Genomic DNA, 55,203 nt, shown 5'->3' with positions numbered 1-55,203 from the left:
GAAAGGGCAATCTTATCCAATTCAGTAGCGCGTTGTGGTTGGAACGGAACCTTCAGCTTCGGTCTGCGCCTTTGGCCGCAAAGGAGATGAAGCCTGCCGCCTCCCCTTGCCCTACCCTCTCAACCAAAGCCGCGCATCTTTTGTCGGCGTTCTAAAACGACCGTATTGTCTTGTTATATTAAATTGGATAGGGGCGCTCGAGCACCCCATGCGGAGGCCCATGTCCCTGATCGGTTACGCACGCGTCTCGACTGACCTGCAGGACACCGCTGCCCAATGGCGCGAACTGAAGGCGGCGGGCTGCATCGAGATCCGCGAGGAGTTCGCCTCCGGGGCCGCACGGGCGCGGCCGGTGCTTGCGAAGTTGGTCGCAAACCTCGGGCGCGGCGACGTGCTGGTCGTCGTGCGCATCGACCGTCTCGCCCGCTCGCTCTCGCATCTACTCGAGGTGATCGAAACGCTAGAGGCCAAGGGCGCACATTTCCGCTCGCTGGGCGATCCGATCGACACCACTTCGCCGCAGGGCAAGTTCACGCTGCAGATCCTCGGCGCCACGGCGGAGTTCGAGCGGGCGCTGATCCGCGAGCGGACACTGGCGGGATTGGCCTCGGCGCGCGAGAAGGGGCGCGTCGGCGGCAATCCGGGGCTCCGCGACCGCAATCCGGAGGCGATCGCCAAGGTCAGCCGCGCGCGCGATCGCAGCTACTTCGGCAAGCTCAACGACGCGGCGCAGCACTGGCTGCCCGCCGTCCGGCAGTTCCGACCACGCCTGCCATGGGAGGATGTCGTGCGGATCATCAACAGCCGACATCCTCAAGCGAAGCCCTGGACCGTCGAACGCCTGCGGCGCGCGGCAGGGCGCTTCGTGAAGGACGGGCTGTTGGACCGGTCCGTCCTTGACCGCGCCTCGCCCGCACAGAAGGATGACCGCATCCTCGCGATCATCGCAGGCATCAGGAGTTCGGCACCCGACATGACGCTGAAGCAGATCGCAGCGCGGCTCGAGGCGATGCGCGAGCCGACGCCGCGGGGCCGCTCGAAATGGGCGACGTCATCCGTCGCGCATCTACTGGAGCGCGCACGACAAGCCGGATTTCTTGAGAGCGACGAGAGGTGACGAAGCTGAAGCGGCAAATCGGCGCGTTCGCTGACGCAATTCGGATGGCTGGCCGGACTGGGGGCTCGTGCGTCCCACGAACGATTGCAACAAAAGGGTCCGGCGACAGACCGAGACGCCTCGCGACAACAAGCTTGGGTGAGCGCTCGGTATCAGTGGGTGCAGACCGTACCGACAAGCAGCGTGGCCGCATCGATGTCAAAGGCTGTGGCCAATGTTTCCCCGAACAGCGCAAGCCATTCCTTCTGCGCGTCATAAGCGAAACGCTCTCGCTCGCCTAGACAGGCGAAACGCTGGCCGGAGGCGAACTGCATATGATGAACCACCTCGTGGACGAGCACTGAAAGCTCTGCCGGCGATCGGCCGGTCCATCCTTCCGAGAGATAGATCGTTCTGCGGGTCTCGTCGTAGAGGGCGACGACCTGACCAAGGGCCACCTGGGCTTCGGGGCCATATCGCATAGCGATGAGGTCAGCCTCCGGCAGGGTGGCGAGGCGCGGCACATGTTCCGGAACAGGAAGATCGAAATTCGCTGAAAGCCACAGGAAGATGGTGTCCAGAAGCGGAGGGGCATCACGTGGATTTGTGTTTTCGGGCGTTGCCGATAGCGGTGCTGCGACAGCGAGCCAGAATGCGAAACCGACGGTGTAGAGAGCTTTGCGGATCATGACGACCTCCGGGACAGGAATGTCCCGCAAGGCTCAAACAACGGCGGCCCCAAGTCATGAAAGCGCCATGAAAGAACGCTGAAATCGTGCTACAATTTCAGCCAACCGGCAGCGGAGGCCCATCATGGAAGCCCCGGAAACCATTCTGGTCGGCGGCTTTGTCCTGAACCGCGCGCGGGGTCGTCTCGAGGACAGGACCGGCGCCGAGTGTGCCCTGCGCCCCAAATCCTACCGTGTGCTCGAGCTTTTGTTCATACGGCGAGGCCAGCTGGTGAGCAAGGATGACCTCATCCGCGAAGCCTGGCCGGACGTGATCGTGTCGGACGATTCCCTTGCCCACTGCATCAGCGATATCCGCCGTGCGCTTGGCCCTCGTGGGGCGGAATTGCTGCGCACCGTGCCGCGGCGCGGATACATGCTCGTCGAGGACGATGTCTCGTTGAAGACACCGGATCGAAGATGGCGGTCGGCATGGGCTGGGGGGCTCGCTTTGACGGCAGCGGCGGCGAGCCTGGCCCTTTGGTGGGAACGGGAGCCGGATCTCTCGAACCCGGTGCCCGAGGCGGCAAATTCGGCGATGCTGCTGGCGGACGAGTTGCTCGACGCTCGGGATTGGCAGAAGCGGGAAGACAACGAGCGCGCGCGCGCGTTGCTCACGACCATGGTGGAGGATGATCCCGAAGACGCGCAGGCATGGGCCAGCCTCGGGCTGACCTATTGGCTGGAAGTGCAGCACATCTCTTGGGGCGGCGGCCGGCGCGAGATAGCTCAGGCGGCCGAGATGGTCGAGCGCGCCGTCTCGCTTGGTGGCGGTGCCCGCGCGCACCGCCTGCTCGCCGAAATGCGCCTGCTTGCTCCGTTTCCGGAGATGCGCTCACCTCTTGATGCCATGTCCCACGCGCGGGCAGCCGTGACGATCGATCCGGAAAACCCCGACAACCTCGCCGTGCTGGCGCATGTGATGGCGCTGACCGGCCGCGATGCCGAAGCCGTGCAGACGATCGAACAGGCGCTGCGCCGCAACCCGTCCCCGCCCGACTGGTATCGGCATGTCGCCGGAATGAGCTACCTTATCGGAGGCAATCCGGCCCGCGCGGCGGAGACGTTCGGATCGCTCCATGGCGCAGGCACCTTCACCGGCACGCGGTGGTGGCCCGGTTGGTTGTTCGCTGCAAGTCTCGCGCAGTCCGGCAGGATGGAGGAGGCGAAAGCCGTCATCGATGCGGCCTCGGGACGACGACCGGAACGGAGCATCGCCGCGGTGGCACAGTCGCTCGACGGGTGGGCCGATCGTGCCAGCCTCGACAGGTTTCTCGATGACCTGAGACGCGCGGGACTGCCGGGGTGAAGCCGGCTATTCGGCTTGGTTCTTCAATCGCGCAGCGCCATGCCCAGCCTGAAAGCGCAGATACCCCGCCCACGCCTCGGCGAGCAACGGGTCGCGCGCGGTGTCCTCCGCGATCACCTCCTCCCACGCTCGTCGAAGCGCTGTGAGGATGCCTTCGGACCAGTCATGCAATTCCACGCCCTCTGCGCGGAATCGGGTGATGGCCTCGGCCTGCCGCTGCGTTGCCGTGGCGATGGTCCATGACAGGGTATTTTCGCAAGCCTCTTCGATCGCGTCCCTTTGGCTGTCGGATAGTGCGACCCAGCTCCTTTCCGGCATGAGGATTTCGAGAGAGGTTGCCGGTTGCTGCCATCCCGGCATGTAGAGATGCCGTACCGCATCGGGCAGTCCGAGATCGGCATCGATGGACGGCAGCGAGAACTCGGCCGCGTCGATCAGCCCCGTCGCCAGAGCCGGGCCGATATCCGCGGCCGGAAGCTCGTAGGGGACGACGCCGAGCTTTCTGAGCGTGCGTGCGCCGTAGCCGAAGCTGCGCATGCTCAGCCCATCCAAATCCTCGACCTGCCCGATCGGCGCGCGAAACCAGCCGCCCCCTTCACCGGGCAGGATACCGCAGTAGAGGCTCTTCAGGCCATGGCGGGCATAGATCGCATCGAGCGCCTCGGCGCCGCCCCCCTCCTTCATCCATGCGGTGAAGCCCACGGGGCCCGGCCCGAAGGGAAATCCGCTGAAGACCGCCAAGGCAGGGTCTTCGCGATGGTGATGCCCAGCCGAGCCCCAGACGGCGTCGATCAGACCGGAGTCGAGCGCGCCGAAGCTGTCTTGATCGAGCACGACGCGGTCTTGGACCTCGATGATGAAGCTGTCATCCGACAAACGGCGCACCTCTTGCGCGAAATACTTGCCGGCCTCACCGAAGAGTTTCGGGTATAGCAGGCTGTTCATGCGCCAGCGTAGAACCTCCTCATCGGCCGTGGCCGGTTCGGCCTTCAGGCCCGCCACAAGGGCGATCGCGCCGAGAAGTCCAAGGGAGATCGATGATCGAAGCATAGAGCATCTCGACGAGATGGTCGGCTGTTTGACAACCGCTCTGGAGATCATGCCCGGTTTTCACGAAGCGGGCAAATGCCCTCGGAGTTCACGGACCGGGCGATACACAGCCCTGCCCCACGAACTGCGGCCGCTGCAATACAGGAGAACGAGCAGTTCACGCGCAGTCCACCGATTCCCCAAGAAGCCGGTCGCGCCACGCCATCCGAAGCGAATCGGTTGGTCCCGACGTCTGGATTCTTCCCGCAAAGATGGGCTCTTGATCTCTAAAGGTCCTGATTTCAGTAACTTACAACCGGACCCGACGCAACGCACGGTCCGGAGATGAAAGTGATACACTTTTGTGATTGCTTAACTGGGGGCAATTGTGCATTTCTGCTAACAGCATTGCCTATAGAGAGAGCCGGACACCGATGCCGATCTAGAGACCCATACGAACAAGACGAGAGCCCGGCCAGTTGGCGCTGACCGAGCTCTCTAAATGTCCTGGCTGCTAAAGCCCTATACAACTTCCTTTTAGCAGCCGCCCCGATCCCTTTGCAAGCCTTTATGGCTCGCGAGAGTGCGAAAGTGTGCGAAATGCTTGAGTTCAATCCCGTAGCCACCGGTTACACCGCCCTGCCCCGAGAATTGATGAGCCTCCCGATGAGCGACGGCGCCTTTCGAACCTTGGTTCTGCTGTGCTCGCATGCCTCCTCCGAAACCGGGGAGTGTTACCCTTCTCAGGCGCAGCTCGCCGCTATGATGGGCAAGAGCAAGGGCAGCGTCTCGGCGCATGTGAAGGAACTGCGCGGTCTCGGCCTCGTGCAGACCGAAACGCAGACCTGTCGTCATGGCGGCAACTACCGGCTGCGCTATCTTGTCACCTTTTGGCGCAATTGGCGGGCCGCGCTTCGGCACCGTCGGACGGCTCCTCCGGTTCAGCCCGTCGAACGCCCCGTTCAGCCTGCTGGACGCCCTAAGGAAGAAAACCATAATCAGGTAAACCACACTGCCGCCCCGCACCCCGCGGCGGCCCCTGCCCCGTCGACTGCACGGCACGATGACGCGACCATGGTGGTGGTCGACGATCTTGTGCGGCGTTGGCAAGAAGCCAAGGGTGGCGCTCCCTTCCCGAACTTCGAGGCCGAGGTGCCCCGGGGTCTGATCATCGAAACCCAACGAGTGGTCCGGACCTCAACCGCGCCACAAGCGCCTCCTGCCCCATCGGAGATTCGATCTGCCTTGCGCCGCCTCTGGCAGGATCGCGGCATCGTAATCGAAGAGCCGCTCCTCGACGACCAGACGCGATTGCTCGCTCGGAGCCCGAACGCATCCGGTCTGTTGCAACGGCTTGGCGCGCATCTCGCGACGCAATGGCCTAGACACTGGCGACGCATGTCGACGCTGCCGCAGTTCAAGGCAATGATCGCGGAATTACCATCGCCGCCTGCCGATCTCGAGGTGAAACTGCGGCTCCTGGGCAGCGATTTGCGACGACACGCAACGCTCCAAGCGCGAGCGGCAACGTGATTACCGTGGTAATCGGTCAGCACCGAACCGCAGCTTGGAAGCAACGCTTCGACGCCAACCTCACGGACCGGAGATGAATTATCGACATGGCGGGCTGACGTGGCTGCGCAGATGACACAAGATCGGCTTCGAAATTAAAGATGATTACCGTGGTAATCACCTCATACAGAAAGGCGCCCACCCGAATGCTGCGAACGTTCATAGGTGAACTCTCAAGCACCATGCAGGTCGTCAACAGCCGGCTTCGGCGAGACTTGACCATGCGTTCGCGCGTCGAGAAAAAGTTTTCGATGCGCGAGGTGGGCGACTTGCTGGGCCTTACCAAGAACTATTACGAGAGCATGCTCTCGAAGAGCGCGGAGGAAGAACCGAGCTTTCCCGCAGGCGTCAGGGATGGACGTGAAAGGCACTACACGCTCGATGAGCTGATGCTGATCCGCGCGCATCTGCAAAGCCTGCCGAACCGGCGACGTCCCTACCTGCATTGGCGCCAACCGGGCGACCCGTTGAAGATCGTGACCTTCGGGGCGCAGAAAGGCGGGACCGGCAAAAGCCTGTCGGCCGCGCATTTCGCGCAGTACCTGACAATGAATTACGGCTTGCGCGTGGGCCTTATCGACTGCGACCCGCAGGCCACCGCCAGCCTCTACTTTGCGGATGACGAGTCGCACCTGTTCGACCCCGAGATCGCCACGGTCGCCGCCTTCATGGGCGTCTCCGAGCCGGGCGAAACCGACCTTGTCACCCGGCCGACCGCAGAACTCGACGCGATGTGGCAGCCAACGCCATGGGCCGGGATTCGACTGATCCCGGGTGGCAGCGACATTCAGAACGGCGACATCAGCCTGTTCCTGTTGGCGCAGCGCGCGCAGGTCCCGGTGCATTCGGTGCTGAAGAACGCAATCGAGCGTTGGGACGATGATTACGGTCCCAAGACCCGTTTCGCGGACCTGCGTCGTGCCGATGGCAGTTTCGACGTGGATCGCTATACCGCGGCGCTGCGTGAGACCGTCGACGTGATCGTCATCGATCAGCAGCCCAGCCTGACCCTGATGCAGCTCAACGGCCTCGTGGCGGCGACCTCGGTGATCGTGCCGCAAACGATGAAGGGCTTCGACCTCAGCACGCTCAGCACCTATTCGCAGAACATCGCCGAGTATCTCGACTATATCGAGGAAACCTCGGCCGATGCGATCGGGATCGGGCGTCACGTGGTGCTGCCGACGATCGTGCAGGAGGCAAACGACAAGGATGTCGACCAGATCGTCGATCTGTACCAGCGGGCGCCTGAGTTGTTCCTGCAGGTCTGGTATCCGCGCTCCGACGCCGTGGCCAATGCCGCAGAAGAGTACAAGAGCATCTACGAATATGATCCGCCCCGGTCGCGCCGGGCCTCGACCAAGACCTTCATCGACAGCGCCAATGCGGTGAACGACGCGCTGGTCGACGTGGTTTGGGGCAGCGCCCTGCCAAGCCGTGGCTATGCAAGAGACTTCATCAAGGCGAGGTGGGAAGAATGAGAAAGCGCAAGCTGAACGCGAAACCATTGGCCTCGGACGAGATCGAGGAACGTCAGGCCTCGGCGCCTGCGGCCAAGGCAGTGCCGCTCGGCGGTCAGTGGGGCGGTGCCATCAAGGGCCAGATTGCGGTGACCCGGCGCGAGCTCGATGCCGCGCGTGAGCGACTGACGGCGGTCCGCGAGGGCGTGATGCGCGGTGTGATCGCGTTGGAACTCGATACGGACACGATTATCGATGCGGTCGGCACGGACCGGGTCGGCGATTGGAGCGACGATGCCGATTTCGACGCGCTGGTGCGTAATATCCGCGAGCGCGGCCAAACCCAGCCGATCCGGGTCAGGCCCGAGGACCCGGCTTGGCGCCCGGCCGAAGAGGACCCGCTCGCGGTCGAGGACGCGACGCGCTTCGTGCTGCAATCGGGACGGCGTCGGCTCGCGGCCTGCCGCAAGCTTGGCCTGCCGGTGCGGGCCTTGATTGCCACGGATATCTCCCGGGCCCTCGGTCAAGCGGCTGCGGAGCTGAAGGCCGCTGGCGGTAGTGTCGAGGCGCTGGCCGACCTTGAGGAGCGTTTCGCCGAAAACACGATGCGCCAAGCGTTGTCGCCGGTGGAGCAGTTGCTATCAGTAGGCGAGATCGCATCGCTGTTGCCGGACATGAGCCAGCGCGCCATCGCCAGCCGGCTCAACGTGCCGCAGGCGACGGTCTCGATCGGCCTGACCTGTTTTCGCAACCGTGAGGAACTGTTGCAGCGGGCCCCGACGGATGCCACGCATCGCGACCTGAGGATCCTTGCCCCGACGCTGGGGCAGGGGGGGCAGGGCGCCAAGGACATACCTGACGAGGCGCATCCCAAGCCTGCACGTCCTCGTGCCACGGGACGCAAGCTGCATTTGCCGCGGGGCGGGTCGGTCGCGGTCAAGGAAACGGCGCGCGGCATGACCCTTGCGGTGCGCAATATCCATGTGCCCGAACAGAACCGCGCCGAATTCGAACGCGATTTGCTGGCGCTGCTCGGACGTTACGAGCGCGAATGACGCGATCTTGGCGGTACCTATTGTCGTGGGTGCCGCCTCCAAGACCGGCAGTCACTCGGGCCACGTAACTTCGGGTCGTCTAATCTCTGCTAATGCGTTGATATGTATAATAAAAAGCCTCTAATATTATCTGGTTGCGGTCTGGACAGACGGGAAGAGATGTCGACCTCTCGATTCGAGGTTCGTCCAGAACTCCCCAAAAAGCCGAAAGCAGACGCTCTTGAGCATGATTTTGCTCAGCTGATATCGCGCATGACGCAGGTTCCCGCCGTAAGGTAAATATGAACGACCGGCGGCGCCGGACGTTGCGTCCGAACCACATCGCTTGGAGGGCGCACGATGTCAGGCATGAGACCGCAGGAGCGGTTCTGGATATTTCCCAAGGTGAACCGACCCGTGTTCATCACCTCGGCGGCGTTGATCGTCGGGTTCATTCTGTTCGGCGCGATCTTCGACGAACTGGCCAACACCGTCTTCACCTCGGTGCAGGGCTGGCTCGCTGGCTATTTCGGCTGGGCGATGATCATCCTCGTCAACCTGCTGCTGGTCTTCACCATCTTCATGGCGGTCGGGCCGTTCGGGGATGTCCGACTTGGGCGGATGGACGAAAGCCCGGAATACTCGCTGTTCTCGTGGACCGCGATGCTGTTCAGCGCCGGCATCGGGATCGGCCTGATCTACTGGGGCGTGGCAGAACCGATGTATCACTACTTCGCGCCGCCCGATGCCGACCCCGAGACGGTCCGTGCGGCACAGGAGGCCATGGCGATCAGCTTCATGCATTGGGGCTTCCACGCCTGGGCGATCTATGCGGTGGTGGCGCTGGCGCTGGCCTACTACCACTTCCGCAAGGGCCTGCCGCTGGCGATCCGCTCGGCGCTCTACCCGCTGATCGGCGACCGGATTTATGGTCGCTGGGGCGATCTTGTCGACATCATTGCGGTCTTCGGCACCATGTTCGGCATCGTCACCTCGCTAGGTCTGGGCGCCACGCAGGTGAATGCGGGGCTGAGCGAGCTTTTCGGCGTGCCCAACAATGTCGCGGTGCAGATCGCGATCATCGCTGCGATCACCGGCATGGCGACGCTGTCGGTCGTCGCCGGTCTCGATGGCGGCATCAAGCGGCTGTCCAATATCAACATCGTGCTGACGCTGCTGTTTCTCGCCTTCATGGTGATCGTCGGGCCGACGCTGTTCATCCTCGACAGCTTCGTCGACAATTACGGCTACTACCTGAGCCGTCTCGTGCAACTCGGCACCTGGAACGAGGGCTGGCAGGGCGGCAACGACGCGGGCAACTGGCAGGAAAGCTGGACCATCTTCTACTGGGCGTGGTGGGTGAGCTGGGCGCCCTTCGTCGGTGTCTTCGTGGCGCGCATCAGCCGTGGCCGCACGGTGCGCGAGTTCATGCTCGGCGTGATGCTGATCCCGTGCTCGATCATGTTCTTCTGGTTCACCGCGTTCGGCGGCACGGCGATCTCGATCTCGCTCACAGGGGATACGGCGTTGGTCGATGCGACGCGCGAGAATTATGCCAACACCATGTTCGCACTGCTCGACTATTTCCCGTTCTCGGGCTTCACTTCGCTCTTTGCGACGGTGCTGATCGTGATGTGGTTCGTGACCTCGTCGGATTCGGGCAGCTTCGTGATCGACATGCTGACCGCAGGCGGTGATCCGAACCCCCCGAAGGTGCAGCGCATCTTCTGGGCGGTGTCCGAAGGGGCGGTGGCCTCGGTGCTGCTGCTGGCAGGGGGCCTAGGCGCGTTGCAGGCGGCGGCGGTGATCGCGGGCTTTCCCTTCGCGGTGGTGCTCGTGCTCATCGCGTGGGGCCTGATCCGGGCACTGCGCTGGGACAACCTGATGGTGCATCGTCACCGCCAGCGGTTCCGTAGCGACGCCGAGGCCGAGCACAACATGGGCAGCGAAACGCATGACGCCTATGCTTCGATGGGTACGACGACGCCGGTGGCCGGGGACCGCGCCGCGGCAGAATGAGAAATCGCGGCGCCCGTCACATGGCGGGCGCCGCGATCCCACTTGTCGGGGCAGGGGGTCAGTCGCCCAAGGCGATACCCTCGCGCCGCGGATCGGCGCCGCCCTTGAGCGTTTCGCCGATTTCGATCGCGTGCAGCCCCGATGTCAGGTCGCGAATTTCGGTCTCATAGCCGATCTCCTGGAGCGGACCTTCGAGCGCTTCGGCCTCCGTCCCCGCCTCGAGGTCGAAGGTGCCGAAGCGGTTCACCAGATGCGGCGCGGCGAGGGCCTGTTGCACGTCCATGCCCCAATCGGCCCAGTTGACGATGGCCTGCGCGACATAGCCGATGATCCGGCTGCCGCCGGGGCTGCCCATGACCAGCACGGGCGCGTTGCCCTGCATCACGATCGTGGGTGCCATTGAGGACCGCGGCCTCTTGCCCGGCTCGACCCGGTTGGCGATGGGGCGGCCCTCCTCATGCGTGGCAAAGCTGAAATCGGTCAGCTCGTTGTTCAGAAGAAACCCGCGTACGAAGAGCCGCGAGCCGAAGCCGTTCTCGATGGTCGTGGTCATCGACAGCGCGTTGCCCATTTCGTCGACGATGGAGATGTGGCTGGTCGAGGGCAGCTCGATCGAGACGTCGTCACCCCAAAGCGTCGCGTGCTGCCACTCGGGCTCGCCCGGCGCCACCTCGGGCAGCGCGTCGTCGCCCGCCAGAAGCGCGGCCCGCCCGGAGAGATAGGCCGGATCGACGAGGCCCTCGGTCGGCATCGGCACGTAGTCGCTGTCGGCCATGTAGCGGCCGCGATCCGCAAAGGCGAGGCGCGAGGCGTCGCCGATCAGCCGCCATGCCTCGGCGCTGTCAGGCCCCATGCCAGCGAGGTCGTAGGTCTGGAGCATGCCGAGGATCTGTCCCACGGTGAGCGCGCCCGAGGAGGGCGGCCCCATGCCACAGACCTCGTAGTCGCGGTAATCGGCGCAGACCGCGTCGCGCTCGACCACGTCGTAGATCGCGAGATCGCGCTCGGAGAGCACGCCCGGATTGCCTTCGGCATCCCGCACCGTCGCCACGATGTCGGCGGCGATGCCGCCCTCGTAGAAAGCGTCCGCTCCGCCTTGGGCGAGGGCGCGCAGCGTTTCGGCATAGTCTGGGTTCTTCAGCATGTCGCCTTGCGCGATGGCGCTGCCGCCCGGAAAGAAATACGCAGCCGTGCCTTCAAACCGCTGCAGCCGATCCGCATCGTCGCCGACCAGCCCGGCGAGGCGTGGTGAAACCTCGAAGCCCTCCTCGGCATGGCGGATGGCCGCGTCGAACAGGCCCGCCCAGTCGGAGTTGCCCCATCTCTCATGCGCGGCCTCGAGCAGGCGCGGCGTGCCGGGGGTCCCGACGGACAGGCCGCCCACCACGGCGTCGAAGAAGTCGAGCGGCTGGCCGCTCTCGTCTTGGAACAATGTGGGCGTCGCGGCCAGCGGCGCGGTTTCGCGACCGTCGAGCGTGGTCAGCTCCCCCGCCTCAGCGTCGTACCAGACGAGGAAGGCGCCACCCCCCAGGCCCGAGCTTTGCGGCTCCACGAGACCCAGAACCGCCTGCACCGCGACCATCGCGTCCGCGGCCGTCCCGCCCGCGCGCAGCACCTCGGCCCCGACCTCGACCGCGAGGGGATTGGCGGCGGCGACCATCCAGTTTTCGGCTTCGACCGGTCGGCCCGCCGACTTGGCCTCCATCGCGGCGCGGGCGGCCTCGGACAGTCCGGCGATCTCACCCGAGGAGGTGCCCTCGGTCGTGACGGCGTCGGCGGCCTGCTGCGCCAGCAGCGGTACCGGGGCCAGCAGGAATGGAATAGCGGTCATGAACCTTGAATGCCTCATCGTGCCCTCCTCCTTGGGTTGTCGCCATGAAACCCGCCATGACGCCGCGCGGCAAGCCGCATCGGTGAAATGACCGGCATGCGCCTCCGGCAGGGCAGGCGCGATGAACCATCGACGCCGTGCCGCTTTCGCAAGCAAGATGCGCAAAGCTGCGACCGAACGGGTCTTGGGGCAATGGTCCGGCCTTCGAAAAGCAATAACCTGAAGTATGGCTTGACCCGGTGCCGGGTGCCGTAGGATGCTTCTCCCAAACCCGGCCTTCGCCGGATGGCAGTCACGCCCGTTTCGGAACGCGTATTTCGTGGTCCGGTGCGGGCTTTTTTTTTATGGGTGATCATGCGCCGCGACATCACGATAGGCTTGCTGTATTCCAGCGTCGGCGAATATGCCGCCCTCTCGGAGGCTTGTCGCCGGGGCGCGCTGTCGGCGATCTCGGATCTCAATGCCGATCCCGACGGCGCGTTGACGATCGAGGTGGTGGCGCGCGATCCGGGCGGCAATCTCGACCTCTACGAGCCGCATTGCACCGAGATCCTGCGCGACCGCGAGATCCGCCACGTGGTCGGCTGCGTCACCTCGTCAAGCCGCAAGGAGGTGATCCCGGCGCTGGAGAAGGCAGGCGGCACCTTGTGGTATGCCTGCCCCTATGAGGGGTTCGAGACCTCGGACCGGGTGATCTATACCCATGCCTGCCCGAACCAGCATCTGTTACCGCTGCTGCATTGGGTGTTCTCGCGCTTTGGGCGGCGCGGCTATCTGGTCGGCTCGAACTACATCTGGGGCTGGGAGATGAACCGGGTGGCGCGCGAGGCGATCGGCCGCGACAATGGCGTCGTCACCGGCGAGCGGAACCTGCCGCTGGGTGATGTCGACGTGGCCCGGCTGATCGCCGAGATCCGCGCCACGAAGCCGGATTTCGTGCTCAACAACCTGATCGGCAATTCCTCCTACGCCTTTCTCGCGGCGATGCGCGAGCTGCGCGAGAGCGATCCCGATTTCGCCGACGGGCATTGCCCGGTGCTGTCGTGCAACCTCACCGAATGCGAGCTTCCGGCCCTCGGGGAGCTGGCCGAGGGATTGATCTCGGCGGGGCCGTTTTTCGCAGGGGGCCGGTCCGAGAGCATGGCCGGGGCGCGGATGCTCGATTCGTCGCTCGAAGCGGCGGCGCACCGGGCGGTCATGGCGCTGGCCGATCTCGAGATCGCGGGGCCACGGGCGGCGCTGCCCCGGCATGGCATCGACCCCGAGACGCATCACATGATGCAGCCGGTGCTGATCGCGCGGGTCGAGGGGGGGCGGTTCCGGGTGATGCACAGCGAGGCCGCGGTCGAGGCCGATCCATACCTCGCGCGGCGCGAACGCTGGCCCGGCGCCATGCGCCCGACGCTGAAGCTCGTGACATGAGCCGCCGCTTCGCCACGCCCGAGCTTGGCGGCGCGACCGCGCTGGTGCTGCACCGCCCGCACGCCTCGGTCCAGGCGCTGAGCCGCCAGCTCGCGGCAATCGGACTGCGCGCGGTGGCGGTCTGGCCCGAACTCGGGCCGGAGGCGCTGGCCGCCGATTTCGTGTTCTTCGACGCCGACCAATGCCACGACGCGATGTTTCCGTGGCCACCGGGCGAGGCGCCGATGCCGATGATCGCGCTCATCGGCTCGGAGGCGCCGGGGCGGATCGAATGGGCGCTGGGGCAGGGGGCGGATGCGCATCTGCTCAAGCCCATCGGCGCGGCGGGAGGGTATTCGGCGCTGCTGATCGCCCGGCAGGGCTTCGAGGCGCGGTGCCAGGCCAGCGGCGAGATTGCCACCCTCAAGGCGAGGCTGGCCGAACGCCAGACCATCGTGCGCGCAGTGCTGATGCTGATGGCGCGGGGCCGCAGCGAGGACGAGGCCTATGCGCAATTGCGCGCCCTCGCCATGGCGTGGCGCGAGACCATCGAACAGGCGGCGCGCCGTATCGCCGCCGACCCCGGCGGGACCGATGAGACCGCCGACACCGACGAGACGACCGGATTGCGAAAGGGACATGATGTCTGACACCAGCGGCACCCAGCCGGTGCGCGCACCGCTGCCCGTGACCGGGCCGCGCCCCAAGGGCGTATGGGCGCGGCTGATGCGGCGCAAGCTGGCGCTGTTCGGCCTCGGCCTGATCGTGGCGGTGGTGGCGGGGGCGATCCTCGCGCCGTGGCTCACACCCTATGACCCGAACGAACAGCGGTTCGAAGGGCTCACCCTGACCGGCGCGCCGCTGCCGCCCAATGCCGATTTTCTGCTCGGCACCGATCTTCTGGGTCGTGACCTGCTGACCCGGATCCTCTACGGTGCGCGCACCTCGCTGATCATCGGCGTGGTGGCCAACGGCATCGCGCTGGTGATCGGCACGGTGATCGGCGTCACCGCCGGATACTTCCGCGGCTTCTACGGCGCGGTGCTGATGCGCTTCACCGACCTGATGATGGCGTTTCCCGCGCTCCTGCTGGCGATCTGCCTCGCCGCGATCTTTCAGCCGTCGCTGTGGATCGTCGCCATGGTGATCGCCATCGTGAACTGGGTGCAGACCGCGCGGGTGCTCTATACCGAGACCACCTCGCTGGCCGAGCGCGAGTTCATCGCCGCCGAGAAGACGCTGGGCGCGGGGCATGCGCGGATCCTCATCCGCCACATCCTGCCGCATCTGGTGCCGACGATCATCGTCTGGGGCACGCTGGGCATCTCGACCACAGTGCTTCTGGAGGCGACGCTGAGCTTCCTCGGCATCGGGGTGCAGCCGCCGACGCCGTCATGGGGCAACATCATCTTCGAGAACCAGACCTATTTCCAGGCCGCCCCCTGGCTGGTGTTCTTTCCCGGCGCCGCGATCCTGATCCTCGCGCTGTCCTTCAACCTTCTGGGCGACGCGCTGCGCGACGTGCTCGACCCGACGCAAAGGGGGCGCGACTGATGGCCGCCTATCTGATCCGCCGGCTTATGGTCTCGGTGCTGATCCTGCTCGGGGTCTCGTTCATCACCTTCTTCCTGCTCTACGCGCTGCCCGCCGACCCGGTGCGCCAGATTGCCGGACGCTCGGCGACGGCGCAGACGGTGGAAAACATCCGCCAGCAGCTCGGCCTCGATCAGCCGCTTCTGGTGCAATACTGGCGCTATCTCACCGGGCTGGTTCAGGGCGATCTGGGCCGCAGTTACCTGCAACGCACCGAGGTCGGCACGCTGATCGCGGCGCGGCTTCCGGCCTCGCTCCTCCTGATGGCGGGCGCGATCGGCTGCGAGCTGGTGCTGGGCCTCACCATGGGGGTGATCGCGGCGCTCAGACGCGGCACAGCCACCGACCAGACCCTGATGATCGCGAGCTTCGTCGGCGTCTCGGCCCCGCAATTCGTGGTCGGCCTGCTGCTCCTCTACGTCTTCGCGGTGCAGCTCGGCTGGTTCCCGATCGGCGGCTACGGCACATGGGCGCATCTGGTGCTGCCTTCGGTGACGCTCGGGATCATGGGATCGGGCTGGTACAGCAGGATGATGCGCTCCTCGATGGTCGACGTGCTGCGCGCCGACTACATCCGCACCGCGCGAGCCAAGGGGCTGGCGCGCCGCCGGGTGATCCTGCGCCACGCGCTTCCGAACGCGATCCTGCCGGTGATCGCGATGATCGGCATCGACATCGGCATCTTCATGGGCGGCATCGTCGTGGTCGAGAGCGTGTTCGGCTGGCCCGGCATCGGCCAACTCGCGTGGCAGGCGATCCAGCGTGTCGACATTCCGATCATCATGGGCGTCACGCTGGTCTCGGCCTGCGCCATCGTCATCGGCAACCTGCTGGCCGACCTCGTCACCCCGCTCATCGATCCGCGCATCAAGCTGCGCTGAGACCCCGGACGACCAACCAAGAAACGACCCCGACAGGAGAGTGAACATGAAGAGACTTCTGACCTCGACCGCGCTGATCGCAGCACTTGCCGTGCCCGCCATGGCGCAGGACTACACCCCCGATCCCGAGGCCCGGACGGGCGGCGCGATCACCATCACCTATAAGGACGACGTCGCCACGCTCGACCCGGCGATCGGCTACGACTGGCAGAACTGGTCGATGATCAAGTCGGTCTTCGACGGTCTGATGGACTACGTCCCCGGCACCACCGAGCTGCGTCCCGGCCTCGCCGAGAGCTACGAGATTTCCGATGACGGGCTCACCTATACCTTCAAGCTGCGCTCCGGCGTGACCTTCCACAACGGCCGCGAGATGACGGCCGAGGACGTGAAATACTCGCTCGACCGCGTCACCGACCCCGAGACCCAATCACCCGGCGCCGGCTTCTTCGGCGCGATCGAGGGGTTCGACGCCGCGTCGTCGGGCGAGGCCGAGGGTCTGTCGGGGGTGAAGGTGGTCGATGACAGCACCGTCGAGATCACGCTGACCCGGCCCGACGCGACCTTCCTGCACGTGATGGCGCTCAACTTCGCGAGCGTCGTGCCGCAGGAGGCGGTCGAGGCGGCTGGCGGCGATTTCGGCAAGGAGCCCGTGGGCACCGGCGCCTTCAAGCTTGGTGAATGGACCATCGGCCAGAGGCTCGTGTTCGAGAAGTTCGAAGATCACTGGCGCGAGGGCGTGCCCTATCTCGACCAGATCACCTTCGAAGTGGGTCAGGAGCCGATCGTGGCCCTTCTGCGGCTTCAGAACGGCGAGGTCGACGTGCCCGGCGACGGCATCCCGCCCGCCAAGTTCGTCGAGGTGATGAACGACCCGGCTCAGGCCGAGCGCGTGGTCGAAGGCGGGCAGCTGCACACCGGCTATATCACGCTGAACACGCGGATCGCGCCCTTCGACGATCCCAAGGTGCGGCAGGCCGTCAACATGGCGATCAACAAGGACCGGATCACCCAGATCATCAACGGCCGCGCCGTGCCCGCGAACCAGCCGCTGCCGCCCACCATGCCGGGTTACACCGAGGGCCATGAGGGCTATGCCTACGACGTCGAGGCGGCCAAGGCGCTTCTGGCCGAGGCCGGCCACGCGGACGGGTTCGAGACCGAGCTTTTCGTGATGAACACCGATCCCAACCCGCGCATCGCGCAGGCGATCCAGCAGGATCTGAGCCAGATCGGCATCGACGCCTCGATCCAGTCGCTGGCCCAAGCCAACGTGATCGCAGCGGGTGGCGAGGAGAGCCAAGCGCCGATGATCTGGTCGGGTGGCATGGCCTGGATCGCCGACTTCCCGGATCCGTCGAACTTCTATGGCCCGATCTTGGGCTGCGCGGGTGCGGTGCCGGGCGGCTGGAACTGGTCGTGGTACTGCAACGAGGAGCTCGACGCGATGGCCGCCGAGGCCGACGCCATGGCCGATCCAGGCCAGGCCGAGGACCGGCTCGCCAAGTGGTCCGAGGTCTACATGAAGGTGATGGAGGACGCACCTTGGGTGCCGGTCTTCAACGAGCAGCGCTACACCATGAAGTCCGAGCGCATGGGCGGTGACGATGCGCTCTATGTCGACCCGGTCTCGATCCCGGTGAACTACGACTATGTCTACGTGACCGAGCAGTAACATGTGCCAGAACTGCGACTACACCATTCACGGCGCGCAGCATCATTTCGGCTGGGACAATTCCATCGCCCCGGCCGAAAGGGTGGAGCCCGGCGCGCAGATCGCCTTTCACTGCATGGATTCCTCGGCGGGCCAACTCGGGCCCACGAGCACGGTCGAGGACGTCAAGACCCTCGATTTCGGCAAGATCAACCCGGTCTCGGGGCCGATCTTCGTCGAAGGCGCGGAGCCCGGCGACGCGCTCAAGATCACCATCGACAGCTTCGCCCCGCGCGAGGAGAGCGGCTCGGCCTGGGGCTGGACCGCCAACATACCGGGCTTTGGCCTCTTGGCGGATCAGTTCACCGACCCGGCACTGACGGTCTGGAAGTATGACGCGAAGACGCTGGAACCGGCACTTTTCGGCGAACATGGCCGGGTGCCGCTCAAGCCGTTTTGCGGCACCATCGGCAATGCGCTGGCCGAGAATGGCCTGCATTCGATCGTGCCGCCGCGCCGGGTCGGCGGCAATCTCGACATTCGCGACCTCGCCGCCGGAACGGTGCTCTACCTGCCGGTCGAGGTGGCGGGGGCGCTGTTCTCGGTCGGTGACACCCATGCCGCGCAGGGCGATGGCGAGGTCTGCGGCACCGCGATCGAAAGTCCGATGGACGCGGTCCTCACCATCGATCTGGTGAAGGACGCAAACCTCAAATTCCCGCGCTTCACCACGGCGGGGCCGGTGACACGGCATCTCGACGTCAAGGGTTACGAGGTGACGACCGGCATCGGGCCGGACCTGATGTCGGCCTCGCGCGACGCGGTGGCGGGGATGGTCGATCACCTTTGCGCCACGCGGCAGATGGCGGCGGTCGACGCCTACATGCTGGTCTCGACCTGCGGCGATCTGCGGATCTCCGAGATCGTCGATCAGCCGAACTGGGTGGTCAGCTTCTACTTCCCGCGCTGCGTGTTCGAATGAACGCGGCTGTCACGACATTGTCCGGGGCCGAACAGGTCCCGGACGCACTGCCGGTGCTTTCGGTCGAGGGGTTGGAGGTTTCCGTGCGGACCGAAGAAGGGCCGCGTGTGCTGGTGGAAGACTTGTCCTTCGATCTTGCGCGCGGCGAGACGCTGGCCATCGCGGGCGAAAGCGGGTCGGGCAAATCGCTCACCTCGCTGGCGATCATGGGGCTGCTGCCGCCACCGGCCGTGCATGTCTCGGGCGGGGCGATCCGGCTCGGAGAGACCGACCTGCTGCGCCTGCCAGAGCGGCGAATGCGCATGCTGCGCGGCGCGCGGATCGCGATGATCTTCCAAGAGCCGATGACCTCGCTCAACCCGGTGCTGACCATCGGCCGCCAGCTTACCGAGGCGATCGAGGCGCATGAAAGCCTGTCGCGCAGCGAAGCGCGCGCCCGCGCCATCGAAGCGTTACGCGCGGTCCGCATGTCGCAGCCCGAAGCGCGGTTGAAGCAGTATCCGCACGAGCTGTCGGGCGGCATGCGGCAGCGGGTGATGATCGCCATGGCGATCGCGCTGCGCCCCGACGTGCTCATCGCCGACGAGCCGACCACAGCACTCGACGTGACGGTGCAGCGCGAGGTGCTGGAACTCTTGCGCGATCTGCAGCGCGATCTCGGCACCGCCGTCATCCTGATCACCCACGACATGGGCGTGGTGGCCGAGATGGCCGATCGCGTCGTCGTCATGCAGTCGGGTCGCATGGTCGAGCAGGGCCCGGTGCGCGAGATATTCGCGGCCCCGAAACAGCCCTACACGCGCGCGCTTCTGGCTGCGGTGCCGCGCATGGGGCGCGGCGAGGGGGCGGGGACCCCGAGCAGCGCCGAAGCAGTGGCGCGGGTCGAGGATCTGCGCGTGCGCTTCGACATTCGCGGCGGATTGCTCAACCGCGCGACGCACGCCGTCCACGCCGTGGCGGGGGTGAGTTTCGAGATCCGCGCAGGCGAGACCTTTTCGCTGGTCGGTGAGAGCGGCTGCGGCAAGTCGACCATCGCCAAGGCGCTGACCGGTCTGGTGCCCTTTGAGGGGCGGCTCGAAGTGGCGGGGCGCAGGCTCGAGAGCGGGCAGCGGCCCGACGCCGCCTTCCGGCGCGGCGTGCAGATGATCTTTCAGGACCCGATGGCCTCGCTCGATCCGCGGATGCGGGTTGGCGATCTGGTGGCCGAGCCGTTGCTGATCCACGGCATCGGCACCGCCCCCGAGCGGCGGGCAGAGGTCGAGGCCCTGTTCGAGCGGGTCGGACTGGAGCGCGAACAGATCGACCGTTACCCGCACGAGTTCTCGGGCGGGCAGCGGCAGCGGATCTGCATCGCCCGCGCGTTGGCGCTTCGCCCGAGATTGATCATCGCCGACGAGAGCGTCTCGGCGCTCGATGTGAGCGTGCAGGCGCGGGTGCTCGACCTGCTGCGGGCGCTGAAGACCGAATTCGGCATCGCCTATCTCTTCATCAGCCACGACATGGCGGTGGTCGAGAATGTCTCGGACCGGGTGGCGGTGATGCGGCTGGGGCAGATCGTCGAGATGGGCACGCGCTCACAGCTCTTCGGCGATCCGCGCCACCCCTATACGCGCCAGCTTATCGCTGCCGTGCCGGTCCCCGATCCGGCCCGGGTCGTGCCGCCCTTCTCACGGCCGCAGGGCGAGGTGCCGAGCCCGGTCCTGCCGCGCTGCGCGATGCCCCGCCGCGAGGCGCTCCGCGATGTGGGCGATGGGCATCTGGTGGCGGCCGAGAGTTAGCGGGAGACAACGCCGTGCCGGAACAGGCATGGCCGCTCCCGGTGCCGTTGGCCTGCACGGGATCCCGGACGGCGTATCCGTCAGGATCGCAGGGGATGACCGGGCGACGCGACGCCCGGTCCGCAGGTCGAAATCAGACCTCGACAACCACCTTGCCGATCGCCTGACCGCTTTGCAGCCGGGCATAGGCTTCGCCGATCTGGCTCAGGTCGAACCTCTGCTCGTCCAGCAGCGGCTTTACCGCACCGGCATCGATCAGCTTGGCGAGGTTTGCGAGTATCTCACCGTGAACCTCGCGCCGGACGTCATGCAGCATGGGCAGCAGCATGAAGACGATGTGCAGCGACAGCCCCTTGAAGTGGGCAGGAGACAGGTCGATTTCCGACAGGGCGACCGTCGTGACCACATGGGCATTCAGTGCCGCCGCCGCGAAGGAGTTTGTCAGGTTGGCCCCGCCGACCGTGTCGAACACCGCGTCGAAACCGGCCCCGCCGGTGTGGGCCGCGACGTAGTCCTCGATCTTCTCGACCGCGAAATCGATGGGCCGGGCGTCGTAGCCTTCGATCACCGAAAGCTGGCTGTCGCCGGTGCCGGTCGCCGACACCTCGGCCCCGAGATGGTGGGCCAGTTGCACGGCGAGATGCCCCACACCGCCCGCGCCGCCTTGCACGAGCACCTTCTGCCCGGCGGCGACGCCCGCCCGGTGCAGCCCTTCCCAAGCCGTGATGCCCACCAGCGGCAAGGCGGCGGCCTCGCGCATCGAGAGGGCTTTGGGCTTGTGCGCGATCAGCCGGGCGTCGGCGGACATGAACTCCGCCAGTGCGCCCTGAAGATCGGCCAATCCGCCGGCACAGCCATAGACCTCGTCGCCCATGGCAAAACCGGTCACGTCCTCACCGACCTCTTCGACGATACCGGCGAAATCCATGCCCAGCACGGCGGGCAGGTCGGGCGACAGGGGCAGGTCCTTGCCCATGGCCTTGATCATCGTGTCGATCGTATTGACGCTCGTCGCCTTGACGCGGACGAGGACCTGGTCGGGCGCGGCCGCCGGACGCGGCATGTCGGCTTCCACGAAGGATGCTTCGGTGCCGTAGTCGTTCAGGGTCATGGCTTTCATCGGTCTCTCCTGCCGGGTGTTGCGTTGGACATGAGATACGGGAGCGTAGCCGGCAATATAATCCGGCATGATCGGAGTTCAGTTTTCCGAAATGGACGATAATCGGCCGCCGGTAGGCCGATCCGTCTCATGGCACCGAACCTGCTTCGCTCTGAGGTTTTCGGGACAACCGCTCCCTTGGCCACGAACGTCGCCTGTGCCCGATCAAGCCGATGGCCTGAGCCTTTCTTAGGTCGTGAGGTGAAAAGGCCCAATTATGGGGGAGGGGAAGCCGTGACACGGACAGGCAACGAGAGGCTTTGGTCGGATCGCGACATGGTCGCGCGGCATGGGTTCGAAGTTCTGCCTCGAGTAGAAAAACGCCGATCTCCGCAGAAGGTCGGCGTTCCAGAGATAGGTCTTGATACTGCACGTTCTGTGTCGAGACGGCTCCGCACGGCTGGCCCTTGGAACAACAGGCGTCGCGACGACAGCCGATCCTGCCTACGAGGATCGGCTGGCTATGACGGATGTCGTTTCACACCGATTGCGATCGCTTGAACCGCTTCTCAGTTGGTGTCAGCGACAAGCTCGCGGATCGCCTCCATGATTGCGGCGACCTGGCCCTTGTCGCCCGCCGCCGGGTGGGGCTGTGCGAAGCGCCCGCTGTCATTGTCGAAATAGCGCCCCGACGCGTCTGCGAACTCGTCCGACAGCGCGGCCCGGCCCAAGATGTCGGCACCGATCGACAGGTCGTTGCCCGCCACGCCGAAGCCTTCCTTGACCATCTTGGAGGCCAGCAGGGAGCCGGGGTTCACGGCGATGAAGGCCGGGCCGTCCGGATGGGCGCTGGCCATCTCCTGCGTCCAGATCGTGATGGCCAGCTTGCTCTGGGCATAGGCAGCCATGTGATCGAGCGCGTGCCTGCCACGCAGGGCCTCGACATCCACGGGTGCTTGGGCCGCCGAGGACAGGTTCACCACGCGGCCGTCTTTCGGAATGATCGGCAGCAGGCGCTGCGCCAACAGGTAAGGCGCAAGGGTGTTGACGACAAAGCGGGTATCGAGCCCCTCAGGCGTCCGGGCCTGGGGGGTCTTGAGGACGCCCGCGTTGTTGATCAGCACGTCGATGCGGTCGTGGCGGCTCTGGATTTCTTCGGCCAGAGCCTCGACCTCATCGAGGCGCGACAGGTCGGCGCGGAACGTCCCGGGCGTGCCACCCACCTCCTTGGCCGCGGCCTCCAGCTTTTCGGTGCTGCGTCCGTGAAGCAGGAGGGTGTGGCCCTGTGCGGCCAGCGTCTTCGCGGTCAGCAGGCCGATGCCGTCGGTCGCGCCGGTGATCAGGATCGTCTTGGGCATTGGTGTCTCCTCAGCTGTGAAACTCGGTCAGGATCTCGTCCGCCAGCCGCTTCATGGTGTCTTCGATGTCCGCGCCGTTGAACCGCAGGTTCAACGCGACGTGGTTGATGCCGAGATCGCGGACCTCGGTCAGGTAGCGCCGCAGGTGCTCCGTGCCCGACCGAAAGCCGAGATGGATCGGTTGCGGTGCCGCGTCCGCCTGCGCGACGACATCCACATAGAGCGATTGCATCACCGGCTTGTCTGGCAGGCCCGCCTCGGCGATCCGGCGGCGATACTCGCCGACCTCGCGGCCCTGCGCGAGCGCATCACGCGGGTAGGTCATCCAGCCATCCCCGTTCCGCGCGACCCAGTCGGGGGATTGCTGGCTGCCGCCCGTGATCAGAAGCGGCACGCGGCCGCTCTCGGGCTTGGGCAGCATGTCGATCCCGCCTGACAGCGTTCCGTGGGCGGTTTGGCGGCGCGGGTAATCCTCGGCCATGGCCCGGATGTAATCCACGCTGTCGCGGAACCGCGCGCCGCGATCCTCGAAACTCATGTCCAGCGCCGGGTATTCCTCCGGCCTGTCGCCCGAGGCGACACCCAGAAGCAGCCGTCCGCTCGAAAGCACATCCGCCGAAGCGGCGGCCTTGGCCACATGCGCCGGGTGGCGCAATGGCAGAACGATGCTGGCCACGCCGAGTGCGATGTCCCGCGTCGAGGCCGCCAGCGCCCCGAGATAGACGAAGGGATCGAAGAGCTGTCCGGCATCGCCGAAGGAAGGTACGTTGAACGGCACGTCCCGCAGCCACAGCGCTGAAAAGCCGAGGCTGTCGGCCAGCCGCGCGCGCTCGATGTGACCCGCCATGTCGGGCACGGCGCCGTGCGGATAGGCTTCGAGCGGGATGACCAGCCCGATGCTCATCCGTCCCGGCCTGAAGACGGAATTGTAGGCGCGGTTCAATCTCGGGAAGGCCGCCTGTCCGGTCTCGTCCAACATCTTCGATCTCCTGTCAGAACTGCCTCAGATCCCGTCCAGAACCTGCTTGCCGATCACCCGGCCGCTTTCCTGTCGCAGATGCGCGGCGCGCAGGGCCTCGACGCCCAGCCGACCCACTCGTTCGGTGACGGTGGACCGCAATTTGCCCGCGTCGATCATCTCGGAAACCCGGTTCAGCAGCTCCCGCTGGGCGCCGATGTCCTCGGTCCCGAACATCGAGCGGGTGAACATGAACTCCCAGTGGATGCTCAGTGCCTTGGGCTTCGCGGGCTTGATGTCCAGCGTCTCGGGGTCATCGATCAGCGCGATCTGGCCGCGCGGGGCGATCAGCTCGATGATCGCGGGCCAGTGCTGATCCGTCGCGGTCAGCGCGGCGACATATTCAGGCGTCAGGCCCAGTTCGGCCACCTGTGCCGCGAGATCGCCGCGGTGATCCACCACGTGATCGGCCCCCATCTTGCGCACCCAATCCTGCGTCTCGGGGCGCGAGGCGGTCGCAATCACCGTGAGACCGGTCAGCGCCTTGGCCAGCTGGATCAGGATTGACCCCACGCCGCCCGCTCCGCCGATGACGAGCAGGGTCTGGCCGATGCCGCTCCCTTCGGTCAGGCGGAAGGACTCGAACAGCATCTCCCACGCCGTGATCGTGGTCAGCGGCAGGCCGGCCGCCTCGGTGAAATCAAGGCTGGCGGGTTTGCGTCCGACGATCCGTTCATCGACCGCGTGAAACGCTGCATTCGTGCCGGCGCGGGTGACGTCGCCAGCGTAGAAAACTTCGTCATCCACTGCGTAGCCCGTGACCTCGGCGCCGACCTCGACCACGACCCCCGCCGCATCGAAGCCCAAGATCCGCGGGCCGCCTTCGGGCTGCACCGCCGCGCGCAGCTTGACGTCCACCGGGTTGACCGAGACGCCCTTGACCTCGACCAGCAGGTCGCGCGGCCGAACCTCGGGCCGGTCCGCGTCGAAAATCTCCAGAGTGTCCGCCGCGCCCGCTGCGCGATAGCCGATCGCCTTCATTAGCCATGTCCTCGAAAGGGTTATCCCATTGCCGCCTAAAGTATCTCCTACGTAGTATTGGGAAACCGGCTGTTTTCGGATTTGATTATTCGGGCTTGGGATATAATGGGCGGGATATCTGCCCCGCGCCTCCACATGGGCGGTCGAACGGCTCGAAATCCTTGCCGTCGAACGGCTCGGGGGTCCCGCCCTATGCCCAATCGGTAGTCCTGAGCGCGGCACCCCGAGAGACGTAATCGGTCAGCCAACCTTCTTCCGAAAGCGACCGTCATCCGCCCTTTCGCCGCAGGCTCATGCCGACGCCGGGGCCCGCTTGGTGAGGCCCAGCCTTTCGCGCACGGCCGCCGGACCCATCACCTTGGCACCCATGTTCTCCACGATCGTCACCGCCCGCTCGACCAGCTGCGCGTTGGTGGCCAGCACGCCCTTGTCGAGAAACAGGTTGTCCTCCAGACCCACGCGCACGTGGCCTCCCGCCAGTATCGCCGCCGCAGCATAGGGCATCTGGTCGCGGCCCAGGGAAAAGGCCGACCAGATCCAATGATCGGGGATGTTGTTGACCATGGCCATCAGCGTGTTGAGGTCGCTGGGCGCGCCCCAGGGCACACCCATGCACAGCTGCACCAGCGCCGGGCTGGCCAGGGTGCCTTCCCTGACCAGCTCCTTGGCGAACCACAGGTGGCCGGTGTCGAAAGCCTCGATTTCCGGCTTGACGCCGAGCTCGGTCATCATCGCGCCCATCGCGCGAAGCATGCCCGGCGTGTTGGTCATGACGTAATCCGCTTCGGCGAAATTCATCGTGCCGCAATCGAGCGTGCAGATCTCGGGCAGGCAGTCGCGGATATGCGCTATGCGCTCCGTCACGCCGATCATGTCGGTTCCGGCGGCCTTCACCGGAAGGGGCGCCTCGGTCGATCCGAACACCATGTCGCCGCCCATGCCCGCCGTCAGGTTGAGCACGACGTCGACCTCGGCGTCGCGGATGCGCTTCGTCACCTCGCGGTAGAGCTCGACCCGCCGCGACGGCGCGCCGGTGTCGGGATCGCGCACATGGCAATGGACGATGGCCGCGCCGGCCCGCGCCGCGTCGATGGCGCTGTCGGCGATCTGCCGGGGCGAGCGTGGCACGTGCGGGCTGCGATCCTGCGTGCCGCCCGAGCCGGTCACGGCGCAGGTGATGAAGACGTTTCGGTTCATGGCCAGCGGCATCGTCTATTTCCCCTCCAGACGGGGTCGCGTTTCTCGACCACCGCCATGCGTATGTCCTACCACTTATGACCGGATCGGGCCGGTGCAGATCTGCTTCTCCGGGGCCGGTTCCTACATGAAGGGCCGACTTCAGGCTGTGCTGGATCGCTGAGCCGCCCGCCAATGCCTCCAATCCTGGAAACAGGCAAAAGCCTGCCTGCCAGAGGTCACCGGACGTCTTTCGGATACGACGATCTCAGGCACCGCGATGCGCACCTGAAGTCCCCGCAAGGGCGAGGCAATCGCGGTAGAGCCGCACGGCCTCGTCATCGGCGATCTCCACGTCCGCAAAGCGCAGTGCTTCGCCCTTTGCGACGGCCCGGCGCAAAGTAATCCCCTGCGCCAACCCGATCGGCAGCACCTCGTCTCGCGCCGCCCGCTTGGCGGGCATCACCCGACCCCAGACGGTGTAGCCCCCCTCGCCATCGAGCCGGTCGCCGGGGCCGAGGTCGCGCTTGGCGATGGCGGCGACGCTTGCGTGAAAGCCCACTGGCGCTCCGGTCGCCTCGCCCCTGAGCGCCGCCGAAAGCACCGAGGTCGCAAGCTCGAGCCCGATCATGTGAAAGGGCCGGTACATCGCGGCATAGCGCCCCGTCGCGTCGGTCGGCAGGCCGTATTGGCGAAAGCAGGCGGCGGCGTAGTCGCTTTGCGCCTCGATCACCACGTAGACGCCCCAGCGCAGATCGCGGAACACGGGGCGTCCGTCGCGTTCGAGACTGGAGACCACCTCGACCATGCCGGGGCGGTCCAGGAGACCGCCGACCTCGCGTGGTCGCAAGACATGGGCCAGATCGTCGGTCCCGCAGGGCGGAAAGGCCAGCCCGTCATCGGGCACCGAAAGGCCGGTGGCGTTGGCGATCGCCGCCGCCTCGATCGCGCTTTTGGTGCCGTCGAGAAAGGAGTTGAACATCTGCGGGTTCATCCCCGCCGTCCTGGCCTCTTCCGCCGTCAGCCCGTAATGCTCCCAGACCGCGTCGGGCGTCACCTCGTGATAGGCGGGCAGGTACTTGGTGCCCTTGCCCGCCGCGACCACGCGAAAGCCGTTCGAGCGCGCCCAATCGACCATCTCGCAGACCAGCGCCGGCTGGTCTCCGAAGGCCATGGAATAGACCACGCCCGCCTCGGCGGCCCGGCACGCCAGCACGGGGCCGGCCAGCACATCGGCTTCGACATTGACCATCACCACGTGACGGCCCGCGTCGATCGCCGCCTGCGCGTGGCGAATACCCGCGCGCGGATGGCCAGTGGCTTCGATCACCACTTCGACCCCGTCCATCGCGGCAAGCTCCGCCCCGTTGGCGACAAAGCGGGTGGCCGCGATGCGGCTCTCGTCCCAGCCCACCTCGCGGCAGGCGGCGCGGGCGCGGTCCCGGTCGAGATCGGCAATCGCCGCGACCCCCAGCCCCTCGACATGCGGCACCTGCGCCAGGAACATCGAACCGAACTTGCCCGCGCCGATCAAACCGGCCGTGACGGGCCGCCCCTGGGCCGCGCGCGTTGCACAGAGCTTTGCCAGATTCATGATCGCCTCTCCTTCTCCCTCGGCGCAGTGAAGGAGAAAACCTCAGCCGGGTCCATGCGTTATCGTCGGTCGTGCGATCGCCGGAATGTCGATCTCGGAAGAAACCCGTCGCGAGAATGCCGACGGCGTTTCGCCTGCCATGAGTAGATGACATGATCTCAAAAGGGTGGACCAACTCATCCGGAAAAGCCCTCGTGAACCACCGGCCCCCGAAATCACCAACAAAGCCCGTCCACCATGGTGCCGCATGCCTCCAGATCATGGCTGAGCAGGGTGATTGAGGCGCGCATTCCAGGCGCGATGCGGCCCAGTGCATGGCCCAGCCCCAGCGCTTCGGCAGGTGTCGTCGCCGCCATCCGGAGCGCCTGCGCCCGGCCTGCGCCGGCCAGGCGGGACATGTTGCGCACCGCCTCGTCCATCGCCAGATGCGCCCCAGCGAGGCAGCCTTCGGCATCGGCGAGGCGGCCGTCCTTCTGGGCGATGGTCTTGCCGTTGATCGAAAATCGCGCGTCGGGCGCGTCCAGCGTCGCCATCGCGTCGGTGACGAGGCACAGCCGCCGATCCCCCGTGACGCGCAGCGCCAGCCGCAGGTTGGCCGGATGCACGTGGATGTCGTCGGCGATGATCCCGGCAAACAGCCGCGCGTCGTCGAACAGCGCCCCCACCACGCCGGGCGCGCGACCGGTAAGCTGGGACATCGCGTTGAACAGATGCGTGCCGCCGCGCAGCCCCTCATCCGCCGCGCGCATCATCGTGGCGTGGTCGGCCTCGCTGTGACCGGCAAAGACAGTGACACCGGCCTGCCCGAGCCGCGCGATCGCGCCGGGCGGGGCCTCCTCGGGGGCGAGGGTGACGAGCAGGGGCCCGCCCACGCCTTCGCACAGCGCGTCGAGATCGCCCGGCGTCAGCTTGCGCACCGCCGCCGGCGGGTGGATGCCGGGACGCGTGGGCGACAGGAACGGCCCCTCGAGATGCAGCCCGAGAATGCCCGGCTCAGCCTCGGACAGCGCCTCGCGCACGGCCTGCATCGCCGCGAGATAGGATGTGCCGGGCGCGGTGATGAAGGTCGGCAGGAGATGCGCCGTGCCGCCGCGCCGTGCCGCGCGCACTATGCGTCGCAGCGTGTCGCGGGTCGGCGCGTCGTTGAACATCACCCCGCCGCCGCCGTTGATCTGCAGGTCGATGAAGCCGGGGGCCGCGATGGCCGCGTGCAGGGTACGGCCCGCAGGCGCGCGGGCGGCGGCGGTCACGTCGCGGATGCGCCCCCCCTCGATCACGATGGCCCGGTCGGCAAGGGGCTGCTCCGTCTCGCCGTCATAAAGCGCCTCGGGCAGGACGATCAGGCGCACCGCGTCAGTCAAGGCTCACCTCCTGCCCCTGCGGGTGCACCGTTTCGTAATACTGGCGCAGCTCCAGATCTGCGGCGGCCTCGGCGTCGAGCACGATGGTCGCCTTGGGATGCATCTGCAGCGCCGAGGCCGGGCAGCGGGCGCTGAGCGGCCCTTCGGCCATCGCCGCCACCGCCGCCGCCTTTGGCCCGCCGGTGGCCAGAAGCACGGCATGGCGGCTGCGCAGGATCGTGGCGATGCCCATGGTGATCGCGAATTGCGGCACCGTCTCGTCGGGGCCAAAGAAACGGGCGTTGGCCGCGCGGGTGGCGCGGGTCAGCGTCTTGACCCGCGTCGGCGAAGCCAGCGAGGAGCTGGGTTCATTGAAGCCGATATGGCCATTGCCGCCGATCCCCAGAAGCTGCAGGTCGATGCCGCCCGCCGCCATGATCGCCGCGTCGTAGCGCACCGCCTCGGCCATGGGGTCTGACGCGTCGCCGCGCGGCAAATGCGCGCGGGCGGGATCGAACCCGAGCGGCCCGAACAGCCGCTCTTGCATGTAGGTGTGGTAGGACTGCGGATGCCCGGGCGGCAGGCCGACATATTCATCGAGGTTGAAGCTGGTCATCCGGTTAAGGGTGACCTCGCCGGCCCGCGCGCGCGCCAGCAGCCCGGCATAGACCGGCTCCATCGTGCCCCCGGTGGCGAGGCCGAGGACGGCGTCTGGCGTCGCCGTCAGGGTCTGCGCGATCAGATCCACACAGGCCGCCACGGCGGCCTCCCGGTCGGGCAATATCAGTATCTTCATGGCATTTCCCCTTTGCGGGACCGACGGCCCCCGGCGCGCCGGCATTTCGACAGGTGGCCCGACCGCGGATCGACATGCGGACCCCTCGCTTCGTCATCGTTTCAGGCCTCGCTCGCGATCGCCTTACGTCCGATCGCGCGACGACCCAACCTCGTATCAGCCAAGCCGTTGCCCCTCGGCGTCGAATAGAAAGCCGTGCGCCGGGTTGAAGCCCATGGCGATCTTCTCTCCCACCCGCGCCCGGTGCTGGCCGAACATGCGGATGGTCGCCTTTTCGCCCGACCTCGTGTCGAGCACGATGTTGGTGTCGCCGCCCAGATGCTCGACATGGGTGATGGTGCCGCGGATCGGGCCGTCGGCCTCGGGGCGCAGATGCTCGGGCCGGATACCGAGGATTGCGCCCTCGGGGGCGTCCGCGACCGGCGCGAGGAAGTTCATCGAGGGCGCGCCGAGAAATCCCGCGACGAAGCGGTTGGCCGGGTTGTTGTAAAGCTCCATCGGCGCGCCGACCTGCTCGATCCGACCCGCGCGCAGCACCACGATCCGATCGGCGAGCGTCATCGCTTCGGTCTGATCATGCGTGACGTAGATCATCGAGGCACCGAGCGTGCGGTGCAGCTGCGCGATCTCGATCCGGGTGTTCATCCGGAGCGCGGCGTCGAGGTTCGACAGCGGTTCGTCGAACAGGAAGAGCTGCGGCTGGCGCGTCACGGCGCGGCCGATGGCGACGCGCTGGCGCTGCCCGCCCGAGAGATCAGAGGGGCGGCGGTCGAGATAGGGCTGAAGCTCCAGCATCCGCGCGGCCTCGGCGATACGCGCGTCGATGACGTCGCGCGGCTGGCCCTCCTGCCTAAGACCGAGCGCCATATTGCCGCGCACGTCCAAGTGCGGGTAGAGCGCGTAGCTCTGGAACACCATGGCGATTCCACGCTTGGCGGGGGGCGTGCGGGTCACCTCCGCCCCGCCGATCTCGACCCGCCCCGAGGTCGCGTCCTCCAGCCCCGCGATGACCCGCAGCAAAGTGGACTTGCCGCAGCCCGAAGGGCCGACGAAGACGACGAACTCGCCCTCATCGACGGTGAGGTCGATGTCGTGCAGTACCTGCACCTTGCCGAAGGACTTGTTCACGCGGTCGAGCTTGAGGGCGGTCATGGGGTCTCCTCCAGGGCGATGGGCTGGCCGGTGCGGATGCTTTCATCCGCGGCGAGGCAGATCCGCAGGCTGGTGAGCGCGTCCTGCATGTGGCGCGCGAGATCGATATCCTCGTCGATGGCGCGCCGCAGATACGCCTGCTCGGCGTCGCACAGCGCCTGATGGCCGGGCTCGTCCGGCATCTCGATGGTCTCGTCTTGGCCGGGTCGATGCACGAGGATCACGCCGACCTTCGTGTGGCCGTCGACATCGTCCGAAGCGCCCTTGTTGCCTTGGGTGATGGACACCGAGCCGTTCGGCGACACGATGTCCTTCACGAAGCTCGCGGTCTCGGACATCATCGGGCCCCAGCCCGCCTCGTACCAGCCGACCGAGCCGTCCTCGAAGATCACCTGAAGCTGGCCGTAATTATACATGCCTTCGGGGATCTCGTCGCTGAGCCTGAGGCCCATGCCATGCACCCGAAGGGGCCGCGCATCGGTGATCTGGCACATCACATCGACATAATGCACGCCGCAATCGACGATGGGCGATGTGGTCTGCATCAGCGCCTTGTGCGTCTCCCATGTCGGGCCCGAAGATTGCTGGTTGAGGTTGAGGCGGAACACGTATGGCCCGCCCAAGCCCCGCGCCTCCTCGATTAGCCGCCGCCAGCTCGGGTGATGGCGCAGTATATAGCCGACGACGAGCTTGCGCCCGGTCTCCTTCGCGCAGTCCACGACGCGGGTTGCGTCGGCCACGGTGGTGGCGAGCGGCTTTTCCACGAAGACATGCGCGCCCGCGCGCATCGCCGCGCAGGCGTAATCGGCATGGCTGTCGGAATAGGTGGCGATGACCACGATGTCGGGGCGCGTCTCGGCGAGCGCCGCCTCGAAATCGGTGAAGAGGGGGTAGGGGGCGAGCGCCTCGGGCAGCGCACTGGGCGAGCGGTTGACGAAACCGACAATGTCGGAGGCGGGGTCGGCATGATGGGCCAGCGCATGGCTTACCCCCATGTTGCCAAGCCCCGCGACGAGGACGCGACGGGTCATTTCACGGCTCCCGAGGTGATGCCGCGGATCAGTTGCCGCGAGAAGATGACGTAAAGGACCAGCACCGGCAGGATCGCGAGGCTGAGCGCCGAGAGAACCGCGTTCCAGTCGGTCACGAACTGGCCGATGAAGACCTGTGAGCCCAGCGTCAGCGTCTTGACCTCCTCGGCCGGGGCGAGGATCAGCGGAAACCAAAGATCGTTCCAGATCGGGATCATGTTGAACACCGCGACCGTCGCCATGGCCGGGCGCACCAGTGGCAGCACGAGCCGGAAGAAGATCTTGTACTCGCTGAGCCCGTCGATCCGGCCTGCGTTCTTCAGATCGTCCGACACCTGCCGCATGAACTCCGACAGGATGAAGACCGCGAGCGGCAGGCCTTGGGCAGTATAGACGAGGATCAGCGCCCAAAGCGTGTTCACCAGCCCCGTCGCCACCATGCCTTGCAAAATCGCCACCGTGCCGATGCGGATCGGGATCATGATGCCAAGCGCGAGGTAGAGCCCCATCAGCGTGTTGCCGCGAAACCGGTATTCGGCCAGCGCGAAGGCGGCCATCGCGCCGAACAGCAGGATGAAGAACAGCGACGCGACGGTGACGATGAAGGAGTTCTGGAAGTAGAGAAAGAAATCCCCCTGCTTCATCACCGTCTGGTAGCCGATCAGGCTGAAGCTCTCGGCATCGGGGAGGGCCAGCGGCTCGCGAAAGATCGCGCGACGCTCCTTGAAGCTGTTGATGACGATGACGAAGACGGGAAACAGCGCGATCAGCGTGTAGGCGATCAGGGCGGCATGGGCCGCGACCGAGTTGAGCGGGGTGTGACGTGCGGTGGACATCAATGCCTCCTCAGAGCTGGTAGCGGCGGATGCGGGTCTGGATGCCGAAGAGGTAGAGGCAGACCCCGATCAGGATGACCGCGAACATCGCGGAGGCGATGGCCGATCCCATATGCGGATCGCCAAGCTGAAGCTGGAAGCCGAAGAAGGTGCGGTAGAGAAAGGTGCCGAGGATGTCGGAGGAGAAATCCGGCCCCGCCAGCGCGCCCTGGGCGGCATAGATCAGGTCGAAGGCGTTGAAGTTCGCCACGAAGGTCAGGATCGAGATGATCCCGATCGACGGCAGGATCAGGGGCAGCTTGATCTTCCAGAAGGCCGAGAACCCGGTGACGCCGTCGCATTCGCCCGCCTCGAGGATCTCGTCGGGGATCGAGAGCAATGCGGCGTAGATCAGCATCATCGGGATGCCGACGAACTGCCACACCGAGATCAGCGCAAGCGTGGTCAGCGCCGTCTCCTCGCGTCCGAGCCACGGCGAGAAGAGCGATTTCAACCCGATGGCATCGAGCATACCCGGCGCGATGCCCCAGATCGGCGACAGGATCAGCTTCCACGCAAAGCCCACGATCACGAAGGACAGGATGGTGGGGATGAAGATGGCCGACCGGTAGAAGCCCGAGAAGCGCAGCCGCGGGTTCGACAGGATCGCGGCGAGCGCGATGCCGATCGGGTTCTGCACCGCCATGTGGATGAGAAAGAACCAGAAATTGTTGGCCAGGGCGTTCCAGAACTGTCGCGACCAGGTCGGATCGCCGAACAGGGTGCGGAAGTTCTCGAGGCCCACGAAGACCCTTTGCCCATCGACCTCGTCGTAGAGCGCGAGCCGCAGCGTGTCGAACAACGGCAGGATCATCACCGCCGTGTAGACCAGCACCGCAGGCGCGAGAAAGACGACGATGTGCCAGCGGATTCTCGGCGCATGCGAAGAGACGGCGGTGCCGGGCATGGAAGATCTCCTGTGCGGGGAAGGGCGGGGGGCCGGGCGCGGCGGGCGCGCCCGGCATGGCCTTTAATTACGGCTTGGGCTCGTACCAGCTGGCGAGGCCGTCCTGCAGGCGCGCGCCCGCGTCCGACGGTGTCTCCGCACCCTTGATCACCTGCGCCGAGGCGTTCCAGGTTTCGTTCTCGAGGTTCGGCGTGCCGCGCGATAGGATCTGGTAGGTCGAGCGGATCGTCGAGTTGCACTCCTGCCGCCAGCTGGCGAATTCCTGCGCCAGTGGGTCCTCGATCTCGACCGGGGTCTCCGACAGCGGGAAGAAGCCGGGCAGGGCGTTGGCATAGAGCGTGGCGAACTCGGGCGAGGCAACCCAATCGAGGAAGGTCTTCGCCGCCTCGGGATGTTCGGTCGCGGCGTTCATGCCGATGCCGATATCGGTGTGATCCGAGATATAGCATTCATCGCCCGCGTTGGGCACGGGCGGCGGAAAGGCCCCCATCTCGAAGTCGGCGAGGTTGTTGAAGCCCGACACCTCCCAGGATCCGGCCGGGTAGATCGCCGCGCGGCCCAGCGTGAAGAGGTTCTGGCTGTCGGGGTAGGTCTGCGCCTCGAAGCCGTCGCCCAGATATTCGCCCCAGCGGGCGAGCTGCTCGTAGGGCGCGACCCATTCGGGGTCGGAAAGGCTGGCCTCGCCCGAGAGCAGCGCCTGACGGCCTTCTTCGCCTTTCCAATAGTTGGGCCCGATGTTCTGGTAGCCCATGGTCGCGGCTTCCCACTGGTCGTTGGTGCCCATCGCCATCGGGATGTATGTGCCGTCTTCCTTGATCGCATCGAGCACGGCAAAGAACGCGTCGACGGTCGTGGGCTCCTCCAGCCCCAGCTCCTCGAAGGCGTCCTTGTTGTAGATGAAGCCGTGGATCACGCTGGCCATCGGCACGCAGTAGGTGGCCGATCCGTCATCGGTGCTCCAGCCCGACTTGGCCACATCCGAAAAGTTCGACATGCCCTCGAGATCGCTCAGATCCGTGAGCTTGCCGCCGTCATAGAGCGCCAACGAGGCGTCGAAGGGACGGCAGGTGATCAGGTCGCCCGCCGAGCCCGCGTCGAGCTTGGAGTTCAGCACCGCATTGTACTCGGCCGGGGCCGATGGCGTGAAGTCGAGCTTGATGTCGGGGTGGGCGGCCTCGAAGGCCGGGATGATCTGGTCCTGCCAGATCGAGAGGTCGTCGTTGCGCCAGCTCTCGATGGTCAGCGTGACCTCCTGCGCCTGCGCGATGCCGGTCAGCAAGGTCGAGCCCAAGAGCGCGCCGGCGAATATCCGTTTGGTCATTGTCTTCTCCCGTGTTGGTGTTGCCGCGCCCTGTTCAGGCGTCTTGTTGTGCGATGAGCGCGCCGAGAGCCGGGCGCAGATGCTGGTGATGCGCGTCGAGCAGCGCCTGCGCCGCCTCCGGTGCGGCACCCGAGGCGATCAGGCAGGCCCGCTTCACCGCGCCGCCTGCGCGGTCGAGTGCATGTGCCGCCGCGTCGTCGCTCACGCCGGTCACGCTGGCGACGATATGCATCGCACGGGCACGCAGCTTGGCATTGTCGGCGACGAGGTTGACCATCATGCCGTCATGCACGTGACCCAGAAGGATGCCCGCCCGGGTCGAAATCAGGTTCAAAGCCGCCTTCTGCGCGGTGCCCGCCCCCATCCGGGTAGAGCCCGCCAGCGCCTCCGGCGGTGTCTCGACGCAGATCGCGACATCGGCGGCGGCAAGAAGCGGTGTGCCGGGATTGCAGGCGATCGCCACGATGCGTGTGCCACGCGCCTTGGCCCCCTCCGCGATGGCGGTAGGAAATGGCGTGGTGCCACTCGCGCTGAGCACGATGAGGACATCGTCGGCGCGCAGTTCCGCGACGACGGCACGCGCGGCCTCGGTGTCGTCTTCGGTGTCGCCCGGCATCGTGCCGTCCACCGGCACGCCGCCCGCCATGCGCAGCAGGATGCGACCTTGGGCGATGCCGAAGGTGCCGGGCAGCTCGGCCGCGTCGGCCAGCGCCATCAGCCCCGAGCTTCCGGCGGCCGCATAGACTAGACGCCCCCCGCCCACCAGGGCGGAGGCGACCAGCCGCGCGGCGGCCTCGAGTTCGCCGGTGACTGGGCGCAGGCTCTCAACCGCCGCGACCTGAACGTCGATCATGCGCGACAACGCGGCCGGGCCGTCCATCCGGTCCAGCGCCGTGTCGGCCGTCAACTGCTCGGTACGCGGTAGCGTCATGCGAATCCCCCTTCGAGACCTATCTAATACCTTTATGATACCTCTTGTCCAGATGGCTTCGAGCATATCGGTGCGAATGGCTGCCGCAGCCAGCTTCTACGTCTTCGCGGGGGGTTATATGTCTTCACACTCATCTAAAGGTATTATATAGGTATGACATGAAGCAAGCAGTCTCCCTTTATCTCGGCATCGATGGCGGCGGCACCGGCTGCCGTGCCGCCATCTGGCGCGACGGCGTGGTCGGACAGGGGGCCGCCGGGCCGGCCAATCTCACATCCGATTTCGAAGGCGGGATGGCCAATCTGCGGTCGGCGATCACCGCCGCGGCGCAATCGGCGGGTCTCGGGGCTGCGGAGCTGGAGCAGGCCATCGGACATGCCGGCCTTGCAGGGGTGCAGACCGACGACATGGCCCGCAAGGTCGCGGGTCAGCTGCCGGGGCGCTGCTGCGTCACCGAGGATCGCAATATCGCCATCGCCGGGGCACTCGGAGCGGAGGGTGACGGCGCCGTCCTTGCCATCGGAACGGGAAGTTTCGTGGGGCTGAGGCGCGGGGGCACCATCCGCGCGGTCGGCGGCTGGGGGCTGCAGCTGTCGGATCAGGCCTCCGGCGGCTGGCTCGGGCGCGCGGCGCTCGCCGCCACGCTCGAAGCGGTCGATGGCATGCGCGACCGAACCGCCCTTTCGGAGGCGCTGCTTGCGCGGATGGGCGGGACGCCGCAGGAGATCGTCGGCTTTGCAGCCTCCGCGCGGCCCGCGGATTACGGTGCGCTCGCGCCGGTGCTGGTTCAGGCGCTCGAGGCCGGAGATCCGCTTGCGCGCGATCTGTTCGCGCGCGGCGCGGGTTGGCTCGACCGCGCGCTTGCCGCTCTCGGCCATCGCCCGGAGGAGCCGATCTGCCTCACCGGAGGGCTGGGGCCACGCTACCGGGCTCTGCTCGACCGTCCGGACCGGCGCTTCGTCGCCCCGCTCGGCACCCCGCTCGACGGGGCGCTGATCCTCGCGCAGGCGGCGGGCGGGCGCGCATGAAGATCTCGGCCGTCCTCGACCCCGGGAACTGGAGCCGCGCCGATGGCGGGCCGCTTTATCTGCAACTGTCCAAAAAGTTCTCCGAGGCCGTCTCGCAGGGGCTTTTGGCACCGGGAAGTCCGCTGCCGCCGGAGCGCGAGATCGCGGCGATGACCGGGCTGTCGCGGGTCACGGTCCGCAAGGCGATCGGCCGGTTGGTCGAAGACGGGCTGGTGATCCAGAAGCAGGGCTCCGGCTCCTTCGTGGCGCCGCCTGCGCCCCGGCTCGAACAATCCCTGTCGCGGCTCACCTCCTTCACCGAGGACATGGCGCGGCGCGGGCTGTCGACGACGACCCTCTGGCTCGACCGGGGCATCTATATCCCCTCGCCGGACGAGGTGGTGGCGCTCGGTCTCTCGTCGGACGCGTCGGTCGCGCGGCTGGCGCGGCTGCGCCTGGCCGACGGGCGGCCCATGGCGATCGAACGCGCGGCGCTGCCGCTCGACATCCTGCCCGATCCGGGCGCGGTCGAGGTGTCGCTCTACGGCACGCTCGCCGAGGCCGGGCTGCGGCCCGTCCGCGCCCTGCAGAGGATCTCGGCCATCAACCTGGGCCGCGACGACGCCACCACGCTCGAGGTCGAACCGGGCACGGCCGGGCTGCGGATCGAGCGGACCTCCTATCTTGCCGATGGCCGGGTGGCCGAATTCACCCGCTCGCTCTACCGGGGCGACGCCTATAATTTCGTGGCCGAGCTGCGCTTGGCGCGGGACTGACGCGAGCGGCACCCAAAGCCTCATTTCACCGCTTGGAAGCCCGAGACGCCTTATCGGGGGGCCGAGAAATGCGTCTCGCGGGCCTGCAGCGTATAGCCCGATTCCGCGATCATGATTCCCATGAAGACCACCGCCGCGAGCGGTGGCAGCAGGATCGCATAGACCAGCGCCAGCCGCTCCCACGCCATGTGCATGAAGACCGCAACGATCAGCCCGGCCTTGAGCGCCATGAAGATCAGGATCAGCCCCCAACGCAGCATGCCCTGCAACTGCGCGTAATCGACCATGTAGGAGGCGATCGAGAGCACGAAGAGAAAACCCCAGCAAACGAGGTAGAGCCGGACCGGATGCGCCTGCCCCTCATGCGTGTCGGCGGAGGCGGTCTGGTTCGCGGATGCATGCGTCATGACAGCCTCACCACAAATAGAAGAACGCGAAGATGAACACCCAGACGAGATCGACGAAGTGCCAGTAGAGGCCCATGATCTCGACCGCCTCGTAATCGCCCTTCTCACGGCACAGCCATGTCCGCCGGCCGCTGTCGAACGCGCCCTTGCGGACCTTGCCCGCGACGATCAGCAGGAACAGCACGCCAAAGCTCACATGGGTGCCGTGAAAGCCGGTGATCATGAAGAAGGTCGCGCCGAACTGCTCCGCACCGAAGGGATTGCCCCATGGGCGCACGCCCTCATGGATCAGCTTGGACCACTCGAAGGCTTGCATGCCGACGAAGAGCGCGCCCAAGGCCGCGGTTGTGTACATCAGCGCGGCGGTGCGTTTGCGGTCGCGCGCATAGGCGAAGTTCACCGCCATCGCCATGGTGCCCGATGACGAGATCAGCACGAAGGTCATGATCGCGATCAAGGCCAGCGGCAGGTCCGCGCCGCCGATATGCAGCGAGAAGACCTCGCTCGCATTGGGCCAGTCCGCTTCGGTCGAGCTGCGCGCCGACATGTAGGAGATGAGGAAGATCGCGAAGACGAAGGTGTCGCTCAGCAGGAATATCCACATCATTGCCTTGCCCCACGACGCGCTCTTGAAGGCGCGCTGGTCGGAGGCCCAGTCGGCGGCAAGACCTTCCAGCCCGTCTGGGCGGGGAGGGACGGATCGGGGGGCTGTGGCGTCGGTCATGCGCGTCTCCCTCAGATCAATATCGCGCGGCAAAGTGCTGCGGCGTCGGCGGCCCAGCCGGTGAGGATCGCCAGCATGGCGACCCAGACGATCAGCAGGAAATGCCAGTAGATGGCGCAGAGCGCGACGGTGGGGGCGGCGGCACCGGGCCCCGCCCGCAGCCGCAGGGCCACCCGCGCCAGCGCCACCAACCCGCCGAGGATGTGCAGCCCGTGCAGCCCGGAGATCAGATAGAAGAAGCTCGCCCCCGGCGTCGCGGCAAGGCTCTGCCCGCTCTCGGCCATGCGCGCCCAGGCGAGGCCCTGCGCGAGAAGGAAGCCCGCCATGCTCGTGGCCCCCGCCCCGATCCAGCGCCCGAGGCCGGGCCCGTCGCCCCGCCGGGCGGCGAAGACGGCGGCTTGCATGGCGAGGCTGCTCAGGACAAGGAGCGCCAAGCCGAGCCAGACCACACGCGGCAGCCGCATCTCGAACCAGTCGGCATAGCCCATGCGCATGGTCACCGCGCTGCCCGACAGCGCGAAGAGCCCGCCCGCCACGATCAGGAAGATGCCGAGCCCGGCCCGCCCCGTGGGCTGCCCGCCGGGGGAAGGGATGCGGGTGTCGGCGCCGGTCTCCAACCATGGCCGCTCTGTCACGCCCTGTTTCCACAGCCATGTCAGCGCGATGACGGCGACCAATGCGACGAAGCCCAGAACGATGCTCATGGCACGTGGCTCCAGCTGGCGCGGGGGCCGGGATCGTCCTGCGCGATGTAGTCGCGCGCGGCCCCCGGCACGGAGTAGTCATAGGCCCAGCGATAGACCACGGGCAGCTCTTTGCCCCAGTTGCCGTGGCGCGGCGGGATCTCGGGCGTCTGCCATTCGAGCGAGGCGGCGCGCCACGGGTTCAGGCCAGATCTGCGTCCGAAGCACAGGCTCCAGAACAGGTTGAACAGGAACAACATCTGCGCCGCGCCCACGGTCAGGGCCGCCACGGTGATGAAGGCGTTGAGGGTGGCGACGCTGTCTGGCACAAAGCTCGCCGTGATGTCGGGATAGCGGCGCGGCACCCCGACAAGACCCACGTAATGCATCGGAAAGAAGATCGCGTAGGCGCCGATGAAGGTGACCCAGAAATGGACGAGCCCCATGCGGTGCGACAGCATCCGCCCCGAGATCAATGGAAACCAGTGATAGATCGCGCCGAAGATCACCATGATCGGCGCCACACCCATCACCATGTGAAAATGCGCCACCACGAACATCGTGTCCGACAACGGCACGTCGACCACCACGTTGCCGAGAAAGAGGCCGGTGAGACCACCGTTGAGGAAGGTGACGATGAAGCCGAGCGCGAAGAGCATCGGCAAGGTGAGGTGGATGTCGCCGCGCCACAGCGTCAGGACCCAGTTATAGACCTTGAGCGCGGTGGGCACCGCGATGATCAGGGTCGTGGTGGCGAAGAAGAAGCCGAAATAGGGGTGCATCCCCGAGACATACATGTGGTGCGCCCAGACGATGAAGGATAGCGCGCCGATGATGACGATGGCCCAGACCATCATCCGGTAGCCGAAGATGTTCTTGCGCGCATGCACCGCGATCAGGTCTGACACGATGCCGAAGGCGGGCAGGGCGACGATGTAGACCTCCGGATGGCCGAAGAACCAGAACAGGTGCTGGAACACGATCGGGCTTCCGCCGCCATAGCTCAGCTGCTCGCCCATCTCGACCAGCGCGGGCATGAAGAACGACGTGCCCAAGAGCCGGTCGAACAGCATCATCACGGCGGCCACGAACAGCGCGGGGAAGGCCAGAAGCGCCATGACGGTGGCGGTGAAGATGCCCCAGATGGTGAGCGGCATGCGCATCAATGTCATGCCGCGCGTTCGCGCCTGAAGCACCGTGACGGCATAGTTCAGACCGCCCATGGTGAAGCCGATGATGAACAGGATGAGCGACACCAGCATCAGCACGATGCCCCATTGCGTGCCGCCCGGCGTCCCCGACAGGATCGCCTGCGGCGGATAGAGCGTCCAGCCCGCCCCGGTGGGCCCGCCCGGCGTGAAGAAGCTTGCCGCCAGCACCACGACGGCCGCGAAATACATCCAGAAGCTCAGCATGTTGACGAAGGGAAACACCATGTCCCGCGCGCCGACCATGAGCGGGATCAGGTAGTTGCCGAAGCCGCCAAGGAAGATCGCGGTGAGCAGGTAGACCACCATGATCATGCCGTGCATGGTGATGAACTGGTAATAGGCCTCGGCCGAGATGAAATCGAACACGCCGGGAAAGCCGAGCTGCATCCGGATCAGCCATGACAGCACGAGGGCCACGAGGCCGATGGCGATGGCGGTGCCGGAATATTGCAGGGCGATGTATTTCGCGTCCTGCGAAAAGACCCAGCGCGACCAGAACCCATGCGCATGCGGCGGCGGCAGGTCGGGGACTTCGGCGGGCGGAATGCCCGTGTCGGGGTCTTCGCTGACGCTGCTCATGGATCGCTCCCTCCCGCGGTCTTCGCGACCTGAATGCCTTGGCTCGCGGGCAGACCCGCGAAGGTAAGCTGCTCGCCGAGCCAGGCCTCGTAGTCGGCCTCCTCATCGATCAGCACATAGCCGCGCATGATGCCGTGGCCGGTGCCGCAGAGTTCGGCGCAGAGCACCTCGAATTCGCCGGTGCGGGTGGGGGTGAACCAGAAATAGGTCACCATGCCGGGCACCATGTCCATCTTGGCGCGGAACTCGGGCACGTAGAAATCATGCAGCACGTCGATCGAGCGCAAATTGACCTTCACGGGCCGGCCCAGTGGCAGATGGAGGTCGCCCGCGTCGATCACCACGTCGTCGGCGCCGAAGCGGTCATGCGGGTTGATGCCGAGCGGGTTCTCGAAATCGATCCATTCGACGCCGGAGCTTCCCAGCCGCCCGTCGACGCCGGGCAGGCGGTAGCTCCAGAACCATTGCTGCGCCACCACCTCGATCTCGGTCGCCTCGTCGGGAACGGTGATGAACTGCTTCCAGACCACGAGGCCCGGTGCCAGCATCGCCGCCACGCCGAGCGCGGTGAGGCCGGTGAGCCAGATTTCGAGCCTACGGCTTTCGGGTTCGTAATGGGCGACGCGGCCGGGCTTGTGGCGGTAGCGGAACACGCACCACGCCATGAACAGCACCACCGCGACGAAGACCGCGCCGGTGATCCAGAAGGTGACGACGAGGGTGGTGTCGATATAGCCCCAATTCGAGGCGATCGGGGTCCACCACCAAGGGCTGAGAAGGTGAAAGCCGACGGAAAACAGAACAATCAGTACCAGACTGGCCGCAACGATCATCGCGATGCCCGCTCGCGCGACCGGTGAAGAAACGCGCACCAGCCGGGCGATCCCTATGCAGATGGTTGCGACCATAGCCGAATTTCGGACAATTTTCCAGCGATTTGCACCGCCCCGCCCCTGAGGGCGCCCGGTGCGCCGTCCGGGCGAGACCGGAAACTCCGGGCCGGGCCGCGGCGCTATCGATGCGGCGCATTCAGGTAACGGTGTCGTTTGCGGCCCGGACACCCCTTGTCCGAAGCATCGGCCTGTCGCATGCTTTGCATCCGGAAGGCGTTCTCGACAGCGTCTTCTTCGAGACCCCGGGAAACGGGGCCGAGCAGTGATGAGGTACCATGAATACATCCAGCCCGCCCGCGGGGCGCGTCACTCGGCGCAGGCTTTTCTGTGCTGCCGGCGCAAGCCTCGCCACGCCGCTCCTGTCAGGCTGCGCCGCTCGCGGCTATGAGAAACTGCCTTCTCCCACCCGGCCCGGCACGCGGCTGGACTTCATGTTTCCGCGCGGGGACAGTTATCTCGACATCACCAACGCCCATACCGGCGAACGCCGGGCCTTGCGCTTCATGAAGGACGGCCGCACGGATCGGCGCGCGCTGCGTCGGCTGGACTGGTTGTTCCGGGACTGGCGCGACGGTGAGACCCCGGACATCGACCACAGGATCTACTGGAGCCTTGCGGCGCTATCGGACGTGGTCCGGCAGCAGGGGCATTCGGGCCAGATCATTCTGCTTTCGGGGTTTCGCACGCCGGAAACGACGCGGTTTCTGCAAAGCCGGGGCATTGGCGCCTCGTCCAACAGCTATCACATGAAACGGCGGGCCGCCGACGTCCTGTTCGAGGGTATTCCCATGACGGACGTGGCCAACATAGCGGAATGGCTGCAGGTCGGAGGCGTCGGCCGATACCATGGATCGAACTTCACGCATATCGATTCCGGCCCGATCCGGACTTGGCGTGGCTGAAGCCTTTCGAATGCAGGTCATGATAGGGCGCTCTTTCGGGAGCGGGAGTTCCTGACGTTCCTTTCCCCGTGAACCCGCGCGGCGGTTCACGCGCCTTCTTCAGGATCCGTCAGTCGGGTTTCCCACGAGCAGGTCGCATGAGGCGGCGCTCGTCCCAGTCACGACATCAGCCCGACCCCCATCGGCGGGTGGGGATCCTGCACGTTTCGACACAGTGATGGCGATGAAGATCCGGGCAGACCCGAGATCGGGGGCGGGCTGCCGGAGAGCACCGATCACAAAATGACGATGGCCGGCGGGATCGCCGCCGATCTTCGGGAATGCCAAGACCCTTCGCGTCAGGCTTCGCTGGGTGGCGCGGCGGTGCTGTCGCGCGCCATCAGCGCTGTGTCGAGGAGCTGTGCCTCGGGGCGGCGCTGCGCCTCGACCCAGCCCGCAATGGCGTCGGCCGCGACCCGGCCCATTCGCCCGACCGGCAGATGCACGGTGGTCAGCGCCGGATAGAGATGCGCCGAGCCGGGCAGATCGTCGGTGCCGATCACCGACAGCGCCTCGGGCACGCGTATTCCGGCATGAAGACATTCCTGAAGCGCGCCGGTCGCCTGCACATCCGACAGGCACAAAAGCGCGGTCGGGCGGACCGGCGCGGCCAGCGCCGCGCGGGTGGCCGCGCGACCGTCGGCGATCGTCATGCCGGTGGCGTGAAAGACGAGGTCGTGGTCGCTCTCCTCGAGCGCGGTGACCCGCAGCGCCGTCCGGTCGTTGGTAGCGAGCGGGCCGTGCAGCACCGCGATCCGCCGATGGCCCAGATCGGTCAGGTGGCGCAGCGCCATCAGCGCCGCGGCCCGGTTGTCGTAGCCCACCGTCGGCAGAGCATAGCCGGGATCGTACCACGAGGTCGCCACGGCGGGCAGGCGGGTCCGCTCGATCAGGGCGTGGAACTCCGGCGCGCGGGCGGCACCGGAGACGAGCAGCCCCTCGGCGCCGATGTCCAGAAGGCCCTGTGCCTTGCGCGCCTCGGTCTGCGGATCGCCGCGGGTGGTGGCCACCACCAGCGACAGTCGATGCTCGGCCAGCCGCGACTCCAGCTCGGCCAGCAGCCGGGCAAAGATGTCGTGATCGAGCGTCGGCACCAGCGCGCCCACGAAGCGGCTACGGCCCGAATTGATCGCCCGGGCCGCGGCGCTCGGGGTCCAGTGCAGCCGCGCCATCGCATCCTCGACCCGAAGCCGGGTATCGCGGGCCACGCTGCCCGGCGCGTTCAACACCCGACTCACCGTCGCGACCGAAACCTCGGCCGCCGCGGCGACGTCGCGCAGGTTGGCGCGTCTGTGGGGTGCCCTGTTTTGCATCGCGTCCTGCGCCTCCTGTGCAGCTTTCCGGCATTTTCGGGCCGGATCCGAGACCCGCAACAAGGTTCTTGACGAATGTAACCAGTTACACCGAACATGTAACCAGTTACATCAAGGGAGCGGGACCTGCTCGATGGACAACTACGCACTCCTGCGCGCGTTCGACAACATCGGATACGCCACCCCCGCCCGGAGGTTTCCGGGCTTTCCCAAGGCGAGCGAAGCGCGGCGGCATGTACTGCCCCCGCGCGCGGGGCTGCGGCTCGATCTCGAACCCGGCGACCTGTTGTCGGTGATCGTCGAGGGCGGGGAGGCCCGGATCGCCTGCTTCGACGCGCGCGGTGGCGATGCCGCCCCGGCGCTGGGGTTGGTGGCGGACGGCGTGCTGGAGCCTCTCAAGTGCGACGCGGAGCCGATGCTGGGCTGGATCGCGGCGCAGGGCGGGGCTGCGAGCCGGGTCCCGGCGGCGCGGCTGCGGCCCGGCGACGAACCGCTGGTGCTGCGCGCAAGCCGCGCGGTGACCGCGTGGCTGTTCCACCCCGCGGCCACGGACGCGATGATCGGCGGCGCGCATCCCTCGCGCCTCGAGGTGACGCACCAGCCCGCGCCGCGCACGCAGGTCCGGCTGCCCGCCCCCTTGGGCGAGGTGCGCGAGGAGTTCACCGTGCCACGCGGCACCGCGCTGGCCTACCGGCTGCGCGAGGGCGAATACCTCCAGATCATCGACGTCGAGGGGCAGCAATGCTCGGATTTCACCGCGTTTCGCAGCGACGGGCTGGAGGCGGGGCGCGAATGGATGATCGACGGCACCGCCACCCGCTCGATGGTGCGCGGCGCCTATCCGGGGCCGGGGCTGCTCGACAAGTTCCACGACGCTGAGATGCGGCCCTTGCTGCAGGTGGTGCAGGACACCTGCGGACGGCACGACACGTTCGGGCTGGCCTGTACCGCGCGCGGCTACGAGGATCGCGGCTTTCCCGGCCATCTGAACTGCTCGGACAACATCTCCGAGGCGCTGGCGCCCTACGGGGTGGCGCGCCGCTCGGCCTGGCCCGCGATCAACTTCTTCTGGAACACGTGGATCGACCATGCCTCGCACCGGATCATGACCGAGGAATCCCATTCCCGCCCCGGCGATCACGTCACGATGCGCGCGCTCGAGGATCTGGTCTGCGTCTCCACCGCCTGCCCCGACGACATCGACCCGATCAACGGCTGGAATCCGACCGATGTGCATGTGCGCATCTACCGCCCCGAGACCCCCATCCGCCGCGCCGTGGCCTGGCGCGAAAAGGAAGACGCCCCGATGACCACCAGCCAGCCTTCGGCCTTTCACGCGCGGCTCGAGCCGCTGACCCGGCATTTTTCGGCGGCGCGTGACCTGTGGGCGGCGGTCGATTTTCCCGCCACGGGGGCCTTGGGCGAATACTGGGCCTGCCGCGAGGCGGTCACGGTGCAGGACATGAGCAGCCTGCGCAAATACGACATCGTCGGCCCTGACGCCGAGGCGCTGCTGCAGCGGGCCACGACGCGCAACGTGGCCAAGATGGCAGTCTGGCGCGGTGCCTACACACTGATGTGCGACGAGGCCGGCACGGTGATCGACGACGGCACGCTGTTCCGGCTCGGGCCGGAGCTGTTCCGCTGGTGCTGCGGCAGCGAGGAGAGCGGTCGCGTGCTCGAGGAACTGGCGCGCGAGATGGGCGCGCAGGTGCGCATCCACGCGCTCGGTGGCGCGATGCCCAACCTCGCCGTCCAAGGGCCGCAGTCGCGCGAGCTTCTGCGCCGCATCGTCTTCACCCAGCCGCAGGTTCCCGCGCTCGGGGATCTCAAATGGTTCGGCGTCACCGTCGCGCGCCTTGGCGACCGCGAGGGTGCGCCCTTCATGCTGGCGCGATCGGGCTATACCGGTGAGCTGGGATACGAGATCTTCTGCGCCCGCGCCGACGCGCTGGCGATCTGGGACGCGATCATGGAGGCGGGCGCGGATCTGGGCGTCACGCCGATGGGCACCGAGGCGCTCGGCATGATCCGGATCGAAGCGGGGCTGGCCGCCGCGGGGGCGGAGTTCGCGCCCGGTGTGGACGCTTTCGAGGCGGGGCTGGGCTTTGCCGTTGACCTCGACAAGCCCGCCTTCACCGGCCGCGAGGCGCTGGCGCGCAACGCGCAGGCTCCGCGCCGGGTGCTCAAGGGGCTGCTGCTCGACGGGAGCGACGTGCCCCGCCATGCGAGCCCGGTGCTCGACGGCGAACGGCAGGTGGGCGTGGTGACCTCCGCCACCCGCTCTCCCACGCTCGGCCATGCGGTCGCGATCGTGCGCCTCGGGGTGGAGCATTCCGAGAATGGCCGCCGGCTGGAGATCGGCCAGATGGACGGCCGCATGAAGCGGCTTGGCGGCACGGTCGCCGACATTCCCTTCATCGATCCGCAGCGCAAGCGGGCCCGCGCCTGAGGCGCATCATCCCCCAACAGGAGACGACACCCATGAAGACAGCGTCATTCGCGACGACAGCCCTCGCGGTGCTGAGCTTGGCCGGCCCGGCCGCCGCCCAGGAAAAGGTCATGGTGGGCGAACCGAGTTGGCCCGGCGCGCGGATCATGAGCCGGATCATCGGTCAGGTGATCGAGACCCGCCTCGGCAGCGAGGTCGGCTATGCGCCGGGGGCCAACGCGGTGATCTTCGCCTCGATGGATGGCGGGCGCGGCGATATCGACGTGCATCCCGACGTCTGGCTGCCGAACCACGCCTCCTATGTCGAGGAATACGTGGAAGAGAAGGGCAGCGTCGCGCTTTCGGCCGGCAGCTACGAGGGGCGCACCGGCTTTTGCACCCCGACCTACATGGCCGAGACGCATGGCATCACTTCGGTCTACGACCTCGCGACCCCGGTCGCGCAGCCGCTGTTCGACGGCGATGGCGATGGCAAGGGCGAGATCTGGATCGGCGCGACCGGCTGGGCCTCGACCAACGTGCACAAGGTCAAGGTGCGCGACTATGGCATCGAGACCTTCCTCGAGCCGACGACCGAGGACGAGGCGGTGTTCTACGCGCGCCTCAAGGACGCGATCGAGCGCGAGGAGGGCGTGGTCTTCTACTGTTACTCGCCCCATTACGTGCACGCGCTCTACGACGTGACCATGATCGAGGAGCCCGCCCACGATCCGGCCCAATATGACATGGTCCAACCCGATCAGGACGCCGACTGGTTCAACAAATCGTCGATCACCACCGGAGATCCGGTCAAGACGGTGACGGTGGCCTATTCGGGTTCGCTCGAAGAGCGCAACCCCGGTGCCGCGGCCTTCCTCGGACAGGTCGAAATGGAGGCGGATGCGCTTTCGGAGCTGACCTACGAGGTGATCGTCGAGGGGCGCGACATGGACGCCACTGTGGCCGACTGGCTCGCCGCCAATGGCGATGTGGTCGATGGCTGGCTGGGCCTGAATTGAACGCAACCGCCCCGCCCCCGGTCGGGGCGGCGCGCCACAAACCGGACGGGGGCGAGATGGACGGGGATATCGCGATCGACGCACGCGGCGTCTGGAAGATCTTTGGAGCGCAGGCGCATCGGGCGCTGACGGCGATCCACGAGGACCATCTGACGAAGGCCGAGGTGCTTGAGGCGTTCGACTGCGTGGTGGGGGTGGCGGATGCCAGTTTCCAGGTCGCGCGGGGCGAGCTGTTTTGCGTGATGGGGCTGTCGGGCTCGGGCAAATCGACGCTGGTGCGCCACGTCAACCGACTGCTCGATCCGACCGCCGGCGAGATCCGCATCAACGGCGAGGACGTGATGAAGCTCGACGAGGCGGGGCTGCGCGAGCTGCGCAATCGCCGCGTCGCGATGGTGTTCCAGAACTTCGGGCTGATGCCGCACCGCACGGTGCGCGACAACGTCGCCATGCCGCTCGAGATCCGCGGCGCCGGCAAGGCGCGCCGCTGGGAAGAGGCGGACCGGGTGCTGAATCTGGTCGAACTGGCCGGTTGGGAGGACAAATACGCGCATGAGTTGTCGGGGGGCATGCAGCAGCGCGTGGGCCTCGCCCGCGCCATCGCCGCCGACCCCGAGATCCTGCTGATGGACGAGCCGTTCTCGGCGCTCGATCCGCTGATCCGCAAGCAGCTTCAAGACCAGTTCATGGCGCTGTCGCGCAAGCTGGGCAAGACCACCATGTTCATCACCCATGATCTCGACGAGGCGATCCGCATCGGCCACCGGATCGCGATCATGAAGGACGGGCGCATCGTTCAGGTGGGCACGCCCGAAGAGATCATCCTCAATCCCGCCGATGATTACGTCTCGGATTTCGTGGCCGGGATCTCCAAGCTCAACCTGATCTTCGCCCATTCGGTGATGCAGCCGCTGGCGGAGTTCGAGGCGCGCCATGGCGCGGTGCCCCGGGATGCGCGGGTCGCGCATCCCAAGATGGATCTCAGCGATCTCATGAACCTCGCGGTGGACGGGCACGGCATCGTCACCGTGGCCGACGACCACAACACCGTGGGCGTCATCAACCGCGCGTGCCTTTTGCGCGCGATCCAGAACAGCCAAGCCTGAGGAGCGCGCCATGATGCATGTCGATCCGTCGCAGATCCGGCCCGAGACGAGCGCGCGGCTGGACCGCCTTGTAAGTGAGTTCGTCGATCGCTCGCCCGGTTATTACCAGCGCGTCTTCCGGCACATGATGCAGGCGCCTGGCTACCGCTTCACGCTCAATGGGGCGGCGGCACTTCTGGGGCCGATCTGGTTCGGGGCGCGCGGGCTATGGTCGTGGTTCCTCGGCGTGCTGCTCTTCGACACGCTGGCCTTCATCCTGATGGGGATGGGGCTGTTCGGCGATCTGGGCCGCGAGGCGCGGCTGCGCGCCGATCAGATCGCCCAGACGCTGGAATTGCGGCGCCAGCAGGTCGCGGCGGCCGAGGCTTCGGGCGCGGCCTCGCTCGACAATCTGCGCCGCGCGGCCGAGGCGCTCGAAGGCGCGCAGGCCGGTGCGCAGGCGGCGGCGCGCACTGCCGATGCGGGCGGCATCCTCTATTTCGCCGGTGGGCTGGCGCTGCTGGCGGCGGTCCGCTTCGGCGCGGCGGCGCTGGCCAACTGGACGCTGGAGGCGCAGTTCGCCCGGTGGCGGTCGGATCGCGGCGCGGCGAGCGGATGGTCGCGCGACCGGCTGTTCATGGCCGCGCTGCTCTCGGTGATCGTGGTGGGCCTGTCGGTGCTGAAATTCGCGCGGCCTGACGCCGTCGCGCTGCTCGAGACGTTTCCGACGGATCGCAACTGGCAGCTGCAGCTCGGCGACGGGCTGCAGGAGGTGTTCGACTGGACCAAAGATTCGGGGCGCGGCTTCTTCGATGCTGTGACGCTGGGGATGCGCACGCTGCTCGACTGGATCGAGCTGGTGCTGGTGGGCACGCCATGGCCGGTGGTAGCGCTGGTCTTCGTGATGCTGGGCTGGCTGTCGGGCGGCGCGCGGGTGGCGATCTTCACCGCCGCGGCGCTGGCCTATCTGGGCGTGCTCGATTTCTGGGAAAAGGCGATGACCACCATCGCGCTTCTGGGGGCGGCGGCATTGATCTCGATCACGCTGGGCATCCCGTTGGGGATCTACTGCGCGCGGCGGCCCCGGGTCTTCGCGGTGGTGCGCCCGGTGCTCGACTTCATGCAGTCGATGCCCTCCTTCGTCTACCTGATCCCGGTGGTGGCCTTCATCGGATCGGGCAAGCCGGCGGGGGTGGTGGCGACGATGATCTTCGGCAGCCCGCCGGTGATCCGCTTTACCGTGCTGGGCCTGCAGCAGGTGCCGGCGGCGGTGCGGGAGGCGGCGATGGCCTTCGGCGCGACGCCGCGCTACCTGCTGTGGCGGGTGGACCTGCCGCTGGCGCGCCGGACGATCATGGCGGGCATCAACCAGACCATCCTTTTGTCGCTGGCCATGGTGGTGGTGGCCTCGCTGATCGGCGCCAAGGGGCTGGGCGAGGACGTGCTGGAGGCGCTGCAATTCGCCGCCGCGGGCCAAGGCATCCTCGCGGGCCTCGCGATCCTGTTCTGCGCGCTTATCCTCGATCGGATCGTGGCGGGGCGCAGATAGCCCCGCCCGCCGCCGGAACGGGCCTCCGCAGCCTTAGGACAAGGTCTCAGGCCCATGTCCCCTTACCGGAAATACGCACCGAACTCGTTCCATAGATGATCCGCGACGGGACCTATGACCGGCCTGCGCTGGCGAAAGACGAAAACCTCGATGCCAAAGCTCAGATGGGTGTGCGGCAGGAGGATTGCCCGCAGCTGGTCTCGCGCCAACTCTTCGGCGATCATGTATTCTGGCAGACGGCCCCAACCGAGGCCGGTCACCAGCAACTGCTTCTTCATGGGCAGGTCGTCGACATACCATCGCCTCTGGCCCTTCTGGACGCCGATTTCGCGATCCAGAAGCCCGGAGGCCTGACCAGCTTCACCAGCAACCCCCGTTCATAAGAAAACCTGATATAGATACGCAGAAAATATAAATTTCAATCTGCCCTTCGGATGCCTACCTCTGAATCGGCAAACGGAGACATCCGATGAAACAGGTCATATCCCATAAAGCCGCCCGGCCCGATCGGGTCGGCCCCTTCACCATCGCCCGGGCCCTCCCGAACGAGGCGGCCCAATCGGTGGGTCCGATCATGTTGCTGGACCACCTGCCGCCGATGACCATCGCGGCGGGCGAGCTTCCCGATCCCGACGGCTCCTTCGCCCATCCGCACCGGGGTATCGCCACCTTCACCTATGTTCTGGAAGGGGCGCTGACCCATGCCGACAGCAGCGGCGGGCATGGCACCATCACCGCGGGCGGTGTGCAATGGATGAAGGCGGGCCGCGGCATCGTGCATGACGAAATGCTGCCCGCGAAGCTGCGCCGCGAGGGCGGCAGGCTGCACAGCTTCCAGTTCTGGATCAACCTGCCCGCACGGCACAAGGCAGAGCCGGCCGAATACCTGCCCGTTCCGGCCGAGAAGTTGCCTGTCGTGGCCCTGCCGGGGGGCCGGGCCCAACTCAAGGTGCTCTTGGGTGAATACGATGGAAACGCATCGCCGATCCCGATCTATGCACACGAGTTCATCTGGCATCTTCGCGTCGAGCCCATGGGCGCTGCCCGGGTGCCCTTGCGCCCCGATCTCCCCGTTGCGGGCTTCCTTCCCGGCCATGGCGCAGTCGTGAGCGGCACGGAGGTCGGCACGCAGCGATATTTCGAGCTTGGCGCTGACGGGACGGAGATCGAGATCGTCAACCCGCGTGCGGAGCCGCTCGATCTGCTGTTGTTCGGCGGGGAGCCGATCACGGAGCCGGTGGCGATGCGGGGCCCCTTCGTGATGAACACCGAAGGCGAGTTGAAACAGGCCTTCCGCGAGTTCCGCGCGGGCGAATACGGCCAGATCGCCTACCAGCCCGAAACCGATTGATACCCAGGGAAAACCAGCGAGCCCCGGCGCGGAACAGCCGCATGGCCGCCAAGAAAGGAGACATCCCGTGTCCAGACGCATCGCGATCATCGGTGGCGGCTATATCGGCGCCGAACTTGCCAAAGCCCTCGACAACACCGCCGACGTTACCCTGATCGAGCCGCGCAGCCATTTCGTTCATGCCCCGGCGATGATCCGCGCCGTGGTCGACCCCTCGCTGCTCGACCGGGCGTTGATCCCCTATGACCGCTTGTTGAAGAACGGCCGCGTGATCCGCACCCGCGCGAGCGGTATCGACGCGACCGGGGTCACTCTGGAGGACGGGCAAAGGGTGGAAGCCGACCAGATCGTCGTCGCCACCGGCTCGGCCAATGCCATGCCCTTCAAGCCCGTCGGCGACGACATCGTGGGGTTGCGAAAGGCCAACCAGCGCATCCACGAACAGCTCAAGACGGCGCGCCGGGTCGGCATCGTCGGTGCAGGCGCCGTCGGCACCGAGCTTGCGGGCGAGATCGCCCATGCCATGCCGGACAAGGAGATCACGCTGATCTCGGATGCCGACGGCGCCTGTTTCCGACCATGCCGGAGAAGCTCGGCGCCGGGCTGGCAAAGAAGCTGCGCGCCGCTGGCGTGACCCTGATCCTCGGCAAACGGGCCCAGAACCTTCAAAGCATGACCGAGCCCCATACCGGCCGCCTGACGCTCTCCGACGGGTCGGAGCAGGAGTTCGATCTGATCTTTCCCGCCTTGGGCTCGCGCGCCAGCTCCGAACTGCTCAAAGCCCTGCCCGATACGCGAAAAAGCACCGCGAACAGGGTCAAGGTGGACAAGTGGCTGCGCCCATCCGCGCTGCCGAACGTCTTTGCCGCCGGTGACGTGGCCGATGCGGGCGACGGCATGACTATCGTCGCGACGAGCCGCCAGCTTCCATGGCTCAAGACGACGCTGAAGGGGCTCATGGCGGGCAAGCCGATCCAAGAGATGAAGCCCTACAAGCCATGGGGACCAAAGGCGCCGATCCTCGTGCCGCTTGGCCCTAAACGCGGCAATTCCTTCCTCGGGCTTTTCACGGCAGGGGATCTGCTGACGCGCAAGATGAAGGGCGAGGACCTGTTCGTGACGAAGTACAACAAGCTGTTGAACCGGGCCTGAGCGGTCACAGGCCCCCGCGCCCTCGAAGCATTGCCTCTGTCGAGCGCAGAGAATTGCGTCCTCATTCATTCTCGGGAAAGACGCGCTTGCATGGGAATGATGGAAGGCGCGCCCGGCCATGCGAAAAGGGCCCGGATCGGGCCGGACCCTCGTGGTCTCGCGCGCGGGAAAGGCAGGTGCCTAGCCCATGCGTTCGCTTGAGAAACTGCCCGGTGAAGCGGGAAAGACCACCGTCTTGTTACCGTTGAGAAAGACCCGGTGATGCGCATGGGCGTGGATCGCGCGGGCCAGCACCTGTGCCTCGACGTCGCGGCCGAGGCTCACATAGTCAGAGGCCGATTGCGCATGGGTGACGCGGACGATGTCCTGCTCGATGATCGGGCCTTCGTCGAGATCGGCGGTGACATAGTGCGAGGTCGCTCCGATCAGCTTCACGCCACGCTCGAAGGCCTGCTTGTAAGGGTTGGCGCCCTTGAAGCTGGGCAGGAAGGAATGGTGAATGTTGATGATCCGCCCCGACATCACCCGGCACATCTGGTCCGAGAGGATCTGCATGTAGCGCGCCAGCACGACCAACTCGGCCCCGGTCTCCTCGACGACGCGCATGATCGCGGCCTCGGCCTCGGGCTTGTTGTCGGGCGTGACCTTGATGCAGTGGAACGGAATGTCGGCGTTCACCACCGCCTTCTGGTAATCCATGTGGTTCGAAATAACCGCCACGACCTCCACCGGCAGCGCGCCGATACGCACCCGGTAGAGCAGGTCGTTCAGGCAATGGCCGAAGCGCGAGACCATGATGACGACCTTCATCTTGCAGGCCTCGTCGTGGAAGGCCCAGCCCATTTCCAGCAGCCGGGCGACGGCCTCGAACCCCTCGCGCAGCGTGTCGAGATCGGCACCTTCCTCGGGGGTGAAGCTCACGCGCATGAAGAACCGGCCCGTCGCCTGATCGTCGAATTGGGCGCTGTCGGTGATCATGCAGTCGTGCTTGGCGAGAAAGGTGGAGATGGCGGCGACGATGCCGCGCCGGGTCGGGCAGGTGACGGTCAGGCAGTAGCGGTTCATGCGGGGTCCTGTTCATCCAAGTCGAGGGGCGCGCAATCGAGCCCGTGTTGATGGCAATAGGCGCTGAGCGTGTTGGCCAAGAGGCAGGCGATGGTCATCGGGCCGACGCCGCCGGGCACCGGCGTGATCGCGCCGGCCACCTCGCGGACGGCGTCGAAATCCACGTCGCCGACGAGGCGGGTGCGCCCTTCGCCCCGCTCGGGCGCGGGGATGCGGTTGATGCCGACGTCGATCACCGTGGCGCCCGGCTTGATCCAGTCGGCGCGCACCAGCCCCGGCACGCCGGCGGCGACCACGAGGATGTCGGCCAGCCGCGCCAGCTCGGGGATGTTGGTGGAGGATTTATGCGCGATCATCACCGTGCAATCGGCATTGAGCAACAGCCGCGCCATCGGCTTGCCCACGACGTTGGAATGGCCGATGACGAGGGCGGTCCTGCCGCGCAGATCGCTGTGGCGTTCGCGCAGCATCATCATGCAGCCCAGCGGCGTGCAGGGCACGATCGCCTCCTGTCCTGTGCCGACCATGCCGACATTCGAGATATGAAAGCCGTCTACATCCTTGTGCGGGGCGATCGCGTTGATCACCGCGCGGGGATCGAGATGGGCGGGCAGGGGCAGCTGCACGAGGATGCCGTGCACCTGCGCGTCGTCGTTGAGCCGCGCGATCAGGTCGAGCAGCTCGGCCGCCCGCGTGGTCTCGGGCAGGCGGTATTCGAAGGATTTCATGCCCGCTTCGAGCGCCTGCTTGCCCTTGGAGCGGACATAGACCTCGGACGCCGGGTCATGGCCCACCAGTACCACCGCGAGGCCGGGGGCCTGCCCGGCCCGTGGCGCCGCCTCGGCCACCCGGTCGCGCACGCTGGCGCGCAGCCGCGCGGCAAAGGCCCGACCGTCGATCAGTTCGGCTCCCATGGCTCAGAACCGTCCGCTCAACGCAGGGACCACCTCGAACAGATCTCCGACGAGGCCGTAATCGGCGACCTGGAAGATCGGCGCCTCCTCGTCCTTGTTGATGGCGACGATGACCTTGCTGTCCTTCATCCCCGCGAGGTGCTGGATCGCGCCCGAG

47 protein-coding genes and 2 pseudogenes are annotated in these 55,203 nt (G+C 66.5%); 22 read left to right on the top strand and 27 right to left on the bottom strand.

The features are described from left to right. Window positions 1-220 precede the first annotated feature (220 nt). Window positions 221-1,117 carry a recombinase family protein gene (locus ACJASC_RS14830; RefSeq protein WP_415146681.1) on the top strand — a complete coding sequence of 299 codons (897 nt, stop codon included), beginning with the start codon at window positions 221-223 and terminating at the stop codon, window positions 1,115-1,117. A gap of 152 nt (window positions 1,118-1,269) precedes the next feature. On the opposite strand, the gene ACJASC_RS14825 is transcribed toward ACJASC_RS14830, so the two are convergent. Further along, window positions 1,270-1,785, bottom strand: a complete 516-nt coding sequence (locus ACJASC_RS14825) for a DUF6647 family protein (RefSeq protein ID WP_415146680.1) — start codon at window positions 1,783-1,785, stop codon at window positions 1,270-1,272. A gap of 124 nt (window positions 1,786-1,909) precedes the next feature. On the opposite strand from ACJASC_RS14825, the gene ACJASC_RS14820 reads away from it, so the two are divergent. Continuing rightward, on the top strand, window positions 1,910-3,133 hold the full coding sequence (locus ACJASC_RS14820; RefSeq protein ID WP_415146679.1) for a tetratricopeptide repeat protein: 1,224 nt from the start codon (window positions 1,910-1,912) through the stop codon (window positions 3,131-3,133). 6 nt (window positions 3,134-3,139) lie between these two features. Here the strand turns inward: ACJASC_RS14820 and ACJASC_RS14815 are convergent, their stop codons facing one another. Next, window positions 3,140-4,183, bottom strand: coding sequence for a TRAP transporter substrate-binding protein (locus tag ACJASC_RS14815; protein WP_415146678.1), 1,044 nt, complete (start codon window positions 4,181-4,183; stop codon window positions 3,140-3,142). 645 nt (window positions 4,184-4,828) lie between these two features. Here ACJASC_RS14815 and ACJASC_RS14810 point away from each other — a divergent pair. The 4 genes from ACJASC_RS14810 to ACJASC_RS14795 all read left to right on the top strand — a co-directional run bounded on the left by ACJASC_RS14810 (window position 4,829) and on the right by ACJASC_RS14795 (window position 10,247). Further along, a complete protein-coding gene (locus ACJASC_RS14810; RefSeq protein WP_415146677.1) occupies window positions 4,829-5,695 on the top strand; it encodes a helix-turn-helix domain-containing protein in 867 nt (288 codons plus the stop codon). A gap of 260 nt (window positions 5,696-5,955) precedes the next feature. After that, window positions 5,956-7,215 (top strand): ParA family protein, encoded by a 1,260-nt coding sequence (locus ACJASC_RS14805; RefSeq protein ID WP_415146683.1) that lies wholly within the window; start codon window positions 5,956-5,958, stop codon window positions 7,213-7,215. Continuing rightward, on the top strand, window positions 7,212-8,249 hold the full coding sequence (locus ACJASC_RS14800) for a ParB N-terminal domain-containing protein (protein WP_415146676.1): 1,038 nt from the start codon (window positions 7,212-7,214) through the stop codon (window positions 8,247-8,249). Before ACJASC_RS14805 ends, ACJASC_RS14800 begins: the two co-directional genes overlap by 4 nt. Window positions 8,250-8,588: 339 nt before the next feature. Further along, complete coding sequence (locus ACJASC_RS14795; RefSeq protein WP_415146675.1) at window positions 8,589-10,247, top strand: BCCT family transporter; 1,659 nt, start codon at window positions 8,589-8,591, stop codon at window positions 10,245-10,247. A 58-nt stretch (window positions 10,248-10,305) separates the two neighbouring features. Here the strand turns inward: ACJASC_RS14795 and ggt are convergent, their stop codons facing one another. Then, the gene (gene ggt, locus ACJASC_RS14790; RefSeq protein WP_415146674.1) at window positions 10,306-12,078 is read right to left on the bottom strand and encodes a gamma-glutamyltransferase; all 1,773 of its coding nucleotides are present in this window, start codon (window positions 12,076-12,078) and stop codon (window positions 10,306-10,308) included. A 378-nt stretch (window positions 12,079-12,456) separates the two neighbouring features. Here ggt and ACJASC_RS14785 point away from each other — a divergent pair, with 378 nt between their 5' ends. The 7 genes from ACJASC_RS14785 to ACJASC_RS14755 are packed head-to-tail and all read left to right on the top strand — an operon-like array spanning window position 12,457 to window position 20,367. Next, the gene (locus ACJASC_RS14785; protein WP_235047631.1) at window positions 12,457-13,500 is read left to right on the top strand and encodes a transporter substrate-binding protein; all 1,044 of its coding nucleotides are present in this window, start codon (window positions 12,457-12,459) and stop codon (window positions 13,498-13,500) included. After that, window positions 13,497-14,129: an ANTAR domain-containing response regulator gene (locus ACJASC_RS14780; RefSeq protein ID WP_021694536.1), complete on the top strand. Its 633-nt coding sequence runs from the start codon at window positions 13,497-13,499 to the stop codon at window positions 14,127-14,129. Before ACJASC_RS14785 ends, ACJASC_RS14780 begins: the two co-directional genes overlap by 4 nt. Then, window positions 14,119-15,033 carry an ABC transporter permease gene (locus tag ACJASC_RS14775; protein ID WP_415146673.1) on the top strand — a complete coding sequence of 305 codons (915 nt, stop codon included), beginning with the start codon at window positions 14,119-14,121 and terminating at the stop codon, window positions 15,031-15,033. The genes ACJASC_RS14780 and ACJASC_RS14775 overlap by 11 nt, the downstream gene beginning before the upstream one ends. Beyond that, on the top strand, window positions 15,033-15,953 hold the full coding sequence (locus ACJASC_RS14770) for an ABC transporter permease (protein ID WP_021694538.1): 921 nt from the start codon (window positions 15,033-15,035) through the stop codon (window positions 15,951-15,953). The genes ACJASC_RS14775 and ACJASC_RS14770 overlap by 1 nt, the downstream gene beginning before the upstream one ends. Window positions 15,954-15,999: 46 nt before the next feature. After that, window positions 16,000-17,628, top strand: a complete 1,629-nt coding sequence (locus ACJASC_RS14765; protein ID WP_415146672.1) for an ABC transporter substrate-binding protein — start codon at window positions 16,000-16,002, stop codon at window positions 17,626-17,628. A 1-nt stretch (window position 17,629) separates the two neighbouring features. Continuing rightward, window positions 17,630-18,589, top strand: a complete 960-nt coding sequence (locus ACJASC_RS14760) for an acetamidase/formamidase family protein (protein ID WP_415146671.1) — start codon at window positions 17,630-17,632, stop codon at window positions 18,587-18,589. Beyond that, on the top strand, window positions 18,586-20,367 hold the full coding sequence (locus ACJASC_RS14755) for an ABC transporter ATP-binding protein (protein WP_415146670.1): 1,782 nt from the start codon (window positions 18,586-18,588) through the stop codon (window positions 20,365-20,367). The genes ACJASC_RS14760 and ACJASC_RS14755 overlap by 4 nt, the downstream gene beginning before the upstream one ends. Window positions 20,368-20,500: 133 nt before the next feature. Here ACJASC_RS14755 and ACJASC_RS14750 read toward each other — a convergent pair whose 3' ends face one another. The 14 genes from ACJASC_RS14750 to ACJASC_RS14685 all read right to left on the bottom strand — a co-directional run bounded on the left by ACJASC_RS14750 (window position 20,501) and on the right by ACJASC_RS14685 (window position 35,946). After that, window positions 20,501-21,487, bottom strand: a complete 987-nt coding sequence (locus ACJASC_RS14750) for a zinc-dependent alcohol dehydrogenase family protein (protein ID WP_415146669.1) — start codon at window positions 21,485-21,487, stop codon at window positions 20,501-20,503. Window positions 21,488-22,035: 548 nt separating this feature from the next. After that, window positions 22,036-22,824 (bottom strand): SDR family NAD(P)-dependent oxidoreductase, encoded by a 789-nt coding sequence (locus ACJASC_RS14745; protein WP_415146668.1) that lies wholly within the window; start codon window positions 22,822-22,824, stop codon window positions 22,036-22,038. A gap of 10 nt (window positions 22,825-22,834) precedes the next feature. Beyond that, on the bottom strand, window positions 22,835-23,803 hold the full coding sequence (locus tag ACJASC_RS14740; RefSeq protein WP_415146667.1) for an LLM class oxidoreductase: 969 nt from the start codon (window positions 23,801-23,803) through the stop codon (window positions 22,835-22,837). Between the two features lie 24 nt (window positions 23,804-23,827). Then, entirely contained in the window at window positions 23,828-24,823 is a 996-nt protein-coding gene (locus tag ACJASC_RS14735) for a zinc-binding alcohol dehydrogenase family protein (protein ID WP_415146666.1), read from the bottom strand. 291 nt (window positions 24,824-25,114) lie between these two features. Continuing rightward, a complete protein-coding gene (gene bcoG / locus ACJASC_RS14730) occupies window positions 25,115-26,032 on the bottom strand; it encodes a 3-dehydrocarnitine:acetyl-CoA trimethylamine transferase BcoG (protein WP_415146665.1) in 918 nt (305 codons plus the stop codon). Window positions 26,033-26,267: 235 nt separating this feature from the next. Next, a complete protein-coding gene (locus ACJASC_RS14725) occupies window positions 26,268-27,593 on the bottom strand; it encodes an NAD(P)H-dependent oxidoreductase (protein ID WP_415146664.1) in 1,326 nt (441 codons plus the stop codon). 215 nt (window positions 27,594-27,808) lie between these two features. Next, window positions 27,809-28,954, bottom strand: coding sequence for an N-acetylglucosamine-6-phosphate deacetylase (nagA, locus tag ACJASC_RS14720; RefSeq protein ID WP_415146663.1), 1,146 nt, complete (start codon window positions 28,952-28,954; stop codon window positions 27,809-27,811). Next, a complete protein-coding gene (gene nagB / locus ACJASC_RS14715; protein ID WP_415146662.1) occupies window positions 28,947-29,729 on the bottom strand; it encodes a glucosamine-6-phosphate deaminase in 783 nt (260 codons plus the stop codon). The genes nagA and nagB overlap by 8 nt, the downstream gene beginning before the upstream one ends. A 156-nt stretch (window positions 29,730-29,885) precedes the next feature. Beyond that, window positions 29,886-30,881: an ABC transporter ATP-binding protein gene (locus ACJASC_RS14710; protein WP_415146661.1), complete on the bottom strand. Its 996-nt coding sequence runs from the start codon at window positions 30,879-30,881 to the stop codon at window positions 29,886-29,888. Next, window positions 30,878-31,912 carry a Gfo/Idh/MocA family protein gene (locus ACJASC_RS14705; protein WP_415146660.1) on the bottom strand — a complete coding sequence of 345 codons (1,035 nt, stop codon included), beginning with the start codon at window positions 31,910-31,912 and terminating at the stop codon, window positions 30,878-30,880. Before ACJASC_RS14705 ends, ACJASC_RS14710 begins: the two co-directional genes overlap by 4 nt. Further along, window positions 31,909-32,748, bottom strand: coding sequence for a carbohydrate ABC transporter permease (locus ACJASC_RS14700; protein ID WP_415146659.1), 840 nt, complete (start codon window positions 32,746-32,748; stop codon window positions 31,909-31,911). Before ACJASC_RS14700 ends, ACJASC_RS14705 begins: the two co-directional genes overlap by 4 nt. A 10-nt stretch (window positions 32,749-32,758) precedes the next feature. Further along, a complete protein-coding gene (locus ACJASC_RS14695) occupies window positions 32,759-33,694 on the bottom strand; it encodes a carbohydrate ABC transporter permease (RefSeq protein ID WP_415146658.1) in 936 nt (311 codons plus the stop codon). Window positions 33,695-33,761: 67 nt separating this feature from the next. Further along, complete coding sequence (locus tag ACJASC_RS14690; RefSeq protein WP_415146657.1) at window positions 33,762-35,015, bottom strand: ABC transporter substrate-binding protein; 1,254 nt, start codon at window positions 35,013-35,015, stop codon at window positions 33,762-33,764. Between the two features lie 34 nt (window positions 35,016-35,049). Beyond that, entirely contained in the window at window positions 35,050-35,946 is an 897-nt protein-coding gene (locus tag ACJASC_RS14685) for an N-acetylmuramic acid 6-phosphate etherase (RefSeq protein ID WP_415146656.1), read from the bottom strand. A gap of 158 nt (window positions 35,947-36,104) precedes the next feature. Here ACJASC_RS14685 and ACJASC_RS14680 point away from each other — a divergent pair, with 158 nt between their 5' ends. After that, window positions 36,105-36,974, top strand: a complete 870-nt coding sequence (locus ACJASC_RS14680; RefSeq protein ID WP_415146655.1) for a glucosamine kinase nucleotide-binding domain-containing protein — start codon at window positions 36,105-36,107, stop codon at window positions 36,972-36,974. Further along, window positions 36,971-37,729 carry a GntR family transcriptional regulator gene (locus ACJASC_RS14675; protein ID WP_415146654.1) on the top strand — a complete coding sequence of 253 codons (759 nt, stop codon included), beginning with the start codon at window positions 36,971-36,973 and terminating at the stop codon, window positions 37,727-37,729. Before ACJASC_RS14680 ends, ACJASC_RS14675 begins: the two co-directional genes overlap by 4 nt. 50 nt (window positions 37,730-37,779) lie before the next feature. Here ACJASC_RS14675 and ACJASC_RS14670 read toward each other — a convergent pair whose 3' ends face one another. From ACJASC_RS14670 to ACJASC_RS14650, 5 genes are read right to left on the bottom strand one after another with little or no spacing between them, the layout of a single operon-like run. Next, on the bottom strand, window positions 37,780-38,136 hold the full coding sequence (locus ACJASC_RS14670) for a cytochrome C oxidase subunit IV family protein (protein ID WP_021694560.1): 357 nt from the start codon (window positions 38,134-38,136) through the stop codon (window positions 37,780-37,782). Between the two features lie 7 nt (window positions 38,137-38,143). Further along, complete coding sequence (locus tag ACJASC_RS14665; RefSeq protein WP_415146653.1) at window positions 38,144-38,860, bottom strand: heme-copper oxidase subunit III family protein; 717 nt, start codon at window positions 38,858-38,860, stop codon at window positions 38,144-38,146. Window positions 38,861-38,871: 11 nt separating this feature from the next. Beyond that, a complete protein-coding gene (locus ACJASC_RS14660) occupies window positions 38,872-39,564 on the bottom strand; it encodes a cytochrome c oxidase subunit 3 (RefSeq protein WP_415146652.1) in 693 nt (230 codons plus the stop codon). After that, window positions 39,561-41,333 carry a cbb3-type cytochrome c oxidase subunit I gene (locus tag ACJASC_RS14655; RefSeq protein WP_415146651.1) on the bottom strand — a complete coding sequence of 591 codons (1,773 nt, stop codon included), beginning with the start codon at window positions 41,331-41,333 and terminating at the stop codon, window positions 39,561-39,563. The genes ACJASC_RS14660 and ACJASC_RS14655 overlap by 4 nt, the downstream gene beginning before the upstream one ends. Next, window positions 41,330-42,241 carry a cytochrome c oxidase subunit II gene (locus ACJASC_RS14650; protein WP_415146650.1) on the bottom strand — a complete coding sequence of 304 codons (912 nt, stop codon included), beginning with the start codon at window positions 42,239-42,241 and terminating at the stop codon, window positions 41,330-41,332. Before ACJASC_RS14650 ends, ACJASC_RS14655 begins: the two co-directional genes overlap by 4 nt. Before the next feature lie 260 nt (window positions 42,242-42,501). On the opposite strand from ACJASC_RS14650, the gene ACJASC_RS14645 reads away from it, so the two are divergent. Next, window positions 42,502-43,128: a YcbK family protein gene (locus tag ACJASC_RS14645; protein WP_081698659.1), complete on the top strand. Its 627-nt coding sequence runs from the start codon at window positions 42,502-42,504 to the stop codon at window positions 43,126-43,128. A gap of 338 nt (window positions 43,129-43,466) precedes the next feature. On the opposite strand, the gene ACJASC_RS14640 is transcribed toward ACJASC_RS14645, so the two are convergent. Beyond that, a complete protein-coding gene (locus ACJASC_RS14640) occupies window positions 43,467-44,480 on the bottom strand; it encodes a substrate-binding domain-containing protein (RefSeq protein WP_415146649.1) in 1,014 nt (337 codons plus the stop codon). Between the two features lie 133 nt (window positions 44,481-44,613). Between ACJASC_RS14640 and ACJASC_RS14635 the strand changes: the two genes are divergently transcribed. From ACJASC_RS14635 to ACJASC_RS14620, 4 genes are read left to right on the top strand one after another with little or no spacing between them, the layout of a single operon-like run. Then, a complete protein-coding gene (locus tag ACJASC_RS14635) occupies window positions 44,614-46,932 on the top strand; it encodes a DUF1989 domain-containing protein (protein WP_415146648.1) in 2,319 nt (772 codons plus the stop codon). A gap of 32 nt (window positions 46,933-46,964) precedes the next feature. Then, complete coding sequence (locus tag ACJASC_RS14630) at window positions 46,965-47,930, top strand: ABC transporter substrate-binding protein (protein ID WP_415146647.1); 966 nt, start codon at window positions 46,965-46,967, stop codon at window positions 47,928-47,930. A gap of 56 nt (window positions 47,931-47,986) precedes the next feature. Next, complete coding sequence (locus ACJASC_RS14625; RefSeq protein ID WP_415146646.1) at window positions 47,987-49,036, top strand: quaternary amine ABC transporter ATP-binding protein; 1,050 nt, start codon at window positions 47,987-47,989, stop codon at window positions 49,034-49,036. A gap of 10 nt (window positions 49,037-49,046) precedes the next feature. Further along, entirely contained in the window at window positions 49,047-50,564 is a 1,518-nt protein-coding gene (locus ACJASC_RS14620; protein WP_021695558.1) for an ABC transporter permease, read from the top strand. Window positions 50,565-50,626: 62 nt separating this feature from the next. Here the strand turns inward: ACJASC_RS14620 and ACJASC_RS14615 are convergent, their stop codons facing one another. Then, on the bottom strand, window positions 50,627-50,890 hold the full coding sequence (locus ACJASC_RS14615; RefSeq protein ID WP_415146682.1) for a LysR substrate-binding domain-containing protein: 264 nt from the start codon (window positions 50,888-50,890) through the stop codon (window positions 50,627-50,629). 143 nt (window positions 50,891-51,033) lie between these two features. Here ACJASC_RS14615 and ACJASC_RS14610 point away from each other — a divergent pair, with 143 nt between their 5' ends. Together ACJASC_RS14610 and ACJASC_RS14605 are read left to right on the top strand one after the other, a co-directional pair. Beyond that, the gene (locus ACJASC_RS14610) at window positions 51,034-51,915 is read left to right on the top strand and encodes a pirin family protein (protein WP_415146645.1); all 882 of its coding nucleotides are present in this window, start codon (window positions 51,034-51,036) and stop codon (window positions 51,913-51,915) included. A 67-nt stretch (window positions 51,916-51,982) separates the two neighbouring features. Then, window positions 51,983-53,067 (top strand): annotated as a pseudogene (locus tag ACJASC_RS14605) (NAD(P)/FAD-dependent oxidoreductase). A gap of 180 nt (window positions 53,068-53,247) precedes the next feature. Here ACJASC_RS14605 and purU read toward each other — a convergent pair. The 3 genes and pseudogenes from purU to ACJASC_RS14590 form a co-directional block, all read right to left on the bottom strand. Then, window positions 53,248-54,132: a formyltetrahydrofolate deformylase gene (gene purU, locus ACJASC_RS14600; RefSeq protein ID WP_021695562.1), complete on the bottom strand. Its 885-nt coding sequence runs from the start codon at window positions 54,130-54,132 to the stop codon at window positions 53,248-53,250. After that, window positions 54,129-55,046, bottom strand: a complete 918-nt coding sequence (gene folD / locus ACJASC_RS14595; RefSeq protein ID WP_415146644.1) for a bifunctional methylenetetrahydrofolate dehydrogenase/methenyltetrahydrofolate cyclohydrolase FolD — start codon at window positions 55,044-55,046, stop codon at window positions 54,129-54,131. Before folD ends, purU begins: the two co-directional genes overlap by 4 nt. Window positions 55,047-55,049: 3 nt before the next feature. Next, window positions 55,050-55,203: pseudogene (locus ACJASC_RS14590) on the bottom strand (electron transfer flavoprotein subunit alpha/FixB family protein); the annotation flags it as partial.

Origin of the sequence: Limimaricola cinnabarinus, assembly GCF_047631075.1 — a bacterium.
Taxonomy (GTDB): domain Bacteria; phylum Pseudomonadota; class Alphaproteobacteria; order Rhodobacterales; family Rhodobacteraceae; genus Limimaricola; species Limimaricola cinnabarinus.
Note: the sequence above shows the minus strand (reverse complement) of the source record. Positions and strands in the feature narration are given on the sequence as shown.

Coding starts and splice junctions, on each gene's coding strand:
- ACJASC_RS14830 (WP_415146681.1), top strand. CDS start 221: ATGTCCCTGATCGGTTACGCACGCGTCTCGACTGACCTGCAGGACACC.
- ACJASC_RS14825 (WP_415146680.1), bottom strand. CDS start 1,785: ATGATCCGCAAAGCTCTCTACACCGTCGGTTTCGCATTCTGGCTCGCT.
- ACJASC_RS14820 (WP_415146679.1), top strand. CDS start 1,910: ATGGAAGCCCCGGAAACCATTCTGGTCGGCGGCTTTGTCCTGAACCGC.
- ACJASC_RS14815 (WP_415146678.1), bottom strand. CDS start 4,183: ATGCTTCGATCATCGATCTCCCTTGGACTTCTCGGCGCGATCGCCCTT.
- ACJASC_RS14810 (WP_415146677.1), top strand. CDS start 4,829: ATGAGCGACGGCGCCTTTCGAACCTTGGTTCTGCTGTGCTCGCATGCC.
- ACJASC_RS14805 (WP_415146683.1), top strand. CDS start 5,956: ATGCGTTCGCGCGTCGAGAAAAAGTTTTCGATGCGCGAGGTGGGCGAC.
- ACJASC_RS14800 (WP_415146676.1), top strand. CDS start 7,212: ATGAGAAAGCGCAAGCTGAACGCGAAACCATTGGCCTCGGACGAGATC.
- ACJASC_RS14795 (WP_415146675.1), top strand. CDS start 8,589: ATGTCAGGCATGAGACCGCAGGAGCGGTTCTGGATATTTCCCAAGGTG.
- ggt (WP_415146674.1), bottom strand. CDS start 12,078: ATGACCGCTATTCCATTCCTGCTGGCCCCGGTACCGCTGCTGGCGCAG.
- ACJASC_RS14780 (WP_021694536.1), top strand. CDS start 13,497: ATGAGCCGCCGCTTCGCCACGCCCGAGCTTGGCGGCGCGACCGCGCTG.
- ACJASC_RS14775 (WP_415146673.1), top strand. CDS start 14,119: ATGATGTCTGACACCAGCGGCACCCAGCCGGTGCGCGCACCGCTGCCC.
- ACJASC_RS14770 (WP_021694538.1), top strand. CDS start 15,033: ATGGCCGCCTATCTGATCCGCCGGCTTATGGTCTCGGTGCTGATCCTG.
- ACJASC_RS14765 (WP_415146672.1), top strand. CDS start 16,000: ATGAAGAGACTTCTGACCTCGACCGCGCTGATCGCAGCACTTGCCGTG.
- ACJASC_RS14760 (WP_415146671.1), top strand. CDS start 17,630: ATGTGCCAGAACTGCGACTACACCATTCACGGCGCGCAGCATCATTTC.
- ACJASC_RS14755 (WP_415146670.1), top strand. CDS start 18,586: ATGAACGCGGCTGTCACGACATTGTCCGGGGCCGAACAGGTCCCGGAC.
- ACJASC_RS14750 (WP_415146669.1), bottom strand. CDS start 21,487: ATGAAAGCCATGACCCTGAACGACTACGGCACCGAAGCATCCTTCGTG.
- ACJASC_RS14745 (WP_415146668.1), bottom strand. CDS start 22,824: ATGCCCAAGACGATCCTGATCACCGGCGCGACCGACGGCATCGGCCTG.
- ACJASC_RS14740 (WP_415146667.1), bottom strand. CDS start 23,803: ATGTTGGACGAGACCGGACAGGCGGCCTTCCCGAGATTGAACCGCGCC.
- ACJASC_RS14735 (WP_415146666.1), bottom strand. CDS start 24,823: ATGAAGGCGATCGGCTATCGCGCAGCGGGCGCGGCGGACACTCTGGAG.
- bcoG (WP_415146665.1), bottom strand. CDS start 26,032: ATGCCGCTGGCCATGAACCGAAACGTCTTCATCACCTGCGCCGTGACC.
- ACJASC_RS14725 (WP_415146664.1), bottom strand. CDS start 27,593: ATGAATCTGGCAAAGCTCTGTGCAACGCGCGCGGCCCAGGGGCGGCCC.
- nagB (WP_415146662.1), bottom strand. CDS start 29,729: ATGAAGATACTGATATTGCCCGACCGGGAGGCCGCCGTGGCGGCCTGT.
- ACJASC_RS14710 (WP_415146661.1), bottom strand. CDS start 30,881: ATGACCGCCCTCAAGCTCGACCGCGTGAACAAGTCCTTCGGCAAGGTG.
- ACJASC_RS14705 (WP_415146660.1), bottom strand. CDS start 31,912: ATGACCCGTCGCGTCCTCGTCGCGGGGCTTGGCAACATGGGGGTAAGC.
- ACJASC_RS14700 (WP_415146659.1), bottom strand. CDS start 32,748: ATGTCCACCGCACGTCACACCCCGCTCAACTCGGTCGCGGCCCATGCC.
- ACJASC_RS14695 (WP_415146658.1), bottom strand. CDS start 33,694: ATGCCCGGCACCGCCGTCTCTTCGCATGCGCCGAGAATCCGCTGGCAC.
- ACJASC_RS14690 (WP_415146657.1), bottom strand. CDS start 35,015: ATGACCAAACGGATATTCGCCGGCGCGCTCTTGGGCTCGACCTTGCTG.
- ACJASC_RS14685 (WP_415146656.1), bottom strand. CDS start 35,946: ATGACGCTACCGCGTACCGAGCAGTTGACGGCCGACACGGCGCTGGAC.
- ACJASC_RS14680 (WP_415146655.1), top strand. CDS start 36,105: ATGAAGCAAGCAGTCTCCCTTTATCTCGGCATCGATGGCGGCGGCACC.
- ACJASC_RS14675 (WP_415146654.1), top strand. CDS start 36,971: ATGAAGATCTCGGCCGTCCTCGACCCCGGGAACTGGAGCCGCGCCGAT.
- ACJASC_RS14670 (WP_021694560.1), bottom strand. CDS start 38,136: ATGACGCATGCATCCGCGAACCAGACCGCCTCCGCCGACACGCATGAG.
- ACJASC_RS14665 (WP_415146653.1), bottom strand. CDS start 38,860: ATGACCGACGCCACAGCCCCCCGATCCGTCCCTCCCCGCCCAGACGGG.
- ACJASC_RS14660 (WP_415146652.1), bottom strand. CDS start 39,564: ATGAGCATCGTTCTGGGCTTCGTCGCATTGGTCGCCGTCATCGCGCTG.
- ACJASC_RS14655 (WP_415146651.1), bottom strand. CDS start 41,333: ATGAGCAGCGTCAGCGAAGACCCCGACACGGGCATTCCGCCCGCCGAA.
- ACJASC_RS14650 (WP_415146650.1), bottom strand. CDS start 42,241: ATGGTCGCAACCATCTGCATAGGGATCGCCCGGCTGGTGCGCGTTTCT.
- ACJASC_RS14645 (WP_081698659.1), top strand. CDS start 42,502: ATGAATACATCCAGCCCGCCCGCGGGGCGCGTCACTCGGCGCAGGCTT.
- ACJASC_RS14640 (WP_415146649.1), bottom strand. CDS start 44,480: ATGCAAAACAGGGCACCCCACAGACGCGCCAACCTGCGCGACGTCGCC.
- ACJASC_RS14635 (WP_415146648.1), top strand. CDS start 44,614: ATGGACAACTACGCACTCCTGCGCGCGTTCGACAACATCGGATACGCC.
- ACJASC_RS14630 (WP_415146647.1), top strand. CDS start 46,965: ATGAAGACAGCGTCATTCGCGACGACAGCCCTCGCGGTGCTGAGCTTG.
- ACJASC_RS14625 (WP_415146646.1), top strand. CDS start 47,987: ATGGACGGGGATATCGCGATCGACGCACGCGGCGTCTGGAAGATCTTT.
- ACJASC_RS14620 (WP_021695558.1), top strand. CDS start 49,047: ATGATGCATGTCGATCCGTCGCAGATCCGGCCCGAGACGAGCGCGCGG.
- ACJASC_RS14610 (WP_415146645.1), top strand. CDS start 51,034: ATGAAACAGGTCATATCCCATAAAGCCGCCCGGCCCGATCGGGTCGGC.
- purU (WP_021695562.1), bottom strand. CDS start 54,132: ATGAACCGCTACTGCCTGACCGTCACCTGCCCGACCCGGCGCGGCATC.
- folD (WP_415146644.1), bottom strand. CDS start 55,046: ATGGGAGCCGAACTGATCGACGGTCGGGCCTTTGCCGCGCGGCTGCGC.